At 63.1% G+C, this 55270-nt stretch carries 51 protein-coding genes; 23 read left to right on the top strand and 28 right to left on the bottom strand.

Translation table 11 applies throughout. The annotated features are described in order from the left end of the window. Together R3X27_RS22130 and R3X27_RS22125 are read right to left on the bottom strand one after the other, a co-directional pair. Positions 1-1557, bottom strand: a 1557-nt coding sequence (locus tag R3X27_RS22130; RefSeq protein ID WP_317711080.1) for an ABC transporter substrate-binding protein, incomplete at its 3' end; no start/stop codon positions are given. 129 nt (positions 1558-1686) lie between these two features. Beyond that, positions 1687-2946, bottom strand: a complete 1260-nt coding sequence (locus R3X27_RS22125; RefSeq protein WP_317711079.1) for a Xaa-Pro peptidase family protein — start codon at positions 2944-2946, stop codon at positions 1687-1689. Between the two features lie 557 nt (positions 2947-3503). Here R3X27_RS22125 and R3X27_RS22120 point away from each other — a divergent pair. From R3X27_RS22120 to R3X27_RS22105, 4 genes are all read left to right on the top strand, one after another. Continuing rightward, complete coding sequence (locus R3X27_RS22120; RefSeq protein WP_317711078.1) at positions 3504-5111, top strand: ABC transporter substrate-binding protein; 1608 nt, start codon at positions 3504-3506, stop codon at positions 5109-5111. A gap of 181 nt (positions 5112-5292) precedes the next feature. Further along, entirely contained in the window at positions 5293-6249 is a 957-nt protein-coding gene (locus tag R3X27_RS22115) for an ABC transporter permease (RefSeq protein WP_317711077.1), read from the top strand. 10 nt (positions 6250-6259) lie between these two features. After that, complete coding sequence (locus tag R3X27_RS22110) at positions 6260-7324, top strand: ABC transporter permease (protein WP_317711076.1); 1065 nt, start codon at positions 6260-6262, stop codon at positions 7322-7324. Between the two features lies 1 nt (position 7325). Next, entirely contained in the window at positions 7326-8987 is a 1662-nt protein-coding gene (locus R3X27_RS22105) for an ABC transporter ATP-binding protein (protein WP_317711075.1), read from the top strand. Positions 8988-9153: 166 nt separating this feature from the next. Here R3X27_RS22105 and R3X27_RS22100 read toward each other — a convergent pair whose 3' ends face one another. The 4 genes from R3X27_RS22100 to R3X27_RS22085 all read right to left on the bottom strand — a co-directional run bounded on the left by R3X27_RS22100 (position 9154) and on the right by R3X27_RS22085 (position 12941). Then, positions 9154-9276 (bottom strand): hypothetical protein, encoded by a 123-nt coding sequence (locus tag R3X27_RS22100; RefSeq protein ID WP_317711074.1) that lies wholly within the window; start codon positions 9274-9276, stop codon positions 9154-9156. 985 nt (positions 9277-10261) lie between these two features. Next, entirely contained in the window at positions 10262-12061 is a 1800-nt protein-coding gene (locus tag R3X27_RS22095; protein WP_317711073.1) for an FAD-binding protein, read from the bottom strand. After that, positions 12058-12723 (bottom strand): ferric reductase-like transmembrane domain-containing protein, encoded by a 666-nt coding sequence (locus tag R3X27_RS22090; protein ID WP_317711072.1) that lies wholly within the window; start codon positions 12721-12723, stop codon positions 12058-12060. Before R3X27_RS22090 ends, R3X27_RS22095 begins: the two co-directional genes overlap by 4 nt. 2 nt (positions 12724-12725) lie before the next feature. After that, positions 12726-12941: a ferredoxin family protein gene (locus R3X27_RS22085; protein ID WP_317711071.1), complete on the bottom strand. Its 216-nt coding sequence runs from the start codon at positions 12939-12941 to the stop codon at positions 12726-12728. Positions 12942-13637: 696 nt separating this feature from the next. Here R3X27_RS22085 and R3X27_RS22080 point away from each other — a divergent pair. Both R3X27_RS22080 and R3X27_RS22075 read left to right on the top strand, forming a co-directional pair. Next, on the top strand, positions 13638-14699 hold the full coding sequence (locus R3X27_RS22080) for an HlyD family secretion protein (protein WP_317711070.1): 1062 nt from the start codon (positions 13638-13640) through the stop codon (positions 14697-14699). Between the two features lie 7 nt (positions 14700-14706). Further along, positions 14707-15825: a DUF2955 domain-containing protein gene (locus tag R3X27_RS22075; protein WP_317711069.1), complete on the top strand. Its 1119-nt coding sequence runs from the start codon at positions 14707-14709 to the stop codon at positions 15823-15825. A gap of 26 nt (positions 15826-15851) precedes the next feature. Here the strand turns inward: R3X27_RS22075 and R3X27_RS22070 are convergent, their stop codons facing one another. The 5 genes from R3X27_RS22070 to R3X27_RS22050 form a co-directional block, all read right to left on the bottom strand. Beyond that, entirely contained in the window at positions 15852-17018 is a 1167-nt protein-coding gene (locus R3X27_RS22070; protein ID WP_317711068.1) for an aminotransferase class V-fold PLP-dependent enzyme, read from the bottom strand. 150 nt (positions 17019-17168) lie between these two features. Next, complete coding sequence (locus tag R3X27_RS22065; RefSeq protein WP_317711067.1) at positions 17169-18059, bottom strand: serine hydrolase domain-containing protein; 891 nt, start codon at positions 18057-18059, stop codon at positions 17169-17171. 199 nt (positions 18060-18258) lie between these two features. Beyond that, positions 18259-19323: a TRAP transporter substrate-binding protein gene (locus tag R3X27_RS22060; protein WP_317711066.1), complete on the bottom strand. Its 1065-nt coding sequence runs from the start codon at positions 19321-19323 to the stop codon at positions 18259-18261. Between the two features lie 52 nt (positions 19324-19375). Beyond that, on the bottom strand, positions 19376-20992 hold the full coding sequence (locus tag R3X27_RS22055) for a TRAP transporter large permease subunit (protein WP_317711065.1): 1617 nt from the start codon (positions 20990-20992) through the stop codon (positions 19376-19378). After that, positions 20985-21485: a TRAP transporter small permease subunit gene (locus R3X27_RS22050; protein WP_317711064.1), complete on the bottom strand. Its 501-nt coding sequence runs from the start codon at positions 21483-21485 to the stop codon at positions 20985-20987. The genes R3X27_RS22055 and R3X27_RS22050 overlap by 8 nt, the downstream gene beginning before the upstream one ends. Before the next feature lie 363 nt (positions 21486-21848). Between R3X27_RS22050 and R3X27_RS22045 the strand changes: the two genes are divergently transcribed. From R3X27_RS22045 to R3X27_RS22025, 5 genes are all read left to right on the top strand, one after another. Further along, complete coding sequence (locus tag R3X27_RS22045) at positions 21849-22571, top strand: hypothetical protein (RefSeq protein WP_317711063.1); 723 nt, start codon at positions 21849-21851, stop codon at positions 22569-22571. Between the two features lie 7 nt (positions 22572-22578). After that, positions 22579-23484: a cytochrome c gene (locus tag R3X27_RS22040; protein ID WP_317711062.1), complete on the top strand. Its 906-nt coding sequence runs from the start codon at positions 22579-22581 to the stop codon at positions 23482-23484. A gap of 194 nt (positions 23485-23678) precedes the next feature. Beyond that, positions 23679-25886, top strand: coding sequence for a malate synthase G (locus R3X27_RS22035; RefSeq protein WP_317711061.1), 2208 nt, complete (start codon positions 23679-23681; stop codon positions 25884-25886). Between the two features lie 611 nt (positions 25887-26497). Then, positions 26498-26926: a heme-binding protein gene (locus tag R3X27_RS22030; RefSeq protein ID WP_317711060.1), complete on the top strand. Its 429-nt coding sequence runs from the start codon at positions 26498-26500 to the stop codon at positions 26924-26926. A gap of 236 nt (positions 26927-27162) precedes the next feature. Beyond that, the gene (locus tag R3X27_RS22025; protein WP_317711059.1) at positions 27163-27939 is read left to right on the top strand and encodes a gamma-glutamyl-gamma-aminobutyrate hydrolase family protein; all 777 of its coding nucleotides are present in this window, start codon (positions 27163-27165) and stop codon (positions 27937-27939) included. 383 nt (positions 27940-28322) lie between these two features. Here R3X27_RS22025 and R3X27_RS22020 read toward each other — a convergent pair whose 3' ends face one another. The 10 genes from R3X27_RS22020 to thrS form a co-directional block, all read right to left on the bottom strand. Further along, positions 28323-28814 carry a GNAT family N-acetyltransferase gene (locus R3X27_RS22020; protein WP_317711058.1) on the bottom strand — a complete coding sequence of 164 codons (492 nt, stop codon included), beginning with the start codon at positions 28812-28814 and terminating at the stop codon, positions 28323-28325. Then, positions 28811-30016: a kynureninase gene (gene kynU / locus R3X27_RS22015; RefSeq protein ID WP_317711057.1), complete on the bottom strand. Its 1206-nt coding sequence runs from the start codon at positions 30014-30016 to the stop codon at positions 28811-28813. The genes R3X27_RS22020 and kynU overlap by 4 nt, the downstream gene beginning before the upstream one ends. 200 nt (positions 30017-30216) lie before the next feature. Beyond that, positions 30217-30423 (bottom strand): cold-shock protein, encoded by a 207-nt coding sequence (locus tag R3X27_RS22010; RefSeq protein ID WP_317711056.1) that lies wholly within the window; start codon positions 30421-30423, stop codon positions 30217-30219. 162 nt (positions 30424-30585) lie between these two features. Next, entirely contained in the window at positions 30586-31191 is a 606-nt protein-coding gene (locus tag R3X27_RS22005) for a DoxX family protein (protein ID WP_317711055.1), read from the bottom strand. Between the two features lie 5 nt (positions 31192-31196). Then, entirely contained in the window at positions 31197-31946 is a 750-nt protein-coding gene (locus tag R3X27_RS22000) for a DNA-binding domain-containing protein (RefSeq protein ID WP_317711054.1), read from the bottom strand. Continuing rightward, positions 31943-32797, bottom strand: coding sequence for a DUF692 domain-containing protein (locus tag R3X27_RS21995; RefSeq protein WP_317711053.1), 855 nt, complete (start codon positions 32795-32797; stop codon positions 31943-31945). Before R3X27_RS21995 ends, R3X27_RS22000 begins: the two co-directional genes overlap by 4 nt. Before the next feature lie 71 nt (positions 32798-32868). Next, complete coding sequence (locus tag R3X27_RS21990; RefSeq protein ID WP_317711052.1) at positions 32869-33159, bottom strand: DUF2282 domain-containing protein; 291 nt, start codon at positions 33157-33159, stop codon at positions 32869-32871. Positions 33160-33249: 90 nt separating this feature from the next. Further along, complete coding sequence (locus tag R3X27_RS21985) at positions 33250-33540, bottom strand: DUF2282 domain-containing protein (RefSeq protein WP_317711051.1); 291 nt, start codon at positions 33538-33540, stop codon at positions 33250-33252. A 158-nt stretch (positions 33541-33698) separates the two neighbouring features. Further along, positions 33699-34199 carry a Hint domain-containing protein gene (locus R3X27_RS25700; protein WP_411572527.1) on the bottom strand — a complete coding sequence of 167 codons (501 nt, stop codon included), beginning with the start codon at positions 34197-34199 and terminating at the stop codon, positions 33699-33701. A 187-nt stretch (positions 34200-34386) separates the two neighbouring features. After that, positions 34387-36339, bottom strand: a complete 1953-nt coding sequence (gene thrS, locus R3X27_RS21980) for a threonine--tRNA ligase (RefSeq protein WP_317711050.1) — start codon at positions 36337-36339, stop codon at positions 34387-34389. A gap of 561 nt (positions 36340-36900) precedes the next feature. On the opposite strand from thrS, the gene R3X27_RS21975 reads away from it, so the two are divergent. The 4 genes from R3X27_RS21975 (at position 36901) to R3X27_RS21960 (ending at position 41038) form a co-directional block, all read left to right on the top strand. After that, positions 36901-38475, top strand: coding sequence for an inorganic phosphate transporter (locus R3X27_RS21975; RefSeq protein ID WP_411572526.1), 1575 nt, complete (start codon positions 36901-36903; stop codon positions 38473-38475). 13 nt (positions 38476-38488) lie between these two features. Beyond that, on the top strand, positions 38489-40294 hold the full coding sequence (locus tag R3X27_RS21970) for a Na/Pi symporter (protein WP_317711049.1): 1806 nt from the start codon (positions 38489-38491) through the stop codon (positions 40292-40294). A 49-nt stretch (positions 40295-40343) separates the two neighbouring features. Beyond that, on the top strand, positions 40344-40604 hold the full coding sequence (locus R3X27_RS21965; protein ID WP_317711048.1) for a hypothetical protein: 261 nt from the start codon (positions 40344-40346) through the stop codon (positions 40602-40604). 83 nt (positions 40605-40687) lie between these two features. Continuing rightward, positions 40688-41038 (top strand): hypothetical protein, encoded by a 351-nt coding sequence (locus R3X27_RS21960; protein ID WP_317711047.1) that lies wholly within the window; start codon positions 40688-40690, stop codon positions 41036-41038. Between the two features lie 22 nt (positions 41039-41060). On the opposite strand, the gene ppk2 is transcribed toward R3X27_RS21960, so the two are convergent. Continuing rightward, on the bottom strand, positions 41061-41867 hold the full coding sequence (ppk2, locus tag R3X27_RS21955; protein WP_317711046.1) for a polyphosphate kinase 2: 807 nt from the start codon (positions 41865-41867) through the stop codon (positions 41061-41063). A gap of 388 nt (positions 41868-42255) precedes the next feature. Between ppk2 and R3X27_RS21950 the strand changes: the two genes are divergently transcribed. The 3 genes from R3X27_RS21950 to R3X27_RS21940 all read left to right on the top strand — a co-directional run bounded on the left by R3X27_RS21950 (position 42256) and on the right by R3X27_RS21940 (position 45019). Continuing rightward, positions 42256-44076, top strand: coding sequence for a Na/Pi symporter (locus R3X27_RS21950; RefSeq protein ID WP_317711045.1), 1821 nt, complete (start codon positions 42256-42258; stop codon positions 44074-44076). A gap of 58 nt (positions 44077-44134) precedes the next feature. Then, complete coding sequence (locus R3X27_RS21945; RefSeq protein WP_317711044.1) at positions 44135-44395, top strand: hypothetical protein; 261 nt, start codon at positions 44135-44137, stop codon at positions 44393-44395. A gap of 213 nt (positions 44396-44608) precedes the next feature. Next, the gene (locus R3X27_RS21940) at positions 44609-45019 is read left to right on the top strand and encodes a helix-hairpin-helix domain-containing protein (protein WP_317711043.1); all 411 of its coding nucleotides are present in this window, start codon (positions 44609-44611) and stop codon (positions 45017-45019) included. A gap of 78 nt (positions 45020-45097) precedes the next feature. On the opposite strand, the gene R3X27_RS21935 is transcribed toward R3X27_RS21940, so the two are convergent. The 6 genes from R3X27_RS21935 to R3X27_RS21910 all read right to left on the bottom strand — a co-directional run bounded on the left by R3X27_RS21935 (position 45098) and on the right by R3X27_RS21910 (position 50428). After that, on the bottom strand, positions 45098-45760 hold the full coding sequence (locus R3X27_RS21935; protein ID WP_317711042.1) for a transaldolase family protein: 663 nt from the start codon (positions 45758-45760) through the stop codon (positions 45098-45100). A 15-nt stretch (positions 45761-45775) separates the two neighbouring features. Continuing rightward, on the bottom strand, positions 45776-46720 hold the full coding sequence (locus R3X27_RS21930) for a PfkB family carbohydrate kinase (protein WP_317711041.1): 945 nt from the start codon (positions 46718-46720) through the stop codon (positions 45776-45778). After that, on the bottom strand, positions 46720-47493 hold the full coding sequence (locus R3X27_RS21925) for an L-iditol 2-dehydrogenase (RefSeq protein WP_317711040.1): 774 nt from the start codon (positions 47491-47493) through the stop codon (positions 46720-46722). The genes R3X27_RS21930 and R3X27_RS21925 overlap by 1 nt, the downstream gene beginning before the upstream one ends. Positions 47494-47561: 68 nt before the next feature. Beyond that, positions 47562-48113 carry an SIS domain-containing protein gene (locus R3X27_RS21920; RefSeq protein ID WP_317711039.1) on the bottom strand — a complete coding sequence of 184 codons (552 nt, stop codon included), beginning with the start codon at positions 48111-48113 and terminating at the stop codon, positions 47562-47564. Positions 48114-48215: 102 nt separating this feature from the next. After that, the gene (locus R3X27_RS21915) at positions 48216-49472 is read right to left on the bottom strand and encodes a class II D-tagatose-bisphosphate aldolase, non-catalytic subunit (protein ID WP_317711038.1); all 1257 of its coding nucleotides are present in this window, start codon (positions 49470-49472) and stop codon (positions 48216-48218) included. A gap of 11 nt (positions 49473-49483) precedes the next feature. Beyond that, entirely contained in the window at positions 49484-50428 is a 945-nt protein-coding gene (locus R3X27_RS21910; RefSeq protein WP_317711037.1) for a sugar kinase, read from the bottom strand. 151 nt (positions 50429-50579) lie between these two features. Here R3X27_RS21910 and R3X27_RS21905 point away from each other — a divergent pair, with 151 nt between their 5' ends. From R3X27_RS21905 to R3X27_RS21885, 5 genes are all read left to right on the top strand, one after another. Continuing rightward, positions 50580-51623 (top strand): LacI family DNA-binding transcriptional regulator, encoded by a 1044-nt coding sequence (locus R3X27_RS21905; protein ID WP_317711036.1) that lies wholly within the window; start codon positions 50580-50582, stop codon positions 51621-51623. Between the two features lie 122 nt (positions 51624-51745). Beyond that, positions 51746-53074: a sugar ABC transporter substrate-binding protein gene (locus tag R3X27_RS21900; protein WP_317711035.1), complete on the top strand. Its 1329-nt coding sequence runs from the start codon at positions 51746-51748 to the stop codon at positions 53072-53074. A 185-nt stretch (positions 53075-53259) separates the two neighbouring features. Beyond that, positions 53260-54132, top strand: coding sequence for a sugar ABC transporter permease (locus R3X27_RS21895; protein WP_317711034.1), 873 nt, complete (start codon positions 53260-53262; stop codon positions 54130-54132). Between the two features lie 15 nt (positions 54133-54147). Then, positions 54148-54981: a carbohydrate ABC transporter permease gene (locus R3X27_RS21890; protein ID WP_317711033.1), complete on the top strand. Its 834-nt coding sequence runs from the start codon at positions 54148-54150 to the stop codon at positions 54979-54981. Between the two features lie 13 nt (positions 54982-54994). Then, a partial coding sequence (locus tag R3X27_RS21885) for an ABC transporter ATP-binding protein (RefSeq protein WP_317711032.1) occupies positions 54995-55270 on the top strand: 276 nt, incomplete at its 3' end.

Here is a 55270-nt window from a genome sequence, read left to right as displayed (position 1 = left end):
CCAGCGCTCGCCGTCCTGATCAAAGTTCGAGGCCATGTCGCCATGGACCACGCGCTTGCCGGTGGCGAAGACGAAATTGGCGAACATCGGCAGCACGGTGCCGCCATCCGTCGAGACGAGCTCCTGCATTTCGAAATACATCGCGCGCCGCTTCTCTTCGTCAAGCTCGGCCCGGGCCATGACCAGAAGCTCGTCGAAACGTGCATTCTTCCAGTAGCTGTCGTTCCAGGCCGCGCCGCTGTCGAACGCCGTGGAGAAGATCTGGTCCTCGGTCGGACGTCCGCCCCAATACACTGCGGCGAACGGGTCTTTCAGCCAGACATCGGACCAGTAGCCGTCATTCGGCACCCGCTTGACGTCGATGGTGATCCCCGCAGGCGCTGCGGAGTTCTGGTAGAGCACGGCTGCATCCACAGCACCCGGGAAGGCCGCATCGGCCGCCGAGAGTTGGACGTTCACGCCATCCAGTCCGGCTTCCTTGAGGTAGAACTTGGCCTTGTCCGGATCATAGGGCGTCTGCGGCAGATCGGGATTGTGGAAGCGATAGCTCGGCCCGATCGGCTGGTCATTGCCCACGGTCCCGTGGCCGAAGAGGATCTTGTCGACAAGTTCCTGACGGTTGATCGCATGTTTCAACGCGAGGCGCACATTCACATCGTCGAGCGGCGCGGTGTCTGCGCGTGCGGCGAAGCTGTAATACTGCGGACCCGCGATGGATTCGATGGAGATGTCGGCATTGCGCCCGAGAAGTGCGACCGTCTTGAGGTCCAGCTTGTCGATCGCGTCGACATCGCCCGAGACCAGCGCCGTGGTCCGCGCGTTGAGATCGACGATGGACAGCATCTCGACCGTGTCGATGAAGCCGCGATTCTGGTCCCAGTCGTCCTGGAAACGCTCGAACCGGGCCACGACGCCGGGATCGAACTCGACCAGCTTGTAGGGGCCGCAGCCATCGCCGGAGCGCCAGTCGATGCTGCCTTCGCCGTCAGAGGGGCAGATTGCCATGTGATAGTCGGTGAAGACGAAGGGGAAGTCGGCGCTGCCGCTTTCCAGTTCGAACACGACCGTGGAGTCGCCCTCCTTGGAAATATTGACGATCGGCGCAACCAGAGGCTTGGCGACCGAGGTCGAATCCTCGCCGCGGTGATAGTCCACCGAGGCAATCACGTCGTCCAGCGTCACAGGCTTGCCGGAGTGGAAGGTCATGCCGGAGCGGATCTTGAACCGCCAGATCTTTGCGTCGGGGGTGGCTTCCCAGCTTTCGGCCACGTCTGGCTCAAGCGACCCGTCGACACCGACCTTGGTCAGGAAGCCGTTCATCCCGTAGGTCAGCGCCACGGTGAAACCGTTGGTCCAGGTCGCGGGATCCAGCGTATCGGCGGTGTTGCCGTGGCCCTTGGCAACCCGGATCGAGCCGCCGCGCTTCTGTTGTGCCAGCGCGGGACGGGTGCCCAGAAGGGTGCCTGCGGAGATCAGGCCGGCCGCAGCAGCGGTGGTCCCGAGAAAGGCGCGGCGGGTCGGGCGGGCGAAGGTCGGAGTTTTGCTTTTGTAGCTCATACTTCCCTGTCTCTTTTTCTGGCCGGAGCGGCGAGTGGTTCCGGCGCTGTCGTTTTTTGACATCGAGTGTCGGTTTTGAAAGATAGGCGCAACCAAGGCGAAAGGGAAGCCTGAGCTGCTGCCTGAGTTTCACTGCAAGAGTGCGTCTTCGAAGGGAAATTGCGACAGCAGCTCGGTCCCGGTCTCGGTGATCAGGAGCTGCTGTTCCAGCTTCACGCCCTCGCCTCCGTCTTCCGCGCCAATGAAGCTTTCGACGCAGATCGTCATGCCGGGCAGGATCTCGCCATCGTAGCCGGCATCGGGGAAATCGCCGTGGTGGTAGAGATAGGGATATTCGCCGCTCATCCCGCAGCCATGGGCCGAGAGATAGTAGCGGTGGGCGTAATATGTCTCGGGGATGTCCCAGGCCGCGTCCGCATAGTCCCGAAAGGACATGCCGGGGCGCAGGATCGACATGTTGTGGCTCACCTGCTCATGCGCGGTCTTGTAGAGCGCGCGCTGGGTCTCGGTCGGCGCGTCGGGGCCGGCATGGAAGGTGCGGGAGAAATCCGCGTAATAGCCGTGGCAGCCGACCACGTCGGTATCCAGCGCGATGAGCTGGTTTTCCCCGATCACGTTCGGGCCGGTCTCCTGAAACCACGGGTTGGTGCGCGGGCCGGCATTGAGCAGGCGGGTCTCGATATAGTCGCCATTCCGGGCGATGATCGAGCGGTGCAGCACGGACCAGAGCTCGGCCTCGGTCAGGCCGGGGCGGATGGCGGCGCGCAGCTCGGCCATGCCGCGTTCGGTGGCGCGCAGCGAGGCGCGCACGCAATTCATCTCCTCGTCGGACTTGATGGCACGGGCCATCTCGACAGGCTCCTGCGCATCGACCACGCGCAGCCCGCCCTCTGCCAGCGCGATGGCGACGCCGGCATTCATCCGTTCCAAGCCGACGGTCGCGTCGCCGCGCCCCAGCACTTCCGCCAGAAGGTCCATCATCTCCCGCGCCCAACCGCGCTCGCGCGCCGCGATATCGGGACCTGTGGCGACGAAGCTGGCGGTTTTCGCGGGGCGGACCTCGTCCACCGTCTCGTAGCCTTCGCCGAGATGTTCGGCGCCGGTGAATTCGAAGAGGATGGAGCGGTCCGCCGTCAGGACGAGGTAGCGAGAGGGGGCGTTGCGGGAGGTGAAAACCTGCATGTTCCGCGTACCGGTGGCGTAGCGTATATTGATCGCGTCCGAGAGGATCAGCGCGTCGATGCCGCGCGCGGCCATTTCCGCGCGGACCCGACCCAACCGGTAGAGGCGAACGGCGGCGAGGTCGATCCCTTCGCTCTCGGGCGCCCGGTCGAGCAGGGCAAGGTCATGCAGGTCGGATCGTTCCGCGTGCCAGTCAAAGGTCGTCATAGGAATCCCCGTGCTGATGTTGCCGCGAGACTGTCGGCAAGCCGGGGCGGTGGATCGTCTGTTTGCGACATTGCGAGGCAATGACGCCCGGTTTCCGAATTTCGGGCCGGGATCCGCGTGGATCGCATCGCGACGAGGTCTGTTTGCGACACCTCTTCCGCGCAGGTTTTCTCCTCCAGGCGCCCGCATCGGGGAGGGTCGGGCGCAGCGGGGCTTCCGCGCAATCCGGCCGCTCGGAGAAACGCGATCCTTTCGTCCGCAGAGAATCATCGTAGCCGACAGAGTTGGACTCTCTAAACTGCTGTTTTTTTAGGATTGCCGGGCAGGCGACGCCGTCACGTCGCGGGCAATGAACCGTTCCGACAAGGGGGGGGATACGATTTCCCTAGGGGAAGGTTAAGATTTTCCCGAGCCGGGGTAGAACTCACGGCCAGTTCGTGTTTGGGTAAAGGCATGTCGTTTTTGAGCAATCTCTCCCAGCCTTTGCAGGAAACGCTCGAAGACCAACGGCGCATCAACGACGCCGGCTGACAAACTTTATTCAACAGGAGACCAGAATGCCGAAGAAGGACAAGGTCCTGATAGACAAGATTGCAGATGCCGCCCGCACTGGCCGCATCTCTCGCCGGGACTTTCTGAACACCTCGATCGCCGCTGGCCTGACGGCGACCACGGCCACCGGTCTGTGGACCACGAAAGCAGCCGCGCAGCCCAAATCCGGCGGCACCTTCCGCTGGGGCCTGCATGACGGCAACACCTCTGACACCCACGATCCGGGCACCTATGTGTCGCGCCAGATGATCTATCTGGCCCACACGCACCGCTCCTACCTGACGATGATCATGGGCGACGGCTCGCTCGGCCCGGACATCGCCGATAGCTGGGAAGCCTCTGCCGATGCCTCCGAGTGGACCTTCAAGATCACCGAGAACGCCTCGTTCCACAGCGGCAAGAAAGTTACCGCCGACGACGTCATCGCCTCGCTGAACCACCACCGCGGCGACGCCTCGACCTCGGCGGCCAAGGCGCTTCTGGCCGATGTTGTCGACATCACCAAGGACGGCGATTACACGATCAAGATCGCGCTGACCGGCGGCAATGCCGACCTGCCCTGGCTGATGACCGACTACCATTTCGCCATCTGCCCGGCCAATGACGACGGCACGATTGACTGGAAATCCGGCGACGGCACCGGCCCCTACAAGATCGATGGTGGCGAGTTCGGCGTGAACTGGCAGCTTACCCGGCACGATGGCTGGCACCGTGAAGGCGCCTATTTCGACAAGGTCGAGATCCTCGTGCTGAACGACCCGAACGCACGCCAGACCGCTCTGGTCACCGGCGATGTGGATGCGGTCTCGATCATCGAGCTCAAGACCATGTCGCTGCTGCAGCGCGATCCGAATGTCACGATCCACAACATCCCCTCGGCCGGTGCCATCACCATGCCGATGCATTGCAACAAGGCGCCCTTCGACAATCCGGACGTCCGCAACGCGATGAAACTGGCGATGGACCGCGACGAGATCATCGAGAAGATCGCCTTCGGCGCAGCCACCAAGGGCAATGATTTCCACCATTCGCCGGCCCAACCCTACTGGCCCGAGGACATTCCGCAGCGCGAGTATGATCCCGACCAGGCCAAGTCGCTGCTGAAGAAGGCCGGGGCCGAGGGGCTCAAGGTCAGCCTGAGCACCGCCGACAGCGTCTATGCCGGTTCGGTGGACATGTGCGTCCTCTATGCCGAACAGGCCAAGGCAGCCGGGATCACCATCGATGTCGTGCGCGAGCCGAACGATGGCTACTATTCCGATGTCTGGCTCAAGAAGCCGTTCAGCCTCGTCTCCTGGGGTGCGCGCCCGACGCCGGATGTCATGTACACGCTGGCCTACAAGTCGGATGCGGCCTGGAACGAGAGCTACTGGGTCAATGATCGCTTCAACGAGCTGCTCATCATGGGCAAGGCGGAGCTTGACGACGCCAAGCGCGCCGAGATCTATCGCGAGATGGGCATGATCGCCCGGGACGATGGCGGCACCATCATCCCGTTCTTCAACAATTTCGTCTATGCCAGCCGCTCGACGATCGGCACGCCCGACCAGATGGCGGCGAGCTGGGAATGCGACGGTGCCCGCGCGGCAAGCCGTTGGTGGTCCACCAGCTGATCTGAAAACAACCGGCCCCGGCGCAGACCTGCGCCGGGGCCGTTCGTTCCGGTGGTATTGTGCGACCGAGCTCAAGGCCTTGCCCCGGACGGCGCCCTCCCGTGAAGGCGAGGGAGCGCCATTAACATAAAAGAAACGCGCATCCGGCAGCCGGTCGTCATGCGGAGCTTCGGAGGGATATATGGGCGACCTCTCAAGGCTGGTCTTCAAGAGACTGGGCTTCGGTCTCATCACCATTCTCGTGGTGTCGGTACTGATCTTCTTTGCGGTCGAGCTTCTGCCCGGCGACATCGCGCAGGCCGTGCTCGGACAGGGCGCGACCGAGGAAACCGTGGCAGCCATGCGCGAGCAACTGGGCCTCGACCGACCCGCCTTCGTGCGCTATTTCGACTGGCTCGGCGGCGCCGTGACCGGCGATTTCGGCGTTTCACTGGTTTCGGGAGAGCGGGTTAGCGAAGCGATCTCCGACCGCTTCGTCAACACGCTCTTCCTGGCGTCCTATGCCGCGGTCATCGCGGTTCCGATCTCGATCATGCTGGGCGTCTTCACGGCGCTTTATCGCAACACGATCTTCGACCGGGTTGCCAACGTGATGACGCTGACGACGATTTCCTCACCGGAGTTCTTCCTCGGCTACATCCTGATCCTCTTCCTTGCCGTCCGCGCGACCATGTTCCCGGCGATCTCCAGCCTGAGCAGCGACATGAGCCTGCTGGAGCTGCTCCACCGCGCCTTCCTGCCGATGCTGACGCTGGTGCTCGTTGTCACCGCGCATATGATGCGCATGACGCGGGCCGCGATCATCAACCTTCTGGCCTCGCCCTATATCGAGATGGCGCGGCTCAAGGGCACGCCGCCCTGGAAGGTGATCGTCAAGCACGCCCTGCCCAATGCCTGGGCGCCGATCATCAACGTCGTGGCCCTGAACCTTGCCTATCTCATCACCGGCGTGGTGCTGGTCGAGGTGGTCTTCGTCTATCCGGGCATCGGACAACTCCTCGTGGACGCGGTTGCCAAGCGTGACTTCCCGGTCGTGCAGGCCTGTTGTCTCATCTTCGCCGCCACCTTCATCCTGCTGAATCTTGCAGCCGATGTCGGTGCGATCCTCACCAACCCGCGCCTGCGGCATCCGAAGTGAGGCTGGCATCATGAGCAATTTCGTCATCATCTACTACGCGGCCCTGATCGCAGCATCCTGCCTCGCGGCCTATTACAAGCAACGTTCCGTCTTCACGCTGATATTCTCGCTGACGCTGATCTCCTTTGTGTTGGGGATTATCGGCGGGGCAGGGGCGCTGCGCTTCGTGGCCACTGCGGCCTTCGTGCTCGCGCTTGCGGCCGGCACCTCCTATTGCTTCCGCGAGTTCCTGATCATGATCTCGAAGCCGGGCCTGGCCAAGGAGCTGCGCACCGCGCCGCTTACCGCAGCCTTCGGCATGTTCGTGATCTTCACCTATGCCATCGCCGGTATCTTCGCGCCCTGGATTGCGCCGCATGGAGAGGCCGAGATCATCGGCCAGGCCTTCGCGCCGCCGGATGAGACCATGCTGCTGGGCGCCGACCAACTTGGACGCGACATGTTCAGCCGCATCATATATGGCGCGCGCAACTCGGTCGGGCTGGCGCTTGTCGCCACCATGCTCGCCTTCATCATGGGTTCTATCGCGGGGCTTCTGGCCGCGGTCAAAGGCGGCTGGTTTGACCAGCTCATGGGCCGGGTGGCCGATGTGATCATGTCGATCCCGTCGCTGATCTTCGCGCTGCTCATGCTGTCGATCTTCGGCACCGGGCTTCAGGTGATCGTGATCGTGGTCGCGGTGATCTACTCGCCGCGGGTCTTCCGCCTGACGCGGGCGGTTGCCGGCAATATCGTCGTGATGGACTACGTCGAGGCGGCCAAGCTGCGCGGGGAGGGGGACTGGTACCTGGTCCGAAAAGAGATCCTGCCAAACGCAACCGCGCCGTTGATCGCTGAGTTCGGGCTGGAGTTCTGCTTCGTCTTCCTGCTGATCGCGGGTCTCAGCTTCCTTGGCCTCGGTATCCAGCCGCCCACCGCTGACTGGGGCTCCATGGTGCGCGAGAATGCGACGCTGATCTCCTTCGGTGACATCACACCGCTGATCCCGGCGGCGGCCATCGCGCTGCTGACGGTGGCGATCAATTTCGTCGTCGACTGGATGCTGTTCCGCACCTCCGGCCTGAAGGAGCAATAAGATGCACGACAAGTTCAAGGACGCGGAAGTCCTGCTGGAGATCAAGGATCTCAAGATCGAGGGCTATTCCGACGAGACCTGGGTGCCGATCATCAAGGGCGTCGATCTGACGTTGCATCGCGGCGAGGTCATGGGGCTGATCGGCGAAAGCGGTGCCGGAAAGTCCACCATCGGGGCCGCCGCCATGGGCTATGCCCGTGACGGCACCCGCATCTCCGACGGCTCGATCGAGTTTGACGGGATGGAGCTGACCACCGCCTCCGAGGCCGAGCGGCGCGCCCTGCGCGGCTCGCGCATCGCCTATGTCGCGCAATCGGCGGCGGCCTCCTTCAACCCGTCGCACAAGATCATCGACCAGCATACCGAAGCCCCGGTCCATTACCGCATCAAGAAGCGGATGGAGGCGCAGGAAGACGCGATGGAGCTCTATGAGCGGCTGCGTCTTCCCAACCCGCAGGAGATCGGCTTCCGTTATCCGCACCAGGTTTCGGGCGGACAGCTGCAGCGGGCGATGACCGCGATGGCCATGTCCTGTCGACCGGACCTGATCATCTTCGATGAGCCCACCACGGCGCTCGATGTGACCACCCAGATAGAGGTGCTGGCCGCGATCCGGGACATCGTCGACCAGTTCAACACCGCGGCGATCTACATCACCCATGACCTCGCGGTCGTGGCGCAGATGGCGGACACGATCAAGGTGCTGCTCAAGGGCGAGGAGGTCGAGCAGGCGCCGACACAGGTGATGCTGGACAATCCTCAGGAAGACTACACCAAGAGCCTCTGGGCGGTGCGGAGCTTCCACTCGCCACAACGCCACCGCCCGACGGACAGTTCGCAGCCGCTGATTTCAGTGCAGAATGTCGATGCGGCCTATACCGGTGGGGTCAAGGTTCTGGACGATGTGTCCTTCGACATCTACCCGGGCATGACCGTGGCGGTCGTGGGCGAATCCGGCTCGGGCAAGTCGACCACGGCGCGCTGCATCACCGGGTTGTTGCCGCCGATGTCGGGGCAGATCCTGTGCAATGGCGAGCCCCTGCCGCCGCGTTACAAGGACCGCACGCGGGACCAGCTTCGTCAGGCGCAGATGATCTACCAGATGGCGGATACGGCGTTGAATCCGAAGGTTCGCATCAGCGATATCATCGGCCGCCCGGCACAGTTCTATGGTGGCCTGCATGGTCCTGCGCTGAAACAACGGGTGGACGAGCTGCTGGACCTGATCGAGCTCGATCCGTCCAAGTATTACAGTCGCTACCCACCGGAGCTTTCAGGCGGTCAGAAACAGCGGATCGGAATCGCCCGGGCGCTGGCGGCAGAGCCCAATTTCATCATCTGCGACGAGGTCACCAGCGCTCTCGACCAACTCGTGGCCGAGGGGATCCTCAAGTTGCTCGACCGGCTTCAGGACGAGCTGGGTCTTGCTTACATGTTCATCACCCATGACCTGGCGACCGTGCGGTCGATCGCCGACGAGGTGGTCGTGATGCAGCATGGAACCGTGGTGGAGCAGGGGCCCAAGGACGAGATGTTCACCCCGCCGCATCATCCCTATACGGACCTGCTTCTGTCCTCGGTGCCGGAGATGGATCCCGAATGGCTGACCACCGTGCTCGAGGAGCGCGGCGTCGATAACATCGGAGAAGCTGCGGACAATTGATCGCCCGCCCATTGCCCGAAAGGACCGACCGCTCCCGCTCTGGGACCGGTCGGTTCCGAGACATGGGCCTCTGTCCGACACATGCGAAAACCAGCCCGGTGCGCGCCTTTCGGCGCGTCCGGTCACGATATGCTTCGGGTGGGTGTGTTTGGCGCCTGGCGTCCGCTCAGAGAATGGCGTTTGCCGACAGCGCCAGCGTACTGACAAGGACGGCATAGACCAGCAAGAGCGCGGGCAGGGTACCAGCGCGCGATTGGTATTCGCGGATCATGTCGTCGCGTGTCAGCATCGCAACCTCCAACAAAAATGGAAAAACCCGTCCTCTATCGGGCTCAATTCCCACGTAGGGCTTCGGATTCATCCTATCAAGGAATTTTCTTCGAAATCGTGAATATCAGGCCGCTCGTTGCCGAGTGGTGTCGCAAATTGAACGATGACTGTCGTTTTCGATATTCGGTTGGAAGCTGGTACCGCTCGCAGCCAGAGAGAAATGCCTCGCCGGGATTTCGGCGGCGGTTCTTGCGGGGACTTCGGCGAATCACCACGGCGGGATTTCTCAGCCGAAAATCGTCGCGGCCCGACACGGATCGCTCCGATTTTCCCGCTCCGAGGCGTATAGGCCGTTCCGATGGCCGGAGCGGGATCTCCGCGCGGCGGTGCATAATTGGCAAGGCGGCGCAGGATGACCTCGGCAAGTTCGTCAGACCAGCGCAGGGCACCGCCATCTCCCAAACCACCGCTCCAATGCGCCGGACGCGGGCGCTGCGCCGTTGGAGAAGCGCATCGAACCGCGTCATCCCGGTCAGTTTGCCACAACGGAGCGGCGCGCTCACCATTCGGTTACACATTTTCCCGATAGTGGATGGTATCGAGCGGACACGGGAGTTCCGAAAATGAAGTATCAGATCTGGTTCGGTCCGTCAGGGCGCGTTCACGGGCGCCTGAAAGACGTCATTCTGTACCTGCAGGAAGTCAAGGTGCAATACGCTTGATCCTTGTCTGGACGCCTTGTGGCTGACTCTCTTTGGAGTGGGGACCCGTGATGCCTCTGTCTCCATTGAATGGACGAGCGGTAAGGCAATCGATGAGAACACTGAACTGAACTCAACAAGGCCTTGGCGCATCGACGCTTTCGGGATGAAACGCGGCGATGGCGGCATCCTTGCCGAAAGACGTCCCGCCCAGGATAGACCAAAATGGACGGCCGGGCTCCGGTCGTCTCATTCTGTCCGAGGATGCATCTGGCGCGGATCGGACCGGCTTGCGCCGGCGGGTCAGGTGCCCTGGGGCCAGCTTTCAAAGGGTTGCTTTTCCAGTGTCATCTGGCCATCCGCATCCTGTTGGATGTTGATCCAAGCTTGCCAGTTCGCGTCGTCGGTCTCCGGGTAATCAACTCGGTAATGGCTGCACCGGCTTTCGGTTCGCATCAGCGAGGCGCGCAGTTTCATTTCGGCCGAGAGGATCATGTTTTGCGTCTCAAAGGCGAGGCGCAGCTCATGCATGTCCGCGGCGCGCAGCATCGGCGCGTGATGGTCGCGGAGCTCCTCGATATAGGCCAGCGCGGCGCGCATCAGGCTCTCTTTCTTGATGTAGAGCACGAAATTCGGGACCATCACCCCTTGCAGGGTCTGCGTCACCCAGGCCGGGCCATAGCCGGCCTCGCGTCCGAGGGGCGCGAGGATCTCGGCGCGGATGCCGTCGATATGCGCCTGCGGGATCTCGACCGGGTCCGTCCGGGTGGCGTAGCTGGCGGCTTCCTCCCCGGCAATGGCGCCCTGTACGGCGGAGCCGGCGAGCGAGGAGCCGATCTGGGTATAGATCCCGCCAGCCATATGCGAGCCGAGCGCGTCGCCTGCCGCGAGCAGGCCCGGGACATTGCTGTTGCAGCGTGCGTCCGCCGGGACCAGTCCTTCGGATTTGTGGATCGACAGGCCGGCCGAAGCGCCGCCCATCTGCGGGGCGTCCATCGCGAAACCGGGCGCGCCGCCAGAGCGCTTCGGGCCGCCGCCCTTCGGCGGGGGCGGTCCGTCCCGACCGGGACCGCCGCGTCCGGCGCGCTCGCCGTCGGGACCGGAGCCGCTCGGACCGCTCGGACCACCGGGGCGGCGTCGGAATTCTTCCGGTGTCACCGGGCCACCGCTGACGGACCGGTCGTCCCTGCTCCCCGGGGGACCGCCGGGCAGCGGGTTGCCGGTCTGGTAGGCGATGTAATTGGCGTCGACGCCGAGATCGTGATGGATCTCGATGCCGGTCGTGCCGGGGATGCGTTCGAACATGTCTCCCCAGTTGTCGAAACTGGCGGCGGGGTGGTTGGCGCGGGTGGAGTGGCCGTCATTCCACTCCTTGCCGGTGATCTTGGCGCCGATGCGATAGGCCATGATCGAGCCATCATGGGTCAGATCGCCGATCGGGAACCCGTTGGGCTTGAAGCCGCCCGCCCCGGTGCAGAGTACCACTGCGCGGGCGCGGATGAGCACGGTCTCCTCGCTGTCGAGGCGGAAGCCTGCGGCGCCCCCGATGCGTCCGTCTTCCTTGACAAGGTGGGTGATTATCACCCGTTCCATCAGGGGGATGTCGCGCGCCTCGATTGGCTTGAGGAAGGGTCGGTTGGCCAGAACCTGGTCGAAGAAGCCCCATTCCTTCAGCTCTTTGGCGCGGGCGAGGGAATGCTCGGCGAGCTGGCGGGTATAGATCGGGTTGTTGGTGCCGAGGGCGGAGCGAGAAACCTTGGCAACGAACTCGTCGATGCTCAGGCTCTCCTTTTCGACATCATAGGTGAAGAAGCCCTTGGCGAAGGGGGTCTGGCCGGAGGCGCCGAGCCGCCCCTTGGAGACGAGCATCACGCTTGCACCGGCATCATGCGCTTTCACGGCGGCGAAGAGCCCGGCCATGCCGCCGCCGATGACAAGCACGTCGGTCTTGTGATCCCTGCCGGCTACGTTGGCGGCAGTGACGCGCGGCCGGTTCTCGGCCCAGCCCGCGCCCATTCCCAAGGCGGCGAGCCCGGAAACGGCGCCGCCGAGGGCGAGGAACTGGCGGCGGTTGGGGCCATCGAAGCGATCGGTCCTGGTCATATGTGCAGTCCCTCGGCATGTGCGGCAGGGCGGGGCCGTTCGGGCATGTAGAGGCGGGCGAGCAGGGCAATGCCGGCGAGGGCCAGCAAGCCGAAGAAGCCGCCAAGCAGCCAGCCGGTATGGCGGCCGAGTTCGATCGCGTGCCAGAGAGAGAGGCCGGTGAAACCCGTGGCCAGGACCGCGTGGAAGCCGCGCCAGACCCGGTAGCGGATGTGGAACCGTTTGATCAGACGCATGCGCAGGTGGCTGGTCAGGGCAAGCACAAGCATCAGCCCCCAGGAGACGAGGCCGAGCAGCACGCCGAGATTGTCGAAATTGGTCAGCATGGTGATCAGCGCGTCGAGCGGTCGAACGCCGGGCTCGAAATAGCGCGGCAGCACGATCAGGAAGGGGTGCAGCAGCAGAACGGTGATCGCGCCATAGCCGATCCAGCGGTGTAACGCCTGCAGGTGCGGCACCTTGAATGCCTGCTGGACCGCCGGGATGGTGCGGGCAAGGAAGAACTGGCCAAGCAGCAGCGTGAAGGAGAGTACCGTCAGGATCGACAGGGCTTCTTTCAGCAGGGAGCGGCCCGGGACAGGAGCGAGCGCGTAGAGCGCCAGCGGCAGGGCCAGGAATAGCAGAACGGCGGCAAGGGCGAGGCAGGTGCGGGTCGGTTTCATCGTCAGCCCCAGGGTGTGATGACGGGGAGGGATTTTTCCGGTGACATTTCTATTGCGTCAACCGGGCAGTAGAGCCGGCAAAGATGGCAGATCTGGCAATCGTCCGGATAGGCGATGACGGCCTTTCCAGAGCCGGGATCCAACCGGATCACGTCACATGGGCAGGATTGCACGCATTCACCGCAACCGATGCACCCGTGGATGGACTTGATGGTCATGGCCTGCGCGCACCTCCGGCCGGCTGTGCCCGGACGGCCGCGCCGCCTTGGACAGAGGGCATGTCTCTTTCCTTCATATGTGTCGGCGAAGCGATGGCTGGATCGGAAGCAACCTCGACTTCGTGGAGGAGGATGACGGACGATTGTGCAGAGAGAAGGAAGAGCCGTGGTTTTCGTGCCGGTTCCGGGCTGGTGAATGGGAGCGACTGGGATTGCGAGAGGATTCCAGCGAGGTCGGATCGTTGGTCTTTGAACCGGAGCCCTTTGGGAGCCGGGGGTCCACGCTCGCTCCATGTTTCGTGGGGGCGCTGCGTGGGAGAAGAGCTGGTTTCGGGGGGGGGTGATCTCTGATTGGCACGGAGTCGAGGCCGACGGCGCCGTGCCAGCGCCAGACCGTCCAGGCGGGCTGGCGCTTTGCCTGCCGCGCGCAACGCTTTGATCTTTTTATGACTTGGCAGGATAAGGGCTGACCTCAACCGATACGGCGCCACCCGACGGGCAGCCGCCAGCGCGGCTTGGGTCGCATTCCCTTGCTATCGCAGCAAACGCCGCGAAGGGCCGCAGTCTTCCCTGCGGGGTTTACCGATCCGGCAGGATAGGACTACGCTCCGAGGCGGGAGGCGCGTGCCTGGTCTTCCTGTCACCGCATGAACCAATTCGCGCAACCAAAGAACCCAAATCTGTGACGAGGTCCCGATGAAATTCGCAATCCGGCTCCTGACGCTCATCGCCCTGCTCCTGTTGATCTGGTATCTGCTTGCAGACCGGGCCACCCCCTTCACGGGCAATGCCCGCGTCAAGATGGTGGTGACCCCCATCGTGCCGCAGGTGTCCGGACAGGTCATCGAGCTGTCAGCGCAGAACGGGCGGATCGTGACCGCAGGCGACTCGCTGGCGCGGATTGATCCGACGCCGTTCGAGATCGCACGGGATACAGCGCAAGCCGATCTTGCGACTGTCCTGCAGGAGCTTGGCGCCGGATCGGCGGGTGTCGAGGGGGCGCAGGCGAGCCTGGCCCGGGCGCAGGCCGATCTCAACAATGTCCAGCTCCAGACCGCGCGGGTCTTCGAGATGGAGCGCAAGGGGCTTGTCGCGACAGCGCGGGGGGATGATGCGCGCGCGGCGCTTGCGGCGGCCCAAAGCGCGCTGGAGGCAGCACAAGCCGATCTTGACCGTGCCCGCAACCAGCTTGGCCCCGAGGACGAAGAGAATCCGGCCGTGCGCAGGGCACTGGCGGCGCTGGCACAGGCAGAGCTGGAATTGTCCTGGACGGAGCTTGTCGCACCGGCCACGGGCGGCATCAGCAATCTCGACATCGCTCCGGGTGCCTATGCCACTGCCGGCCGGCCGCTGATGCGCTTTCTGGACTCGGAGAATGTCTGGATCGAGGCCTATATGACCGAGAACAATCTGGGCAAGATGCGGCCCGGTGCCCGCGCAGAGGTGGTGCTCGACATGCATCCGGGGCGGGTCCTGACCGGTGTGGTGGAGAGCTTCTACGGCGCCGTATCGATAGGCGGACCGGCCTCGGACGGGTTGTCCTCGCCGCCGCGCAGCTCTGGCTGGATGCGGGAGCCGCAGCGCTTCCCGGTGCGTATCCTGCTGCCGGGTTATGTGCATGGCGATGCGGAGGATGACGTGTTTTTCCAGCTCAACGGGCAAGCTGACATCGTCGTCTATACCGGCGAGAACACGGTGCTGAACATGCTCGGATCGTGGTATATCCGGGCTATGTCCTGGCTCTCCTATGCCTACTGACAGTGATATGCCGACCGGCAGGGACAGGGACAGGGACAGGGACGAGGAAGCGCTACGCGCGGCCCTGCTTTCCGAACCGGAGCTGGATACGCGCAAGGGCGTCCGGCTGGCGCTTGGGGTTGGCTTCTGTTTCCTGCTCGGCATGGCGCTGCAATGGCCCTTCGCTTTCCTCGCCGCCATTTTCGCCGGACTCTTTCTGCAAGGCGATCAGGCCCCCCGCCTGAAAGCGAGCGTGACGTTGATCGCCATGGGGCTCGTCTCGCTGATGGCCGGGCTCCTGCTGTTCAGCGCGCTCGAGCCCTATCCGGCGGTTTTCCTTGTCGCGCAGCTTGTCCTGTTGGTCTGGGCGTTCTCGCTGTCAGTCTCTGGCAAACCCGTTCTGATGGTCCTCCTGGCCCTGATGGGCGTGCTGCTCATGCCCTACCTTGTCGGACTGTCGCATACGGTTGCCTTGCAATTGGCGGTCTGGATGCCGCTGAACATGGCGCTGGCCTTTCTGGTCTGCGCGGGCGCCTTCGCCCTGCTGCCCACCGAGAGCGGGTCTGTTCTGCCGGGCGCGGCCGCTCCGGCAGCCGCCTTCGATCCAGAGCGCCGCCTTGTGCGCATGACCCTTGTGGCCGCGCCATTCACGCTGGCCTTTCAGCTCTCTTCAAGTGGCGCGGTCCTGACACTGCTTTTCGTCGCCATCCTCGCCCAGCAACTCGCCGCCAGTACCCGGGCGGGGCCGGCGGTCGCGCGCGGCATGTTGCTGGCCAACCTCACTGGCGGGGCGACGGCTGTGCTGGCCTATGAGTTGGTCGTGATCAACACGCATTTCGGTTTCATGGCCGTGGTCACGCTGGTGATCTGCCTGATCATGGCGCAATGGTTTGTCTCTGGCCGGCCCGATGCGGCGCTGGCGGGCTCGGCGCTGACCACCTTCATCATCCTCTTCGGCGGTTCGATGGCGCCCTTTGGAGGGGACGTGGAGGTGAAGATGCTCGACCGGTTGGTGCAGGTGGCCGCAGCATTGATCTGGGTGCTCGGGGCGTTCCTTGCGCTGGATGCCTTCCTGCCGGAACGCGAGCCGGTGTCGCGCGGGCCGAACTGGAGGAGCCGGCGTGAGCAGGGCGCGCCGACGACCTAGATCCCGTCCGGCAATCGCCGCCGCGCCTATCGCGCCATGCAGGAATCGAGCGCGGAGAGAAAGCGGTCGAGATCCTCTGCGTCGTTCCACAGATGCGGCGCAAGGCGAAGCTTGCCATTCCGGGTGCTCAGATAGACGCCCTCAGCCTCGAGACGCGCGCCGAGGTCGTCCGGCGCTCTCTCGGGCGGCAAGGTTCCGAAGAAGTGCGGGCTTCTCAGATGGTTCGGCGGCAGCTCGAAACCGCGCTCGGCCAGCGCGTCCGCCAGCCAGTTGGTCTTTCTGCGAAGTGTCTCCGCGATGCGGTCTGGGCCGAGTTGGCCAAGCAGCGAGAGCGAGGCCAGCAGCATTGGCATGAGCTGGAAATTCACCTTCTCGCCAACATCGAAACGCCGTGCGCCCGCATCATAGGGCGGGGTTGCGCCGGCCATGGCCGCGAGCCGGTCGCTCCGGTCCATGTGGCTCTCTTCCAGTGGCGTGCCGTCCCAGTTGCGCGGCGCAACATAGAGGCCGCCGAGGCTGTAGGGGCCCAGAAGCCACTTGTAGCTGGGCGCAACGGCGTAATCCGGGTCGATTGCCTGGGCATCGAACGGGATAGCGCCGAGGCTTTGCGTCAGGTCGAGCACCAGAGCCGCGCCAACCTCCCGGGCCCGCGCCGAGACTGCTACGAGGTCGATCGGCGTCCCATCCGTCCAGTGGACCGCGCCGCAGGCAACCACCGCCGTCGCGCGGTCGATCGCCTCCAGCATCGGGCCGGTGATGTCGCCGGCCCCTGTCCGGCGCGCTGTTTTCAGGGTGGCGCCGCTTTCCGCGCATCTGCGCTCCCAGATCAGGCGGTTTGACGGGAATTGCTCCTCGACGATCACGACATTCCGGTTGGGGCCGAGCGGGATGTTCCTCGCCGCCGTCGCGATGCCGTAGGAGCAGGCGGGGAGAATGGCGATGCTGTCGGAGGTCGCGTTGAGCAGCGCGGCGAAGGCCGCGCGCGTTTGTTCAAGCTCCGGCAGGAAACTCGCCGGGACGGCCTCCCATGGGCGCGCCTTGCGCATCACGCTGGCTTGGCCGGCCGCGACCACGCTCGCATGCATGGGCGACATCTGGGCGCAATTCATCCAGACGATCTCTCGGGGCAGGTCGAACTCCGAGCGCATGTCGGGGAGCAGCATCGGGTCTTGCTGCAGGGGCGTGTCTGTCATGGTGATACCGGGGGACAAGGGAAGGTCGCCGCGACGCTAGCAAGGGCGTGTCGTGTCGCAAATCGGAGCGATCGCCGCATGTTCCTTCTCGGGCACCAAAGGCTGCGCGCAGGAAGACGGCGGCGGGAACCTCAGCGGCGGACAGGGCCGTCACTGCGTCTGGGCGATCCTCTCGGCGGCAAATTCAGCCACGCCCTCGTCGAAACCGTCCGTGAAGCAGGCGACCGTCATCGGGTCGGGCAGATCCGGAAAGTGATAGACGGCATTGACGCAGAATGGTCCCGCGCCGGAATGGCCCACCGCCTGTCCCACCCCGTCCATCGCACCGGACATCAGACCGAGACCGTAGCCGCACCGCGTCCAGGGCCGACCGGGCAGGGCACCGCCGAGGGAGCGTCGGTCGAGCATGGCGCGCAGTATGTCCGCTGTCAGCAACTCCCCCGCAAACAGCGCGTGCAGCAGGCGGGCGGCGTCCGAAGCCGTGCCGACCAGGCAACCGTGATAGACCCATCGGGGATCATAGCCTGCAGCGGCGTCCCAATGCAGCGCCGAGGATTGTTCGAGACTGTCCCAGAACGCGACAGTCTCCAGGCCGACAGGTTTGCAGATCAGGTCGGATATCACCCGGCCGAGCGTCGTCGCCGTTGCCTCCTCGACCAGGTCCCGCACGAGGAGATACCCGATATTGGAATAGGACCAGCCGTCTCCCGGCTTGAAGAGCATCCGCTCAACCTGGGTCGCCTCGAGCAATTTCTCACGCGACCAGGGGGTATCCCTGCGCGCAACAGCGGCGTGATACGCTTTCAGCGGCCCGTAATCGGGCAGCCCGGCGCTATGCGCAAGGAGGTGGCGCAGGGTATAGGGACGCCCGTCCAGCCGCGCATCAAGAGACAGCTTCCCTGTCTCGACCAGCTTGAGGGCGCAGATGGCGATTGCCGTCTTGGTAAAGCTCCAATAGGGGAATGTCGCTCCCGGCATGCCGTCTTGCCCCTCGGCGCCGGACGCCTTGATCCAGTGCGTGTGAATGTCCTGCGCGGTCATTCTGGCAGGGTCATTGATCCGGGGAGCCATGTCAAATTGAGCGCGTCTGAGACGTTGGGCACGCCGGCTGCGATGGGCAAGGACACGGGGAGGAGGTCCTGCACGGACGTCGCGATCCCGCAGTTCCGTCGGACATAAAGAGAGGCTGCACGGCAGGACCGCGCAGCCTCGGATGTCAGTGCCGAAAGGCGTCGCCGGATCAGAGGCGTTGCATCAGCATCGGCGCGGTGAAGGCTTCGGCATACGGTTTGGCCACGGCCAGATAGGCATTGTAGCTCTCGAGACAGGCGGCGAAATCCGGGTTCGCGGCGGCTTGTTCTTCAAGCACCTCGGCCACGGCGCCCTTGAGGGCGGCCAGCACATCTTCGGGGAAGGTGTGATACTGCACGCCGGCATCCTTCAGCGACTGGAAGGCCTGGGCGTTGAAATACTCGAACTGGCTGATCGTCTCGGTTTCCGCGGCCTGGGCTGCGTTGATAATGATGGCCTGCAGATCCGGGGTCAGGCTTGCCCAGGCATCCTTGTTGACCACCACGTTCAGGCCCGCGCCGGGCTCGTGGAAGGCCGGGGCGTAGCAATGCGACGCGACCTTGTTGAGGCCGAAAGCCTGATCGAGCATCGGGCCGACCCATTCGGCGGCGTCGATGGCGCCGGACTGGAAGGCCGGGAAGATCTCGGTCGGCGGCAGCAGCACGGCATTGACGCCGAGCTTGCGCATGGCTTCGCCGCCAAGGCCGGCGATGCGCATGTTGAGGCCGGAGAGATCGTCCAGCGAGGTGATCTCGTTCTTGAACCAGCCCGCGGCCTGCACGGTGGAGTTGCCGGAATGGATCGGCTTGAGGTTCCGCTGGCCATAGATCCCGTCATAGAGCTCCTGACCGCCGCCATAGCGAAGCCAGGCCGACATTTCGGCGGCGCTCAGGCCGAAGGGGATGGTGGTGAAGAAGTGGTTCGCCGAGTTCTTGCCGGCGTTGTAATAGGGCGTGCCGTGGCCGATTTCGGCCGTGCCCTGCTGCACGGCGTCTTCGACCGCGAAGGGCGGGACCAGCTCGCCGCCGGAATAGAGCTTCAGCTTCAGCTTGCCCTCGGCCATGGCATTGACGCGCTCGACGAAGGTCGTGGCGTTGGTGCCGATCCCTGGCGCCTTGGAGGGGAAGGAAGTGGGGCATTTCCACTCGATGAGACCCTGCGCGATGGCGGGTGCGGCAAGGACCGCTGCGGGCGCGGCAAGCGCTCCGGTTTTCAGGAAGGTACGACGCTTCATCTTCACTCTCCGTTTTGGTTGAGCGGGGTCGGCCCGCACAGGTCGCGCGTTGTCAGCCAAACAACAGATTCGGCAGCCAGGTCGCAAGGGGAGGCCAGGCGAAAACCACCCCAAGTGTGACGACCTGTATCAGGACGAAGGGAATAATCGCCCGATAGATCGTCCCGGTGGAGATCTCGGCCGGTGCCGCGGAGCGATAATAGAACAGCGCAAAACCGAAGGGCGGAGTCAGGAAGGAGGTCTGCAGGTTCAGCGCGACCAGCACCGCGAACCAGACCGGATCGATATGCTGAAGCAGGATCGGGCCGACAAGCGGGATCACGATGAAGACGATCTCGACGAATTCGAGCACGAACCCCATCAGGAAAATCACCAGCAGGGTGAAGAGCAGCATGGTGCGCTCGTCGCCGGGCAGGCCGGTCAGCAGCTCATGCACCCAGTCATCGCCGCCAAAGCCGCGGAAAACGAGGGAGAGCATGGAGGCGGCGAGGATGATGCCGAAGATCATGCCCGAGACCTGCACGGCCTGCGACAGCGCGGCCCCGAAGACGCCGGAGCGGGTTAGCACCACGACCGCCAGCACAAGGCCGGCGAGCAGCAACACCGTCAGAGCCAGCGCAAGAAGGGAGCCGCCGCCGAAACTGAACTCGGCGGAGTTGAGATTGATCCGCCCAGTCCCGGAGATGCGCAGCGAGACGAGGGCGAAGCCGACTAGGGCCGTGCCGGTCATCGAATGGCGCAGCCAGGCCGGGCTGCGGCGCTCTTCGGGCTGATGCGGGAAGGAACCGGCGGGGTGGGAATGCTCGTCGGAGGCGGAAGTGACGCGCGCGGCGGTGATCAGCAAGGTGCCGGCAACGCCGATGGCCGCGGCCTCGGTGGGCGTGGCAACGCCGACGAGGATCGAGCCGAGCACGGCGAGGATCAGCATGATCGGCGGCACGACCTCGCGGAATACGTCCCAGGAGGAGATCGGCGTGGTGTCCGGCTGGATCTTCGCCGGGGTGCGTGCGAGGCGCAGCGTGACGAAGACGCCGTAAAGGGCAACGAGAACGAGGCCCGGGAGCAGCGCGCCGGCAAAGAGATCGCCCACGGTGACCGCGTCGGGCGCGAAATTGCCGGCGCGTTGCTGGGCGTCGAGATAGGCATTGGAGACCTGGTCGCCGAGCAGGATGAGCACGATCGAGGGCGGAATGATCTGTCCGAGCGTGCCGGAGGCGCAGATCAGCCCCGAGGCGGTACTGTCCGGAACGCCGACCCGGCGCATGGCGGGCAGGGAGATCATGCCGAGCATGACGATGGTGGCGCCAATGATGCCGGTGGACGCGGCGATCAGCGTGGAGATCAGCAGCACCGACAGCGCGAGCGCCATCGGCGAACCGCCAAGCAGGCGCGAGACCTGCATGAGTGTGCGCTCGGCGACGCGGGAGCGCTCCAGCAGCACCCCCATGAGCACGAAAAGCGGTACCGCGATCAGCAGCGAGTTCTGCATCACGCCGTAGGCGCGCTGCGGATAGGCTTGCAGGAAGGAAAGGTCGAACCCGCCGAAGAGGCTCGCGAAGAAGGCCACGGCAACCGGCACGCCAGACAGGATCAGCATGACCGGGATGCCCGAAAGGATGCCGGCCAGCAGGCTCAGGCCAAGAAAGATGAGCCAGCCATGTTCAATCATCGTTTTTCGCCCTTTCGCCGGCGATCACGAAGCTGGCAAGCCCTTGCAGGATCATCAGCGCGCAGGCCAGCGGCAGCATGGATTTCACCAGATAGAGCCCGGGCAGCCCGCCGGTCTCGACGGAGGCCTCGCGGATCGACCAGGAATAGGCGACGTCGGGCCAGACCCAGTAGATCGTCAGGCCGAAGACGGGGATCAGGAAGGCGAAGATGCCGAGCTGGTCGAAACGGGCCTGCTTGCGAATGCCCTGATGCGCGCGGAAGACATCGACACGAACATGCACATCGCGCACCTGCGCCACCGGAAGGCCGAGGACGACGAGCGTGGCGAAGCTATAGGCCACGGCGTCCTGCAACTCGATGAAACCGATGCCGAAAACGTAGCGCAGAATCACCACCGTGAGCTGGCCGATGAAAATCATTCCCAGCAGCAGCTGGCAGGCGCGGCGGGTGCCGGAATGCACATGGGATGCGGTTTTTATCAGAAGGTTCATGCCTTTTCCCTCGCTCGAGCGCCGCAATGCCGAAAAGCGGCAAGGGCTGCAAGGCTTGGCGCACATCCTTGGCGCCGCGCGACAATTTCGCCGCATTCCTTGGCGAAAACCTGGGTTTTGTACGCCGGTTCAGGCGAGCCGAACCGGAATGTGAGCGCTATAGCCTGCGTGCCACACTGGCGGCGTGCAGCCGAAATTGGCGAACCGAATCTCTTGTCGTCTGTCGGTAATGGAATATGACGGGGGGGCTCGCGTGGTCGACTTCTTGCCCGCAGCTCGCTACGAAGGCGGCGCGTCAGCGCATTTATCTCACCTTCGAGCGTGGAATTTTTCGAGACATTCGGCACAGGACCGTACATCGCCATGACTGACTTGACCCGTACGATTTCTTCCCGCCTTCGGGCTGCCATTCCGTGTCTGACCGCGTGTTCCGTTGCGGCACTTCTGGGAGGCACGCAAAGCGCCGATGCGGAGATCCAACTCTCCTTCTCTCTGGCCAATCACCACGCGTCGGCAACTGACGTCACTTACGATTTCGGCAAGGGCGAGGGGTCGAACACGGAAACTGTCGGCTGGGATGGCGAGAATCTCAAGATGCCGCCGAATTTCGGCCTGCGCGCGGTCTGGTGGCTTGAGGGCAAGCCGAACTGGGGGATCGGTATCGACAATGTCCATACCAAGATCGCCGCGAACCCGATGCCGAAGGATTTCAAGACGCTGGAGTTCACTGACGGGATCAACATGATCACGCTCACCGGCAATTATCGTCATCTCAACGAGACCCGCTGGACACCGTATGTCATGGCCGGGGTTGGCATCACCACGCCGCATGTCGAAGCGACGAGCGCGGACGGCTCCTCCGAGATGTTTCAGTATCAATACGGCGGTCCCGCCGTGCAGGCGACCTTCGGCATCGATTACGAGATCAACGACCGTTGGAGCGTCTTTGGCGAGGGCAAGTTGGCGCAATACTGGTTCGATGTCGATCTCGAAGGCGACGGGACGCTGCAGTCGGATGTTTTCGGCTATGTCTTCGCGGTCGGCGTGACCTATTCGCTCAAGGACGGTTTCCGCTTCGGTTTGTAGGAATGTCATGAAACATGTTTGGGGCAAGGCCGCAGGCGGGCTTGCCGGCGCCCTCGCGCTGGCCGTCCTTGCGGGCTGTGTCGGGGACCCGGGTCAGGACGGCCTTTCCCAACCTCCGGTCGAGGTGTCGCGCGCCAATGGCGAGGCCATGTTCTGGGCCGGAAGTTGCGCCTCCTGTCACGGCAGCGAGGGCAGGCTCGACAGCAAAGCGCCGCGTCTCGGCGGCGGCCACGCCATGCCCACCGGCTACGGCGTCTTCCGCGCCCCCAATATCTCCCCGGATCCGCAGCACGGCATGGGAAACTGGACGCTGGCCGAGTTCGATCGTGCCATGCGGCAGGGCGTGGCCCCGGACGGTCATTCCTACTACCCGGCTTTTCCTTATCCCTCCTATGCGCGGATGAAGCCGCAGGATATCGCGGATCTCTATGCCTATATCATGACGCTTCCCCCGGTCTCGGACGACGCGGAGGGAAATGATCTCGGCCTTGTCACGGGTCAGCCCATGGCCGCGCGTGGCTGGCGTGCGCTGCACCCGGCCTCCGGCCCGGCGGTCACGCTCGACAACCCGTCGCCGCAAGTGGCGCGCGGGCAGTACCTTGTCGAAGGGCCGGGCCATTGCGGCAGCTGCCACACGCCGCGCGGCCCCCTCGGGGGCGAGCGGGCGGGGCGTTGGCTCGCCGGGGCCGAGATGCTGGACGGGAGTGGCTATGCGCCAAACCTGACGCCGCACGAGGATGGATTGGAAGGCTACAGCGCCGAGGAAATCATCGAGACGCTCCACCCGACCGGCTCTGGCCTCTATTCCGGCATGGAAGCGGCCCGGATCAACCTCTCGCACTTGCCGCAAAGCGACATCGAAGCGATTGCCGCCTACCTGATGGCCCTGCCGCCGCGCCGTTCCGCGGAGTGAGTTTACCGACGGGGTCCGCACGTCTCCGCGCGGCGTTCCTGATGTCCGAACCTGCTTTGACGGCACCGAAAATCCGAGAAGCCTGACCCGGAAACCGCCTGTTGAAACCTGCGGATGTGTCGCCGATTGAAGCCGTCGTGATTAGCGACTAGGTTGCCAGGGACTGTCGAGGGGTCAGAAAGTGGAGGGGAGCCTTGGACGAATATGTGATGCGCGCCGGTTTGCAGGTCGAAGAGAGCCTGGCCGAGTTCGTGGAAACGGACGCTTTGCCCGGCACCGGGCTTGCGCCGGACGCCTTCTGGGCGGGGCTTGCAGGCATGGTCGCGGAGTTCGGGCCACGCAACCGGGAGCTTCTTGGCCTGCGGGCGAAGATCCACCAGAAAATTGATGCCTGGCACGTGAAGAACCGCGAAGAAGCCTATGACATGGCTGACTATATCGCCTTCTTGAAGGAGGTCGGCTACCTTGTGGATGAACCCGCTCCCTTCGCTCTGGAGACGGAAAATGTCGACCCCGAGCTGGCGGTGATCGCTGGACCGCAGCTGGTCGTTCCGATCACCAATGCGCGCTATGCGCTCAACGCGGCCAATGCCCGCTGGGGCAGCCTCTATGACGCGCTCTACGGGACAGACGCGCTGGGCGACCTGCCCGAGGGCGCGGGATATGATGCCGAGCGCGGCGCCCGGGTCATCGCCTGGGCAAAGGCGCATCTGGACAAGGCCGTGCCGCTGGCCGCTGGCCGCTGGTCGGATGTGAGCGGCTTCACCTTCGACGGCGAGATCCTCGGGCTGCGGCTGGGAGAGGGCTTCACCGCGCTTGCCGAGCCGGATCGGTTCGCCGGCACGCGGCTGACTGCAGATGGCAGCCTGCGTGAGCTGCTTTTCGAGGTGCATGGGCTGCATGTCCGTGTGGTGATCGACCCGTCGAGTGCGGTCGGCGCGTCGGACCCTGCCGGCATCTCGGACGTGATCCTCGAAGCGGCCGTCTCCACCATCATGGACATGGAAGACAGCGTTGCCTGTGTCGACGGGCCGGACAAGGCGCTGGCCTATCGCAACTGGCTCGGGCTTATGAAAGGGGACCTCACGGAGGAGGTTTCCAAGGGCGGGAGCGCCTTCACCCGCGCGTTGGCGCCCGATATCGACTACACCGCGCCGGATGGCAGTGCGGCCCGGCTCAAGGGACGCGCGCTGATGTTGGTGCGCAATGTCGGCCATCTGATGACGACTCCGGCTGTGCTGGAAGCGGATGGCGCAGAGATCGGCGAGGGCCTGCTGGACGCGCTGGTCTCGGCGATGATCGCAATGCATGACCTTGCGCGCGAGGGCGGGCCGGCCAATGCCCCGGCGGGGTCGGTCTATGTCGTGAAGCCGAAGATGCACGGGCCCGACGAGGTCGCGTTCGCCGATGATATCTTCACCCGCGTCGAGGAGATCCTCGGCCTGCCGCAATACACGGTGAAGATCGGCATCATGGACGAGGAGCGGCGGACCTCGGCGAACCTGGCCGCCTGTATCGCGGCGGCGAAGCGACGGGTCTGTTTCATCAACACGGGCTTCCTCGACCGGACCGGCGACGAGATTTCCACCGGCAACGAGGCCGGGCCGATGATGCCCAAGGGCGACATGAAACATGCCGGCTGGCTCTCGGCCTACGAGGATCGCAATGTCGATATCGGCCTGGCTTGCGGGCTGAAGGGCCGGGCGCAGATCGGCAAGGGCATGTGGGCCATGCCGGACCGGATGGCCGACATGCTGGCGCAGAAGATCGGCCACCCGCTGGCCGGCGCGAACTGCGCCTGGGTGCCGAGCCCGACGGCGGCTGTACTGCATGCGACGCATTACCATGTCGTCGATGTCGCCAAACATCAGGACGACATCGCCGCCGAGGGCGCGGAGGGTCTGCGCGCCTCGCTGGAAGAGTTGCTGACGGTGCCGGTGCTGGCACGGGAGCTGACGGAGGCGGAGATCGAGGCGCAGTTGGAGAATTGCTGCCAGGGGATCCTCGGCTACGTGGTTCGCTGGGTCAATCATGGGGTCGGCTGCTCCAAGGTGCCGGATATCAACGATGTCGGGCTGATGGAGGACCGGGCGACCTGCCGGATTTCCAGCCAGGCGCTGGTCAACTGGATCCATCACGGCGTGGCCGACAGCGCACGGGTGATGAACGTGATGCGGGCGATGGCCGAGAAGGTGGATGCGCAGAATGCCGATGATCCGGACTATCGTCCGATGGCGCCGGAATATGGAGGCCACGCGTTCCAGGCGGCCTGCGATCTCGTCTTCAACGATGGCAACTGGCCTTCGGGCTATACCGAGCCGACGCTGCATTACCGTCGCCGACAGGTGAAGGCCAAGGAATCGCGCAAGGCGGCCGGGGCGACCACAGAGACGGTTCAGTAGGCGCGGGCACGCGTCGGTGCGTGATCGACATTTCAGGACGGGCGGCGTGTGGAGCGCCGCCCGTTTTTTTGCGCGAACGCCCGGGCTGCAGGGGCTGCGGCGGGGGCGCAGCGGGGGTGTCAGCCGTCGATCCAGTCCGTCGCCAAGGTTCCAGCGCAATTTGGACGCGCAATTGCGCGCGCAAGCTCCACGGCGGCCTCGGGGTCATATAGCGCGGGGCTGATGGGGAAGTCCCATCTCGGGCCGTCCGCCCCCTTCCTGCCGTTTCGCGACCGATGGGGAGGCTTTCGGCGTTCAAGTTTGCACAGGTTGATGGACCGGCGGGTCACCATCCTCGGCCGGGCCGCCGTGGCTGTTGGGAAAAAACCACGAAGCGCCCGTTGCGCAGGCGCGGGCAGTGCCGTGGATATCGGCGAGACTGGCGATTTTCATGCCGGCTGAGCTCCACCATTCGCGCCGTGCGGTCCGCTCCGGGCTGCTTCGGGCCGCGCTCTACAGTCGGTCCTGCGCCTTTGCGCGCGTGGTGGTTCGTCCGGTTCCAATATATGGCTCAGTGCAACGTTTTGGAATCAGGCGCTGCGGATTGCTGCGCGGGACAAAGGAGACGCCAAATGGCCGGAATCGATCTGGAGAAAGCACGGGAAATCACACGGGCCGTGCTCGCGAAAGGGGCCGAGATGGGTCTGAAGCCGCTGAGCGTGGCGGTACTGGACACGGGCGGACATCTGATCATGCTCGAGCGTTCGGACGGAGCAAATGCCGCCGGCCCGGAGATTGCGCGCAGCAAGGGGCGCGCTGCCGTAATGATGCATATGGGCGGCAAACAGTTGAAGGCGCTGTCGCAGGACACCTCCTGGTTCATGCCGTCGATGCGGGAGGCCTGTCATGGACAGGTGTTCCCCGCACCGGGCGCTGTGCTGGTACGCGACAGCGACGGCACGGTCGTGGGCGGGCTCGGGGTCTCGGGCGATGCCGGGGCGAACGATGCCGCCTGTGCGGTGGCGGCCCTCGCCAGCGTGGGACTTGTCGGCGAGGATTGATGCCATCCGCTGCGCGGCTGTTCCGCCGTGCTTGGGGATGAGTGTCGGGGGCCTGTGCTTCGCGACATGGACAGATTTCGGCGCGTCGATCGGAGATCGGTGCGCCGATATCATTTGGGGCGGGGGACTGAGGTGAGATCGTGCATCTGTGGCGCGAATACTCTTTTCTGCAACGTGGAGCTTTTTCCCGCGCTCGTATCCCGGTAACCATGGGGGGTGGAAACCTGCGAGGCAACATGGCGCGACCCGTTATCGGCATTATCGGCAATCACTACCTGATCAATGACGAATACCCCACCCATGCCGGCGGCACGATGAATTCGGAGGCCGTTGCGGAGGTTTGCGGGGCGGTGCCGATGGTGATCCCGGCCGATCCGCGCTTTGTCTCGGTGGAGGATCTGTTGGAGATCTGCGACGGCTTCCTGCTGACGGGCGGGCGACCCAATGTACATCCGGAGGAATATGGCGAGGCGGTCACCGATGCGCATGGCGAGTTCGACCGTGCACGCGACGCGATCGTGTTGCCCCTGGTCCGGGCCTGTGTCGAGCGCGGGCAGCCGTTCTTCGGAGTTTGTCGCGGCTTTCAGGAGGTGAATGTCGCCATGGGTGGCACGCTTTTCCCGGAGATCCGTGACCTGCCGGGGCGGTTGAACCACCGGATGCCGCCGGACGGGACGCTGGACGAGAAATTCGCGCTGCGCCATATCGTGACCTTTGCCAAAAACGGGCGGTTTCACCAACTCTATGGCACGCGTGAGGTGATGACCAACACACTGCACGGGCAGGGTATCAAGACGCCGGGTAAGCGAATCGTCATCGATGGTCATGCGCCGGACGGCACACCCGAGGCGATCTATGTCGAGGGCGCACCGGGCTTCACCCTGTCGGTTCAGTGGCATCCGGAATATCGCGCTGCGCGGGACCCGGTCTCGCGTCCCCTCTTCGAGGCATTCGGCGCGGCCGTGCGGAAATGGGCGGCCGGACAGCGCAACGTCCGTCTGCGGAGTGCATAGACAAGGCATTCAGGCGCGGGTCGGGGCCGGTCCGGTTTCGTCGCTGGCAATCGTTCAATGCGTTGAGTGCACAGAGCGCTGGAGCGTAGTCTCAACGTTTCTGTGCAGACCGGTCGCGGGGGCGTCCCTCCCGTCGGGGCATCATCAAAGATGCTTCCCCTCCCGTCGGGCGTGGCGCGCCTGCGGCGCGCGGCCGGAGCACGGATCGGCGGTGTTGGAATGAACACCCCAAACGGACCTGTGCGCCTGGTCTCGCCATGGAGTGTCTGAAGATTAGGATCAATAAGAACCCCTGAACATGGCCTCCACGCGCGCGCAGCGCGCGCCACTCCCCAAACGGGTGAGACGCCGCAGGCGTCGATCCTGGAGGGGGAGTCCCTCTGTCAGCGGGTGCTTCGTTCCGATGCGGTGCGTGTCAATGCCATCTTCCAGCGCTTGAGCTCCACGCCGTGACGGAGCGCGGTTTCGCCTTCAATGACCGTCCAGCCGCGTTTTTCCAGAAATGAGCGGGCGAGGTGGCTGGCGAAAGTGGTCAGGGTCCCGATCCCTCGCGCTTCTGCCTGCGCCAGCATCTGCAGGTAGAGCGCCTCTGCCAGGCCGTTCTTCCGGGCTTCCGTGCGGACGAAGAAGAAGTCGAGATGGCCGTCGGCGGTGATGGTCAGGAAACCTTCCGCGCGCGGCCCATCCCAGGCGATCCATGTGGTCCCTGCGTCAAGGCGCGGCGGCAGCCAGTCCTCGACCTCTTCGGTCGGCGCCCAGGCACGGGCCTGGTCGGCCGTGTAGTGACCCGCAGTTCCGTTGCGGATCGCATCGACATAGACCGCCATGCAGGCCGCAGCATCCTTGGCGCCGCCCGTTCGGATCTCCCAACTCACGTAATGATCGCCTTGACCTTGTACTCAGGTCGGTCCCAGAGATCCCCCGCCATGATCTCGGTCAGGATCTCGACCGCGCCGTCGACCTCCCTCTCGCCGATATAGAGCGGGGTGAAGCCGAAGCGCATGATGTCGGGGGCGCGGAAATCGCCGATCACGCCGTGCGCAATGAGCGCTTGCATGGCTGCGTAGCCCTCCTCGAAATGGAAACTGACCTGGCTGCCGCGCGCGTGCGGATCGCGTGGGGAGGCGAGGCGGAGTTGCGGGCAGCGGGCCTCGACCCCGGCGATAAACCGTTCCGTCAGCTCGATAGAGCGGGCGCGCAGATCATTGAAGTCGACCCGGTCCCAGACATCCAGAGCCGCCTCCAGCGCAGCGAGTTGCAGAACGGGCGGGGTGCCGACGCGCATGCGCGTGACGGCGTTGGCCGGGTGGTACTCTTGTTCGAAGGCGAAGGGGGCGGCGTGCCCTTGCCAGCCCTGAAGCGCGGTCTGGCTGTGGCCCGCATGCTCCGGCGCGACATAGATGAAGGCCGGAGCGCCGGGGCCGGCATTGATGTATTTATAGGTGCACCCGGCGGCAAAATCGGCGCCGCAATCCGAAAGATCGACCGGCACGGCGCCAAAGGAATGCGCGAGATCCCAGAGGGTTAGCGCGCCATGTTTATGCGCTTTGGCGGTCAGCGTTTTCATGTCATGCCGCCGACCCGTGCGGTAGTCGACTTCGGTCAACATCAGCACCGCCACCTCGTCGGTGATATGGTCCGCGACCTCTTCGGGCGCGACCGTGACCAGGCGCGTGCCATTGCCGAGCGTCTTGGCCAACCCCTGCGCCATGTAGAGATCGGAGGGGAAATTGCCATTGTCCGACAGGATCACCCGCCGCTCCGGGCGCAAGGCAATCGCCGCGGCCAACGCCTGATAGATCTTGATCGAGAGCGTGTCTCCGACCATGACATGGCCCGCCTCGGCGCCGATCATCGCCGCAATCCGGTCACCGAGACGTTCCGGCGCCAGATGCCAGCCCGCCTTGACCCAGCCGCCGATCAGCATGTCCCGCCATTCCGGCTCGATGGCGCGCGCGACGCGCGCGGGCGTCGCAATGGGCAGGGGGCCGAGCGAATTACCGTCGAGATAGATCACGCCCTCGGGCAAGTGGAACTGGTCGCGCGTCCAGTCGAAATCGGTGCTGTACTTGGCCATGGAGACTCCGTTTCTCGTGCCGAACTCTTGGCAGAAAGCGGCGGGCGAGGCCAGAGCGGGTTGCCTTTTGCAGGTTGCCCAAAAAACATCCGGCGCGATGGATTTCGCGCCTCCAACGACTCCGATTGAAGGCGGTGCGCTGACAAAAGAGACAGCCGCCCGGAAATGCGGGCGGCTGTCAGTCTTGTGGGGATTGGGTCTCAGATGGCCTTGAGCTCAATGGCTGAAGACCGCCCATCGCGGCCTTCGCGCAGCTCGAATTCGACCTTCATATTGTCGGCCAAACCGGTCATCCCGGCGCGCTCGACTGCTGAAATATGAACAAAAACGTCATTTCCGCCCGCATCGGGAGCGATAAACCCATATCCTTTGGTGGTGTTGAACCATTTCACGGTGCCGGTTGGCATATCCCGCGTCTCCTTCGTCTGGTCTCCGTTCCGCCCGCAGAATTGCGGCGGCGTGGTAACGCCGCCGGACTGTCTCGCGAGGCTGGGCCCATGAGTCGTGGATAGCAACGTCACAGGGATAATGGTGACTCAGTTTCGGAACAAAACAACCCCCGATAGAATTTACCCATGTTTGGGACGGTCAATCCCAAGCAGACGGTCGACCGAAAGCGGTCCGGCCCCGCGCAAAACAAGCGTGATCAGAACGAAGACCCAGAAGGCCCGCTGATCCATGATCAGACTGTCGGAGGCGCGATCGAACCAGGCGCCGATCGTGGCGGCATCGGCATGGTGGCCGTGGATGTCGGTCAGGGATTGCACGACGACGAAGCCAATCATGCCGAGGGCTGCAAGCCGCGTCAGCAGGCCGATGACGATGAGGAAGGGCAGGATGAATTCGGCCCAGGTGCCGGCGAGGATCACTAGCTTTTCGAAGATCGAGAATTGCGAGCTGTCATAGAGCACCGCCTCGGCCTTGATGGGGAAGATCTGGGCATAGGCGCCTGTCGAGGGCGAGAAGAGGCCGAAGATGCCATCCCCGAGCTTGGTCATCGCGGATCCCCAGAAATACATCAGCAACACGGCGGCGAAGGCGAAGCGGGCGAGCGTCGGAAGGGCCCAGCCGGAGAGCGCGCCGTCGATCCGGGAGAAGATGGCGTTGTGAATGGAGATCGCGCCAGTGGCGAGGGTGCGTGCGGAGCGGTCGGGAGCGGCGGTGGCATCGGTCATGGGGGTCACTCTTCGTGCAGGGCGGTGATGGCGCCGCCGGAGACAAGGGCAGCGAGGGCAGGGGTGAGGTCGAAACCGGGCTCAAGAGCCGTCGCGTCTTCGAGGGCAGTGCCGAAGGTCTTTCCCTCGGCGAGGCCGGCGGTGAAGACGTGACCGGCCGGGGAGAGGGCAGTCAGAGCAGGGTCGAATTCCGGTCGGGTGATGAGCGCGGTCTCGGGGCGCATCTCGGGCTTGGGACCGTCCTCGGCATTGAACCGCCAGATGGCGACGATGGGCCAGTCGGAGCGGATCAGGCGCAGCGCGGGCGCGAGAGCAAAACGGGTTTGCATCAGCCGCTCGGGCGGCAACGCCTGCAACCGCGCAGGGTCGATCGGGTCGGCATCGGCTGCGTGGTAGCTCTGGCGCAGGGCCAGTTCCAGCCGGGCGATATCCGACAGGTAGCCGAGGCTGCGCACCGGCTCGAAGGATTCGAGGAAATCCGGCAGCGCGTCGCCATAGGTGGCGATGAGCGGCGAGGCGGGCGGGTGGGCGCGGACGAACTGCCCGGCCAGGATCGAGAAATTGTTCTCGCCCAGTAGCTTGCGGATCACCGGGAAGGCCTCGCCAAGGGCATTGGTGAGGCTTACGACAACATTGTTGCGATAGACATCGAAACGCTTGCCAGCGGGGCGCCCGTCCGGGTCGATGAGGCCGGGCGGAACATCCCGGCCAGGGTCGAGGATTGCCTCTCGGAACTGGGTCTGGTCGACACTCATGTCAGCACCGGGGCAAGAATGCGCGCGGCGCGCTCGGCTTCGGCGGCGAGGATCGGCCAGTCAGGCACATCCGTATCCCATTCGATCAACGACGGGCGGGCACCGCCGGCGACGATTGTCTCGGCATAGAGCGTCCAGACCGGGTCAACGACCTCGGCACCATGGCTGTCAATCAACAACGGCGCGCCGTGCTCATCTTCCTGCTCGTCATGGCCGCCCAGATGGATCTCGCCGACGAGATCCAGCGGGAAGTCGGCGATATAGCCGCGCGGGTCGAGTTTCTGATTGGTGCAGGAGACGAAGACATTGTTGATGTCGAGAAGGAGGCCGCAGCCGGTGCGGCGGGCGATCTCGCGCAGGAACTCGGTCTCGGCCATCTCGCTCTCGGCAAAGGCGAGATAGGTGGAGGGGTTTTCCAGCAGCATCGGGCGACCGAGCGCTTCCTGCACCTGATCGATATGGTCGGCAACCCGGGTCAATGTTTCGGCGGTGTAGGGCAGGGGGAGGAGGTCGTTGAGGAAGGCGGTCTCGTGGCTCGACCAGGCGAGATGTTCGGAGAAGCTCGCCGGGTTCAGCCAGTCGACGAGATGGCGCAGGCGAGCAAGGTGGTCGGCGTCGGGCGGGCTTTCGCCGCCGATGGAGAGGCCGACGCCATGGACCGAGATCGGGAAGCGTTCGGCGAGATGGCGCAGTTGTGCCAACGGACGACCACCCTGGCCCATGTAGTTCTCGGCATGGATTTCAAGCCAGCGGACAGGGCCGGAATCTTCCATGATCGCGGTGAAATGCTGGGGCTTGTAGCCGACGCCAGGGGCCAGCGGCAGGGTTTGGTGGGAGGTGGCGTCGAGCATCTGTGTCTCCTTGGAACTCGTGATGCGCCCGGCAGAGGTCCTGCCGGGCGCTATTCGCAACAGCGAACCGATTACGCGGGCAGGTCGCGGTCGAGCGCTTCGAGGGAGCCCATGCGGCCGTCGGGCAGTTCCATGGTCTCGCAGGTGCCGGCATCGACGAGCGTCCAGGCGTTGCCCTGGTAGTCGACCTTGGAGGTGCCGGCGCAGGTGGTGCCGGGGCCGGCGGCGCAGTCATTCTTGCCAGCCATCGAAACACCGAAACACTTTTCCTTGTCGGCGGCATGGGCGGTGGTGGCGACAGAGCCGGAAACGGCGGCGGCAGCGGCGACGGCGAGGGCGAGGGTTTTCACGTTGATGGACATTTTGATGTTCCTGTCTGCAGTTGGTTGAAATGGGGTCTGTGGAAGGAGACGCCCGGTGAGATCTCCGCCGGGCGCCATTTGAGGAGCGCCTTACGCGGGCAGGTCGCGGTCGAGAGCTTCGAGCGAACCCATGCGGCCGTCGGGCAGTTCCATCTTCTCGCAGGTGCCGGCATCGACAAGGGTCCAGGCATTGCCCTGGTAGTCGACAGTGGAGGTACCGGCGCAGGTGGTGCCGGGGCCGGCGGCACAGTCATTCTTGCCGGCCATCGAAACGCCGAAGCACTTTTCCTTGTCGGCGGCATGGGCGGTGGTGGCGACGGCGCCGGAAACGGCGGCTGCAACGGCGCCGACGAGGGCGAGAGTTTTGACGTGATTGGACATTGCGATCCCTTTACCTGTTCTCATGTTCATTCGACCGCCGCACTGTGCGGGGCGTGTTGAGAATTTAGGCAGGGCACGCGATCAACTGCTATTCACAGGGCTGTCATGACACGCGTCCGTCAGCGGATGAAACATACGATCCTGTGGAGCCCGGCGGCTCAGCTTGTCCGCAGGCGGATCTTCACATCGTTCAGTTGCGGAACGGCCGGACGCGCTTGTGCGAGGGTGTGGTCTTGGAAAATCCTTTCTATTTCAGGGTGTTGGTTAGTCGCGGGCGCGGGAGGCATGGACCGCGTGAGGCGCAGGCTCTCCATCCAGATCCCGTTCGCCGGCATCCGTTCGGGGTGCTGGAGAAGACGTCGGCAAGAGGTGAAAAGGGCGCCGGCTGGCTCGAATGTTTCATTTTTTCCATCACAAAGCGCTTGGGCGGGGGCAAGAACCACGGGGGCACCGGAATATTGTTTCGCTTGCCCGTCCTCCAAGGCGACCCGCTGGCGTGCGGAGACCAACAGGTTGTGCGGAGGCAGGCCGGGACCGAGAGCGCCGGCGCGAATCCGGACCGGGGCGAGATTCGGCGCACATGCAAGGTTCTCGGCAAGAACGCTTGCTCCCCGCCTGCCATGGCCGCCGAAGAAGGAATCGGTGCGGAGGCGGCAAATGCGGGTACAGCGTCCTGTCAGCTAAAACCCGATGCTGATGCCGATAACCGGGACTCAGTGCACCGACATCTCCGCCTCACCGTCCATTGGCACCGTTTCGCAGGATCAAATTGCGAAAAGGCTTATCCGGGAAGAAAAAAACGCGGCCCCCGGGAGGGCCGCGTTGCGGAGAAAAAATCGTGAACCGTCAGTCTTCGGCGAGATCGGGGGGCCGCGCCTCCTTGGCGAGGCTGGCGACGATCTCGTCCAGCGCCACGACGGAGGTACGTTTCTCGCCGAGCCGGCGGACAGTAACCGTCCGCTCCTCGACCTCGCGCTGGCCGATGGCGAGGATCACCGGCACCTTGCCAACCGAATGCTCGCGCACCTTGTAGTTGATCTTCTCGTTGCGGATGTCGGCTTCGGCGCGCAGGCCGGCCTCCTGCAGGACCTTCGTCGCTTCGAGAACGAACTCATCCGCATCCGAGACAATCGAGGCCACGACGACCTGCCGCGGGGCGAGCCACATCGGCATGCGCCCGGCATAGTTCTCGATCAGGATACCGATGAAGCGCTCGAAGGAGCCCAGAATGGCGCGGTGCAACATGACAGGGCGATGCTTGTCCCCATCCATGCCGACAAAGCTCGCATCCAGCCGCTCGGGCAGGTTGAAATCGGCCTGGAAAGTGCCGCATTGCCATTCGCGGCCAATCGCGTCGGTCAGTTTGAAGTCGAGCTTCGGCCCGTAGAAAGCGCCTTCGCCGGGGTCCAACTCGAAGTCGTTGCGCACGCTGAGAATGGCCTTCTCCAGCGCCGCTTCGGCCTTGTCCCAGACCTCGTCGGAGCCAACGCGCACGTCCGGCCGCGTCGACAGCTTGATGTCGAACTTGGTGAAGCCGGTGTCGCGATAGATGTCGGAGAGCAGGTCGATGAATTTCGACGTTTCCTCTTCGATCTGGTCTTCAGTGCAAAAGATATGCGCGTCATCCTGCGTGAAGCCGCGCACGCGCATCAGCCCGTGCAACGCACCATGCGCCTCGTAGCGGTGGCAGGAGCCGAATTCGGCCATGCGGAACGGCAGGTCGCGATAGGATTTGATGCCCTGGTTGAAGATCTGCACATGGCAGGGACAGTTCATCGGCTTGAGCGCGTTCATGCGCTTTTCGTTCGCATGTTCCTCATCGATCTCGGTGATGAACATGTTCTCGCGATACTTGTCCCAGTGGCCGGAGGCTTCCCAGAGCTTGCGGTCGACCACCTGCGGAGTCTTGACTTCCTTGTAGCCGGCCTTGTCCAGCTTGCGGCGCATGTAGTCTTCCATCTCGCGATAGATGGTCCAGCCATTGGGATGCCAGAAGACCATGCCCGGCGCTTCCTCCTGGAAATGGAAGAGCTCCATCTCCTTGCCGAGGCGACGATGGTCGCGCTTCTCGGCCTCTTCGAGGAAATGCAGATAGTCCTTGAGCTGCTTGCGGTTCTGGAAGGCGGCGCCATAGATCCGCTGGAGCTGCGGACGGTTGGAGTCGCCACGCCAATAGGCGCCGGCCACCTTCATCAGTTTGAAGCTGTCCGCCGGGACCTGGCCCGTGTGTTGCAGATGCGGGCCGCGGCAGAGATCCTGCCAGTGGCCGTGCCAATACATCCGGATCGGCTCGTTGCCCGGAATGGCCTCGATCAGCTCGACCTTGTAGGGCTCGTTATTGGCTTCGTAAAACTTCACCGCGCGCTCGCGTTCCCATGTCTCGGTGGTCACCGGGTCGCGTCGGTTGATGATCTCCTTCATCTTGGTCTCGATCTCGCCGAGATCCTCCGGCGTGAAGGGCTCTTCCCGGTCGAAATCGTAATACCAGCCATCCTTGATAACCGGGCCGATGGTGACCTTGACGTCCGGCCAGAGCTCCTGGACGGCGCGGGCCATGATATGGGCGAGGTCATGCCGGATGAGTTCGAGGGCAGGGGCCTCGTCTTTCATCGTGTTGATGGCGACGGTCGCATCGGACTCGATCGGCCATTGCAGGTCCCAGTGCTGACCGTTGACCATCGCGGAGATGGCCTTCTTGCCAAGGGAGGTGGAGATCGCGGAGGCGACTTCGGCGGGCGTTACGCCCTGCGGGAAGTCTCGGCTCGCGCCATCGGGGAATGTGAGGGAAATATCGGCCATATCGGCTCTCCTCGTCGGTTTGGCGCCCACGGTGCGCCCGGTTGCGGAACGACCCGTGAAGACATTGGAAAAACTCCGCAGTCGCCACTAACGTGCCGGAGTGGGTCAGTCTGTCCGGCTCGGCTGATGGCTTAAACCCGGTGGGCTGAGGGTGCAATCCCCATCGCACGGGCGTGAGGTCACCTGTCCGGGTGACCGAGCAAGTCAGTGTCAAAACCTTTCGGTCGCCAATTGGTCTCGTGAACCATGGGTCCGCTTCGTACGCTGCTTGGGGCCGGTATTGATGCCAAACCACGCGGCCCTGATTTCGGTCGAAAACCACTCGCCTTGATCCCGGTCGAGAAAGGCAGTCTTGATTGAATTCCTTCACCAATTGGCGTTGCTTCAAAAAAAACGTCGCAAAACTGTTACATTTCTTCGCGAAACCGCCTCTCTTTGACTTGTCGCAAATGGCACGATCCTCGAGCCACCTACGGTACTCCCGTCTCCTGAACCTGGCGCCCGGCGATTCCGCGTGCTGGAAACCACACTGGAGGCGGGTTTTCTTGGGGGGAGGATACAGTGAAACTGCGGGATTTTGTGAAAATCGAAAATGCGGCCGATCTCAGCCGAACGGAGGTCGGGCGGCTTGGGACAGCGATCCTGTTTGTCGTTGCGGTCATGATCTTCACGGGCACGAAATTTGCCCATATCGAGCAATCATATCTCTTGATCGCAGCTGCCGTGATCGGCGCCTACATGGCGATGAACATCGGTGCCAACGATGTCGCAAACAATGTCGGTCCGGCGGTTGGATCCTTCGCTCTGACCCTGACAGGGGCGATCATGATTGCGGCCTTTTTCGAGGCGGCGGGCGCGATTATCGCCGGCGGGGACGTGGTCAAGACGGTCAAGAAGGGAATCATCGATCCCGCCGACATCAATGATGTGGACACCTTTGTCTGGGTGATGATGGGCGCGCTGCTAGGCGCCGCGATCTGGCTCAACCTGGCCACGTGGCTCGGGGCTCCGGTTTCCACCACGCATTCCATCGTCGGCGGGGTCATGGGCGCAGGGATCGCAGCCGCTGGCTGGGACATCGTGAACTGGGGCTCCATGGGCAAGATCGCCCTGAGTTGGGTGGTATCTCCGGTGACTGGCGGTGTCATCGCGGCACTGACACTCTACGCACTCAAGAAAACGGTGTTCTTCAAGAAGGAACCTTTACAGGCGGCGCAACGCATGGTGCCCCTGATGATTTCCATCATGGCCTGGGCGTTCACCACCTATATCTGCCTCAAGGGCATCAAGAAGATCGTCAAGATCGACTTCCCCTCGGCCCTGCTTATCGGGTTGGTTGCAGCAATCATCACATGGGTCATCGTTGCGCCGATCGTGCGCAGGGCTGTGCCGAACCTGACCAATGACCGCGCGGGTGTGAACAAGCTGTTCACCGTGCCGCTGATCTTTGCCGCGGCGCTCCTCTCCTTTGCCCACGGCGCCAATGACGTCGCCAACGCGGTCGGTCCACTGGCCGGTATCGTCGAAGTCCTGACCAATACAGACGCCTCGACAACCTCTGTCTCCATCCCGCTCTGGGTCATGGGCATTGGTGCGGTCGGAATTTCGGTCGGCCTGGCGCTCTTTGGTCCGAAGCTGATCCGCACCGTCGGCTCCGAGATCACCGAACTGGACCGATCCCGCGCCTTCTGCATCGCACTCGCGGCGGCCATCACCGTGATCATCGCCAGCCAGCTCGGTATGCCGATCTCCTCGACGCATGTCGCCCTTGGCGCGGTGTTCGGCGTGGGCTTCCTTCGGGAGTTCATCGAGCAGCGGATGCATACCGTTGTCGAGAACGTCCTGCACCAGCATGACGGCGAGCCGGATTTCGAGAAGGTCGAAGCCGTTCTGCGCGACTTCGAGAATGCGCCGCCGGAGGACAAGGCCGAGATGCTGGCCCGGATCAAGAAGATGGGGGCAGAATCCGTCATCACCAAGGCGCAGCGCAAGGAACTGGCGAGCGCACTCAAGCGGCAATTGGTCAAGCGCTCCTCGCTGTTCAAGATCGTCTCCGCCTGGATCATCACGGTGCCGATCGCGGCCTTCCTCGCGGCGCTGTTCTTCTACGCCCTTCGTGGCATGATGTTGCCGTAGGAGATCGCCCAGCGTGTTGAAACGCCTGCTTCTTCCCGTCATCCTGACGATGCTGATCCTTGGCTTCGTCAACAGCCAGGACTTTCAGGAGATCGCCGCCGGCGTGGCGATCTTCCTCTTCGGGATGCTGATGCTGGAAGACGGCTTCAAGCTGTTCTCCGGCGGCCTGCTCGAACGGGTTCTTGAAAGGACCACCGACTCGCTCGCCAAGTCCATCGGCTTTGGCATCGTCTCGACCACGATCATGCAATCGAGTTCGCTGGTCTCCGTGATCACCATCTCCTTCCTCAGCGCAAGCCTGATCACGCTTGTCGCCGGGGTCGGCATCATCTTCGGCGCCAATATCGGCACCACGACCGGCGCCTGGCTGGTTGCGGGCTTCGGACTGAAGGTGAAGATCTCGGCCTACGCGCTGCCGATGCTCGCGGTTTCCATCGTGCTTGTCTTCCAGCGCTCGAAATACATGCGCGGCGCCGGTTTCGTGCTCGCGGGGCTGGGGTTCCTCTTCCTCGGCATCCACCACATGAAAGAGGGGTTCGAGGCGTTCAAGGATCAGTTCGACCTGACCCGCTTTGCCATGACCGGGGTTCTGGGGCTGCTCGTCTATACGTTCATCGGGGCGGCGGCGACGGTTGTCATGCAGTCAAGCCACGCGACGATGGTGTTGATCATTACCGCACTCGCCGCCGGACAGGTCTCCTATGAGAACGCCATCGCACTGGCGATCGGGGCCAATATCGGAACGACCGTCACGGCGATCATCGGAGCGCTGACGTCGAATTTCCAGGGCAAACGCCTGGCGCTGGCGCACCTGATCTTCAACGTGGTGACGGCGGGCGTGGCCCTCATCTTCATCAACCAGATCGTCTGGGCGGTGGATTGGGTGAGCGCAACTGTCGGGATCGGCGACGATGACTATGCGCTCAAACTTGCCGTGTTCCACACGATATTCAATGTGCTCGGTGTGGCGATCATGGTGCCGCTGATGGGGCGGCTTATCGGTTTCCTGGAACGCACAATCGCGGAACCGGAACCTGATGTGAGCAAGCCGCTCTACCTGTCTCAGGCCGCGGACGAGTTTCCCGCGACGATGGAACTGGCAATGCGCAAGGAGGTCAAACACCTTCAGGACAATGCCATTGAGCTCATCGCGCACGGGCTGAACCTGCACCGGCACGAGATCTACGCGAGCGACGACATCGCCGCGACAGTGGCCGCAAGCACCGAGCCGCTCGAACTGGATATCGACGAGGTCTACGAGGCCCGGGTCAAGACGCTCTATTCGGCCATTGTCGAGTTTGCCACGCGCGCCGGCACAAGGAACCTGCCAAAAGAAGTCGTGGAACGGATCTATTCCTTGTGGGATTCCGCAAATCGCACGGTTCGCGCCGTGAAGGCGGTCAAGCATATGCGGCGAAACGCGACGGTCTACACCAGTCGGCCGCAGGGTGAGGCGACCGATCTATACAATGGCCTGCGCACGGAGATCGCTCGGATTCTGGTGGAGATCCACGATCTCGACGAGAGCGATACGGAGATTCGCAGTTCCCTCTGGCTCGACGAGGAACGGGTCCAGATCGAGCGCGACCGGCGCAACACCACCCGGATGATTGAACGGCTGATCCGGGACCAGGCCATCGGAGCGACAACCGCGACCTCTTTTCTCAACGATTCAGGCTATGCCTATGAAGCGATGAGTGATCTGATCGAAGCTGCGCGGGTCTATTATATCGAGACAGAGGGGGCGATGGCGGAGGTTGAGCGTATCCTGACACTTGGTGAAGATGACGTCGAAGAAATGTCGGCGGGCGCGCAGTGAGACCGTCGTCGCGAGGCGACAGGCCAATGGCCCCGGGGAGGGGTGTGAAATGGCATTGAAGAGGACAATCGCGAAACTGAACGACTATCAGGACCGGCTGAAGGACAAGAAGGCCAAGCAGATCAAGGTCAAGCATGTCGACAAGATCATTTCGAAACTCGAAGCAAAGAAAGCGGATCTCGACAAGGAGTTTCACGAGGCAACGAAACCGTCTCGCAAGGAACGCCTGAAGCGCAAACGCAAGGTTCTGCGCGATCAGATCGAGCAGGCCGAGTTCCTGCGGAAGGAAATCCTGAAGTCCCAGAAGTAACTCGACCGGGCATGGCGCGAAATGTCGGTTGACACTCCGTGCCTTGTCGCACGGTTGTTACATTGCTGGCGTAGGATTGACCCATGGGAGTCGTCGCATCATATCCAGCAATTCTGGAACTCGGGCGCAGTCAAGGCGCCGACACTCCCATTGCAAATTTCTCCGCCCGATCCATCGACACCGCCCTGTCGGATAGGTTCGATGCTTATCTGCGGCGTTTCAAGCGTGGCGATGCGCCTCGACTCCGCCCGCGCCATGTCACCCGGACCCTGGCGAAGCTGGAGAGCCGGCGCCAGGACGTCCTTGAACGGTTTTCGAACGAGGTCGGCAGCGGGGAGTCGGACAGAAACGCACTGAAGCTTGCAGTTCTGGATCGTCAGATCGACGACGCCCGGAAGCTGCTCGACTGGGTCTCCAACCCGGCGAGGCGCTAGACGTCCTCAATGCAGGTCTGGATCAGAGGAAATCCTTGTGGATTCCCGGAACGAAGGTCTGATCCTCCATCGGCGGCCTGACATAGCCCTTCTGCTTTGGCCGCGGCTCGAGGTCAAACGGCTCCGGGGTCAGGTCCTCATAGGGGATCTGTGACAGGAAATGGCTGATGCAATCAAGCCGGGCGTGTTTCTTGACATCGGAGTTCACCACGAACCAGGGGGCCTGCTTGATATCCGTGTGCGAGAACATCATGTCCTTGGCGCGCGAATACTCGACCCAGCGTTTGCGGCTTTCCAGGTCCATCGGGCTGAGTTTCCAGCGTTTTGTCGGGTCAGCCAGCCGCTTCTGGAAGCGCCGTTCCTGTTCCTCGTCACTCACCGAGAACCAGTATTTGATCACGTGAACGCCGGAGCGCACCAGCATGCGTTCGAATTCGGGGCAGGAGCGCAGGAATTCCTGATGCTCCTCCTCCGTGCAGAAGCCCATGACATATTCGACGCCGGCGCGATTGTACCAGGACCGGTCGAAGATCACGATTTCCCCGGCTGCGGGAAGGTGCTCGACATAGCGCTTGAAATACCATTGCGTCTTCTGCCGTTCGGTCGGCGCCGGCAGGGCCACGACGTCGCAGATCCTGGGGTTCATGGCCTCGGTGATCCGGTTGATCGTACCGCCCTTTCCGGCGGCGTCCCGGCCTTCGAAGATGACAACGATCTTGTACCCGGTTGCCTTGACCCATTCCTGTAGCTTGACCAGTTCGATCTGCAGGCGCCGAAGCTCTTCCTCGTAGGTCTTGTTCTTGATCTTCTCGACTTTTTCTTCGGCCATCCGTCTCTCCGGGACTGCAGTTCGGAACCTCACGCTGCATCGATGGAGTGCAGCAAAGTTCATCTGTGCCCTCTGTCATGAGCGTGGGCACGGTCATCTCTACGACAACTCCTTTGCAAGAGGCAAAGCCGAAGTTGCGACGATAAGTCGAGACTGGGCCGCGAGGTGCGAACCCTTCACCCGGCTGCGCAGTACGGCCCCTTGCGCACAGAGAGGCGGCTCCATCGGCAACCCCGGAATCCCGCAATGGAAATCAGATATAGCCAAAATGTTAGACCTTGGGTACTACTTTGGTAACCTAGTGGGGATCCATGCTTCAGAAGACACGAAATACGCCTGTATTTGCCAGGGACGCCGAGAGCCGCAGAAGGTGGAGTGATCCGACGAAATGAAAAAGCTCCTGCTTCCTGTCATCCTGTGCGTCTTGCTGTTCGGATTCTGGATCAGCCGTGACTTCCAGGAGATCGCCGCGGGAGTTGCGATTTTCCTGTTCGGCATGCTGATGCTGGAGGACGGGTTCAAGCAGTTCAGCGGTGGTGTTCTCGAGCGGGTGCTGGACAAGACGACAGACACGATCGCCAAGTCGCTCGGCTTCGGCTTCGTGGCGGCAACGCTCATGCAGTCGAGTTCGCTGGTCTCGGTGATCGCGATCTCCTTCCTGTCGGCCGACCTGATCAAGCTGATCGCAGGCGTAGGCATCATGTTCGGAGCCGATATCGGCACGACGACAGGCGCCTGGCTGGTGGCGGGGTTCGGTCTCAAGGTGAAGATTTCGGCCTATGCGATGCCCATGCTGGCGATCAGTATCGTGCTGATTTTCCAACGCTCCAAGTATATCCGCGGCCTCGGGTTCATCCTTGCCGGCTTGGGTTTCCTGTTTCTCGGCATCCATCACATGAAAGAGGGCTTCGACGCGTTCAAGGACCAGTTCGACCTGACGCAATTCGCCATGACCGGCGCGGCGGGATTGATCGTCTATACCCTCATCGGGGCCGTCGCGACCGTGGTCATGCAGTCCAGCCATGCGACGATGGTGCTGGTCATCACGGCGATGGCGGCGGGCCAGGTTTCTTATGAAAACGCGATAGCCCTCGTGATCGGCGCCAATATCGGCACGACGATCACGGCGATCATCGCCGCCCTTCCGGCCAGCTATCAGGGCCGCCGCCTCGCGCTTGCGCATGTGATCTTCAAGGTTGTCACGGCGGTCGTCTGCCTGTTGTTGATCAACCAGCTCGTGACCGCTGTCGACTGGATCAGCAACAGTCTGGGGATCGGCGCGGAGGATTATGCGCTCAAACTGGCGGTGTTCCACACGATGTTCAACGTGATCGGTGTCTCCATCATGGTCCCACCGATCCACCAGTTGATACGCTTTCTGGAGCGCGCCATTCCCGCGCCGGAGATCGACGTGACGAAACCGTTGTACCTGTCCCGTGCCGTCGAGAGCTTCCCGGCGACGATGGAGGTCGCCATGCGCAAGGAGGTCGAGCACCTGCAGGACAACGCGATCGCGCTCATCGCCCATGGCCTGAACCTGAGCCGGCAGGAGATCTATGCCACCAATGACGTGGCTGCGACGGTCGAGCGGAGCACGCAACCGATGGACGTCAATATCGACGAGGAATACGAACGCAGGGTGAAGACCCTGTATTCGGCCATTGTCGACTTCGCCAGTCGCGCCGGTGCGCTCAACCTTCCGCGCGACGTCACCGACCACATCTACGAGTTGAGGGATGCTGCACAAAGCTCGGTCCATGCGGTCAAGGCAGTCAAGCACATGCGGGGAAACGCCACCCAGTTCACCCGCACGCCGCAGGGCAGGATCTCCGAGATCTACAACGAGTTGCGGACCGAGATCGCGCGCATCCTCGTCGAGATTCACAAGATCGGCCAGGCCGAGCCGGAGCTGCGCAGCACGCTGTGGCTGGAGGAAGAGCGGGTGCAGATCGAGCGCGATCGCAAGAACACCTCCAAAGTGATCGACAGCATGATCCGCAACAAGGAAATAGCGCCCGAAGCGGCAACCTCCTTCATGACGGATTCGGGATATGCATATGAGGCGATGGGTGATTTGATCGACGCGGCGCAAGCGTATTACGCCGAAACGGACGAGGCGATGGCGGAGATCGAGCGCATCCTTGCGCTGGAAGAGGATGAGATCGAGGGGCTTCTGGCCGAGGTATCCGAAACGGATGATGCCCGGTGACGGATGCAGAAACGCCGGGTTGCAGAGACCTTGCACATGAGTATGGAGCCGGAACGACATGGCACTGAAGGCAACGATCGAGAAGCTGGAGAGCTATCGCAAACGCCTCAAGCAAAAGAAGGCCGAACCGATCAGCCGGAAAAAGGCCGAACGGATTGTCGCGAAGCTGGATGCCAAGCACGACGCGCTGAAATCTGAATTGAAGGCTGCCAAGAAGCCTTCGAAACAGGAACGTTTGAAGGCGAAGCTGAAAGTCGTGGAAGAACTGCAGGAACGTGCCGCGTGGCTTGTAAAACAGATCGGCAAGCAGGCCGATTGAGCCGCCACGACCGCAGGGACGGGTGGGCTGAATTCCACGGCCTGTTCGAGGTCAGGGGGAAAGCCAGGCCCCGACGAATCTGCGCCAATGGTGTCAGCGGTCGGCCGCCCGCGGGAGGTCTTGGGCTAAAGTCCGGTCTTGAGGCTTGATTAAGAAGAGGAAAATCGGTCACGCTTTGCGAAATGCGTACCGACCAATTGCAGGAGGGAGAGTATGGTTTCGACATCCAAGGTTCTCGGGGTGGGACCGGCTATGGAAAAGGCGTTGGCTGAACACGGATTTGCCAGCGCGGAGGATATGGCCGCCGCGACGCCTCTACGGTTGAAAGCTGTGCCCGGGATCGGTGCGGCCACGGCTCCACGCCTCAAGGCAGCCGCCAAGGCGGCAGTTTTGGCAGAAGCTCCCGTGCCGGACGAAAAACCACCGAAGGGTGGCATGCCGAAAGCTGCAAGCGCGGCCGGCGACGTTGACAAAAAGAAGCGGGAGAAGCCGAAGAAGACCGCCAAGAAGTCGAAGGACAAGGGCAAAAAGAAAAGCAAGTCCAAGAAGAAGGACAAGGCAAAACCAGCAGAAAAGCAGAGCAAGAAGAAGTCCGGGAAGGGCAAATCTCGCAAGAAAGCCTGACAGGATTCCCTGGAGCTGCAAATGTCGCGTCCGCCCAACCCCGGGGGCAGGGCGGACGGACGTTTTCAGATAGGTCTATCAGGACAGCGCGGCCGCCTCAAAATCGGCGACGGCGGCAACCGAGTTGCTGTCCGTCAGCAGGTCGCGGGCGATCTGCGGCGCGATGGTGAAACAGTCGAGGCCGATCTCGGCCAGCCGGACCATCTGGTCGGGATTGCGCAACGAGGCGATGAGCATCCGGGTCTTGCCGCCGGCAAGCTTTCCGATGGCCAGCATCTGCGCCATGGCCTCATAGGCAGGCAGGCCGCCTTCGAGCATCCGGCCGAAATAGGGCGCAATATATTCGGCCCCAAGCGCACTGGCCACGAACATCTGCTTGGCGTCATAGCAGGCGGTCATCAGGATCGGCCCCCCGAGGGCGGATTTCATCCCCGGAACGGCGCGGATGGTCGGCTCGATCAGCGGCACCTTGATCACGACCTGCAGCCCGGCCTTGCGGCCATCCTCGTAGCGCGCGCCTGCCCAGTCGACGAAGCCCTCGACCGGCCCGTAGACCTGGCAGTGAAACTCCTTCGCCCCGAGATCGGCGGCCAGCCCGGTCAGCCCGGCCCAGTCGATCTCCGGATAGGAGAGGCCGGCACGCGAGGCCAGCAGCGGGTTCGTCGTTATCCCCTTGAAGAGCCGAGTTGGCATCAACTCTTTCCAAGCGTCCGTCTCGGCGGTGTCGATATAGAGATCCATCTTCTGTCTGACCTTTCAGAAAGTTGCTGCTTCGATCTCATCACGGCTGGGCGGGTTGCAACCCGACCGTCCGCAATTGAGAGCCGCGGCCGTGCTGGCGCGGTGAAGCAGCAGGGTGAGGTCGTCTCGCGTGAGGGTTGCGAGCGCGGCCCCGGAGAGTGCGTTCTTGTCGGCAAGTCCGGCGAGCATGGTCGCCGTGAAGGTGTCGCCGGCCCCGACCGTATCGACCAGTTTCGGCACCAGCGCGGCCGGAATGTCGACCCGGTCGGCGCCAATCCAGGCGCTGACACCGTTTGCGCCCCGGGTCAGGACGACGATCCGGGCCGAGGTGATCTCGCGCAATGCCGTCAGCGCCGCGTCCTCGTCGCGCCCCGTGAAGAGCCCTTCGAGATCCTCGTCGCTCAGCTTGAGCAGGTCGAGCCGCCGGCACATGCGCAGGATGCGGGCGCGATAGCCCTCGACATCCGAGAGGATGGAAAGCCGGACATTGGGGTCGAGCGAGACCAGCATGCCTGCATCGTGGCACTCGCCGCAAAACGCCTCCCAGGCGGCGGCATCCGCACCGTCGGTCAGCGTCAGCGAGCCGGTATGGATCGCCGCTGCCGCCTCGGGCAGCGCGGCGGCCAGTGTCTCGCCGGTGATCTGTCGCTCTGCCGTCTGGTCGCGCTCGAAGCGGTAGCTCGGCACGCCGTCATTGACCGTCACCCGCGCCATCGTGGTGGGGGCGGGATTGCGCCCTCCATCCAGTTTCACGCCGGAGCCGAGCAACGTCTCGGCCAGCATGTCGCCCCAGCTATCGGTCGAGATTGGCGAGATGTAATGCACATTCGAGCCTTGCCGCCCGAGGGCCATGGCGACGTTGAAGGGCGAGCCGCCGGGGCAGGCCGAGACGACGCCGTCGCGGGTGACGTGATCGATCAGGTTCTCGCCGCCGATGGCGAGGATCGGGAGGTCGGCCATCAGCTCATCCAGTTCCCGCCATCGACATTGAGCGTCTGCGCGGTGATGTAGCGCGCCTCCTCCGAGGCGAGGAAAACGCAAGGTTCGGCGATCTCCTCGGGGCTGCCCATATAGCCGAGCGGAACCGCCTCACCGACTTCGCGCTTCTTCTGTCCGGCCGGCTTGTTTTCGTATTTGGCGAAGAGCCCGTCCACGACATCCCACATCGGCGTGTCGATGACGCCCGGCGCGATGGCGTTGACGCGGATGCCGCTCCCGGCCAGTTCCAGCGCCAGCGATTGCGTGATCGAGATGATCGCGGCTTTCGAGGAACAGTAGAGCGCGATATTGGGCTCGCCGCGCCGTCCGGCCTGCGAGGAGAAATTGATGATCGTGCCCGAACCGCGCTGTTTCATGCCTGGCACCACGGCCTGGATGGCGAAGAGCGTGCCGGCCACGTTGATGTCGAACTGTCGGCGGAAATCCTCGGGTTTGATCTCCTCGATCGAGGCCATGCTGAAGATGCCGGCATTGTTCACGAGGATGTCGATCTGGCCCCATTTCGCCTCGACCGCGGCGACCCCTGCGGCAATCGCCTCCAGGTCGGTCACGTCCATCTCCAGCGCCATCGCGGTGTCGCCAAGCGCTTCGGCGGTCTCCGTGGCTTCCTGCGCCAGCCGGTCCGCGACCGCGACCTTCGCGCCCGCCGCAACAAAGGCTTCGCAGATCGCCCGGCCAATCCCGCGCGCGCCACCCGTCACAAGGGCGACCTTTCCATCGAGCCGTTTCGTCATTGCCATGATCCTCCCTGATGCCGGGGCCTCCCGGCGATTCCTGATCGGGCCTCCGGGGAGGCCAGGATTCATTCGAGATTCGTGTGATTGCCTCTCATCGTCTCAGCATCCACGCCGAGGCGGTCGCGGAGCTTCAGCACCATGACCTCGAAGAGCACGAACTGGGCGCCCTCGAAGAGCGACCCCATCGGCAGAATAGACAGGTCCGGACCTGAATCGTCAGCCATGGTCTGGGCCGGAATGGTCAGGACGTGGTCGGCAGCGCGCGGGCAGGGGCCGTCGGGCTGGGCGGTCACACAGAGCGTGCGCGCGCCGGCCGCCGAGGCGGTCCCGATCAGGCTCTGGACCGTGGAGAGATCTCCCGGGCCGGCCGAGACGATCAGCAGGTCGCCATCTCCGAGCGGCGGCGTCGTCATGTCGCCAACCACCGAGACCTTCAGGCCGAGATGGAACAGGCGCATCGCCAATCCCTTGATCTGCAGCCCTTCGCGGCCAACGCCATGGAGCGCGATCTGCCGGGCCGAGGCGATCACGGAGACCGCGTCCTCCACAGACCCGTCATCGAGTCGGTCGAAGACAGCTTCAAGCTCGGCCAATGCTCCGCTGTAAAGGGATGCCATCCTCGCTTCTCCTCATGGGGGACTCACCGGCGGGATTTCCGCGACGGCGTGACTTCATGCCGATTGGCGCGCGCTGTCAAAGCGACCTTTTCGCGCCCCTGCCTATTCCTCGAAGCCGCAGGCCGCGAAGTAGCGCCGCACCGATCCTTCGACATGGCCGGCGATGAGCGCATCTGCGCTTTTCGGCATGTTTCCGAATTCCTGTCCAAAGAAGAACTGCGACAAGATGGTCTCGGGAAGCGGTTGCGCGGCCAGGTTGGCGAGCATGGTCTTGAGCGCCGCGGCGACCTGGGCGTCGTTCCAGTAATAGCGGATACGGTCGCTGTAGCTGAAGCGCTTCAGCAGTTCGACCTGGGCGGCATCCCCGGCATAATAGTCCTGCCAGTCACCCGGCTTGACGGTCATGACTTCGGCGAGCGTTTCGGCAAGCCGGCTGGGCGTGGCGGGAGAGAGCAGGGCTTCGACCCCGGCCAGCGCATAGACAGCTTCGCGGAAACGGAAGGTCAGTTCGGGGCCGACCTTCAGGAAGAAGAAATGGTTCTCGACCAGCTCCCTGAGCGCCGCTGTCGGTTGGTAATCGGTCGAATGGGCCTCGAAGGTGAGACCGGGCGCGGCTTCGATGGCCTTGCAGAGCGGGGCGGCGGCGGGCGGATCGAAACGGAAGATCGAGGTGTGGGAAAAATCGACCCCGGGCTGGGTCACGACGGAGACGATGCGCGACCAGGCGTCGGTCAGCCCGCGCGCCTCGAAGGCCGCGCGATGAGTGTCGATCGTGTCCTGAAAACGAGGAACCGAGGTGACGTCCAGCGCGTCCGGCTCTTCGGTCTCGCCGCCGGGGATCGGAACTTCCGTCCCGATGATATAGACCAGCGCCTCCGGGTTAGGCGCGTATTTCTCGGCCACGGCACAGAGGTCGGCGGCGCGTTCGGCGATCTGGGAGAAGCTGGGATTGGGCTCACCGCCACAGGCCATGCTGGCATCGAGATGGATCTTGGTGAAGCCGGCCTCGACATAGAGCTTCACCAGTTCGCGCGCCTTCTCCATGGCGCTCTCGACCGGCTCCTTGCGCCAGGCATTCGGCCCGAGATGGTCGCCGCCGAGGATGAGCTGGTCCATCGGCACGCCGGCCTCGCCGGCCATGCCCTTCATCCAGGCCATGAAATCGGCCGGCTGCATGCCGGTATAGCCGCCATCCTGGTTGACCTGGTTGCAGGTCGCCTCGATCACGGTCGGAAAGCCGCTCTGCGCGGCGAAGTCGAGAATCGCGCGGATGACCTGCTCGTTTGCAGTGCAGAAACAGGGAAGACCCGTCGCCTGACCACCGCGGTTCGCGTCGATCATGGAATGAATGTCAAGCATACTGGACCCTTTCATGCCTCGCCACGGGCGAGGAAAGCATCGATTTCTTCCGGTGTGGAATTGCCTTCCATCGGGCCGCGCCGGGTCACGGCGATAGCGCCGGCGGCATTGGCCCGCCGCCCGGCCTCCACAAGCGGCACGCCCTGCGCCAGGAGGCCGACAAAGGTTCCGCAGAACCCGTCCCCGGCTCCGGTCGGGTCAAGTTCCTCAACCTTGTGCGCTCGGAAATCATGGCGTTGATCGCCCGAAATCACCGTCGCGCCGTCTCCGCCGCGTTTCAGGGCGATGATCTCTGCCTTGGCCGACAGCATCTTCTCAACCGCCGCGTCTTCGTCCAGACCGGGGAAGAGAAAGCCCAGATCGCTCGTACTCGGCATGAGGCACCAGCTTTGGTCGACGATCTGCTCCAGAGCCTGTCGGGCCTCGTCGTCCCGCATCAGCTCCGGACGGGCATTGGGATCGCAGGAGATCCGGCCGCCACGGGCCAGAACGGCCTCGACCGCCTGCAGGATGACCGTTCTCAGCTTTGGTGCGCCAAGCGAGGCGGCCGAGACATGCAGGATCAGATCTCCCGCGGGCAAGGCGTCCGGCGAGAAGGTGATTTCTTCGGCCGCTGTGCCCTTGAGGTGGAAGATGAAGGTTCGGGAGCCGTCCTCGTAGTAGGAGACGAAGGCGGTGCCGGTGGTTTTGTCGGGATCGGTTGCGATGCCGGATATATCGACCCCGTCATCCTTCAGCCGTCCGACAAGGGTCCGGCCAAACCCGTCCTTGCCGACGGTGCCGAAGAACCCGGTCGTTGCGCCCATGCGGGCGGCCTGGTCGATGAAGATCGCCGGCGCGCCGCTGGGGTAGGGGCCAGAGAATTCCGAGATGGTCTCGAGGCCGCAACCTTTGCGGTGAGAGACGAACTCGACGAGCAACTCGCCGGACGAGAGTATCGTGGGACCAGACGGCATGAGCACCTCCCTTGAATCTCCGAGCCTGTCGAGATGGCATATGCAAAAACTTTACGCATGTCAATTTTTGTGTTTCCATGGCGGCAAGAACTTGAGCATGACGGGTGAAAAAAGGTAAGGCTGGCATTTAGGGACAGGGGTTGCGCGGCAAATGAAGCAGAAAATCAAGACGATGGAGGAGTTGGCCGCGGCGATCGGCATCTCCAGGCCGACCTTGTCGCGATTCTTCCGCGATGCCGACAGTGTCCGAGCCTCGACACGGAAGAAGATCGAGGATGGTCTCGAGACCGTCGACTATGTTCCGAATTTCTTCGCCACCCGACTCAATCGGAAGTCGACCGGGCTGATCGGTGTCATCATCCCGGATACCGAGGATCTGTTCTTCGCCCGGCTCCTGAACGCGATCGAACGGCCGGCACTTGAGGCCGATTACACGGTGTTGAGGCAGAATTCTCACGGCAGCGCGGATCTCGAGGCACGGGCCGTCGAGACCTTTTTGTCAATGAATGTCGATGGTGTGATCGTCGCCCCGCTGGGACGCGAGAGCTCGGCGGATGTCTTTGCCCGGCTGAGCACCCGTCTGCCGATCGTGCTTGTCGACTCGCGCCTTCCTCACGCTCTCCCTTCGGTTGATTTTGTCGGGACAAACAACCGCCAAAGCATTGATACTTTGGTTAATTACTTGTGCCGCACCGGCGCGCCGCCGCATTTTTTCGGAATGCCACCACTCAATACCAACAGTCCCGAGCGTGAGGCGGCCTATGTCGCCTCGATGGAGCGGCTCGGTTTCAAGCCCGTCCTCGTGGAGGTCCCGGCCGAGCCCGATAGCTGGGAGTTCGAGGCCTATGCCTATGATGTGATGGATGAGCATTTCGGCAGCGGGCGCTATGTCGACGCCACGATCCTATGTGCAAATGACCGCCTGGCGACGGGTGTGTTGCGGGCGGCCGGAAAGCACGGGCTTTTGCCGCGCAGGTCAGACGTCAAGGCGAAGCTGCGAGTCGCGGGCCATGACGACAACCCGATGAGTCGCTTCATGACCCCGTCCCTGACGACGGTGGCCCAGAATTTCGAGGCTATCGGCCGGTCGTCCTTCCGCTTGCTGTTGCGGCGAATCGAGGGGGATACCTCTCTCGAGTCGTCTGGAACTGAAGAGGTTTTCGACACGATCCTGCGGATTCGCGAGTCTGCCTGACAGACATATCCCGATGACTTCCTGAGCTTTTGCCCGTGGAGCGCACTTATTTTCAACAAAGAGTTGACAGGTGCCGGTTTGAGTCTCAAAGTTTACGCACGTCAAAATTGGGAGGTTCCATCATGACCGTGAAACGCAATCTGCTTGCCACGACCGCGACGGTCTTCGGGCTTGCATCGCTGGCATCCGTTGCCGCGGCCGAAGAGATTACGATCGCTACCGTCAACAACGCTGACATGATCGTCATGCAGAAGCTTGCTCCGAAATGGGAAGAGGCGACGGGCAACACGATCAACTGGGTCGTTCTGGAGGAGAACGTCCTGCGCCAACGCACCACGACGGATATCGCCACGGGTGGCGGCTCCTTCGACATCATGTTCATCGGTGCCTATGAGACGCCGATCTGGGGGGCAAAGGGCTGGCTGACCCCGCTCGACGATTTCGCCGAAGATGCCGACTATGATCTGGAAGACATTTTCCAGCTGGTCCGCAACGGCCTTTCCGCCGACGGTCATCTCTATGCCGTGCCGCTCTATTCGGAAACATCCTTCACCTTCTACCGGACCGACGTGTTCGAGAAGGCCGGGGTTACAGCGCCGACCGAACAGCCCACCTATGACGAGTTCGCCGAGATGGTCGCTGCGGTCCATGACCCGGATAACGGCATCTACGGCACCTGCCAGCGCGGCAAGGCCGGCTGGGGTGAAAACATGGCCTTCATCGGCCCGCTCGCCAATGCCTTCGGCGCCAAGTGGTTCGACATGGACTGGCAGCCGCAGCTCGACAGCGAAGAGTGGAACAACGCGATCACCTACTATGTCGACCTGATGAACAACTACGGTCCTCCGGGTGCCTCGGCCAACGGACACAACGAGAACCGTGCCCTGTTCAAGGACGGCAAATGCGCAACCTGGGTTGACGCGACCTCGGCCGCCAATGACGTTCGTAACCCGAACAACTCTTCCGTTGCCGATGTTACGGACTTCTTCCAGGCGCCCAAGCAGGTGACCGCGAATGGCACCGGCTGGTTCTGGTCCTGGGCGCTCGCCATTCCGGCCAGCTCGCAGAAAGCCGATGTTGCCAAGGACTTCCTGAAGTGGGGCACCTCGAAAGAGTATTACGAGATGGTTGGCGAGACCGAAGGCTGGGTCGCCGTGCCGAGCGGTACGCGTGCCTCTGTGCATGAAGACGCACGTCTCCTGGAAGCGGCTCCCTTCGCCGAGACCATCAAGCAGGCGATCTTCTCGGTTGACCCGGCGAACCCGACCAAGGATCCGGTTCCCTATACCGGCGTCCAGTTTGTTGCGATCCCCGAATTCCAGGGTATCGGAAACTATGTCGGTCAGCAGATCGCCGCAGCCCTGACCGGTCAGGCGACGGTCGATGAAGCTCTGGCCAACAGCCAGAAATTCGCAGTTCGCGAAATGACGAAAGCGGGTTACATCAAGTAACCTTCCTCCCCGGAACGGGCCGGCGCGCAGCGCGCCGGCCCGTTTTGTCCGCCTCCGGTCTGCGTCTGGCCGATCCCCAGGGAAAAACAGTCGATCCCCAGGGAAAAAGATGTGTTTCGGCAAGGGCCTGGTGGCAGGTCCTTTCCTGAATGCTTCTTCAATACGTCGCAGGGAGGGCGAACCGTATGGCGACCAAAGCTTCAAGATCCGCAGCCCGATTAATGGTTTCACCGGCAGTCATCCTGCTGTTGGGCTGGATGATCGTGCCCTTGGGCATGACGCTCTATTTCTCCTTCTTGCGCTACAACTTGTTGCAGCCGGGACCGACGCCCTTCGTAGGCTGGGAGAACTACTACTGGTTCTTCACCGATCCCAGCTTCAGCGCTGCGATGGTGAACACCCTGGTCCTTGTGGGCGGGGTCTTGACCATCACAACGGTCGGCGGCACCTGCTTCGCGCTGCTGCTGGACAAGCCGATGTTCGGGCGCGGCTTCATCCGCATCATGGTGATCTCACCCTTCTTTGTCATGCCGACCGTGTCGGGCCTGGTCTGGAAGAACATGTTCATGAACCCGGTGAACGGGATCTTCGGGCGCATCGCCGGTGCCCTGGGCATGCAGCCGATCGACTTCTTCGGCCAGATCCCGATGGCCTCGATCATCTTCATCGTCTCCTGGATGTGGTTGCCCTTCGCCACGCTGATCCTTCTCACGGCGCTGCAATCACTTGACCGCGAGCAGCTCGAAGCCGCGGAGATGGACGGCGCCAACTGGCGCAACCGCTTCTGGTTCGTCATGCTGCCGCATCTGGCGCGCTCGATCACGGTCGTGATCCTGATCCAGACGATCTTCCTTCTGTCGATCTTCGCCGAGATCCTCGTCACCACAAATGGCGGCCCCGGTGTCTCGACAACAAACCTCACCTACCTGATCTACGTCTCCTCGCTCTTGCAGTTCGACGTGGGCATCGGCAGCGCCGGTGGTGTGGTCGCAATCATCCTTGCCAATATCGTCGCGCTCTTCCTGATGCGGATGATCGGCAAGAACCTCGACGCGTAAAGGGAGGGAACAGATATGGCTCGCGCAGTCCCGACACGCACCAAATGGTTCAACACGGCCACCGCCGGAACCCTTGGTTTCCTCATGTTCTTCCCGATCCTCTGGATCCTGATCCTCTCCTTCAAGACGGAAGAGGACGCGATCCGGGCGCCACTGGAAGTCCTCTTCGCCTCCGACTGGACCACGCAGAGCTATGGCGCGGTCCAGGAACGGTCGGACTATTTCAAGCACTTCATGAACTCGGTCACGATCTCGGTCGGCTCAACCTTCCTCGGCTTGCTGATCGCGATCCCCGCAGCCTGGGCCATGGCCTTCGTTCCGGCCAAGCACACCAAGAACGTGCTGATGTGGATGCTCTCCACGAAGATGCTGCCGCCCGTCGGCGTGTTGATCCCGATCTACCTGATCTTCCGGGATTTCGGCCTGCTCGACACCCGCGTCGGCCTGACTTTCGTGCTGATGATGATCAACCTGCCGATCATCGTCTGGATGCTCTACACCTACTTCAAGGAGATCCCCGGAGAGATCCTCGAAGCGGCCCGGATGGACGGGGCCACCTTGCGCGAAGAGGTGATCCACATCCTGACGCCCATGGCCATTCCCGGCATCGCCTCTACGGTTCTGCTGAACATCATCCTGGCCTGGAACGAAGCCTTCTGGTCGCTGCAACTGACAAGTTCCGACGCAGCCCCGTTGACCCAGTTCATCGCCAGCTATTCCAGTCCCGAGGGTCTCTTCTACGCCAAGCTCAGCGCGGCATCGATCATGGCCATCGCGCCAATTCTCATCATGGGCTGGTTCAGCCAGAAACAACTCGTCAGCGGCCTGACCTTCGGCGCAGTGAAGTAAGGACAATATCGAAATGGGACATATCACTCTCAGCCAAGTCACCAAGTCCTTCGGCGACGTCAACGTCATCCCGCCGCTGGATCTCGAAATCAACGAAGGCGAGTTCGTGGTCTTCGTTGGCCCCTCGGGCTGCGGCAAGTCCACCCTGCTGCGGCTGATCGCCGGGCTCGAGGACGTCACCTCCGGCCATATCGCAATCGACGGCCAGGACGCCACCGATGTGCCGCCCGCCAAGCGCGGTCTCGCGATGGTCTTCCAATCCTATGCGCTCTATCCGCATATGAGCGTA

The organism is Tropicimonas sp. TH_r6, from assembly GCF_033101155.1.
GTDB lineage: Bacteria > Pseudomonadota > Alphaproteobacteria > Rhodobacterales > Rhodobacteraceae > Tropicimonas.
The sequence above is the reverse complement of the archived record's forward strand: the minus strand, read 5'-3'. Positions and strand labels throughout refer to the sequence as shown.

Excerpts from the sequence above, each read along its gene's own strand:
- R3X27_RS22125 (WP_317711079.1), bottom strand. The coding sequence starts at position 2,946 with ATGACGACCTTTGACTGGCACGCGGAACGATCCGACCTGCATGACCTT.
- R3X27_RS22120 (WP_317711078.1), top strand. The coding sequence starts at position 3,504 with ATGCCGAAGAAGGACAAGGTCCTGATAGACAAGATTGCAGATGCCGCC.
- R3X27_RS22115 (WP_317711077.1), top strand. The coding sequence starts at position 5,293 with ATGGGCGACCTCTCAAGGCTGGTCTTCAAGAGACTGGGCTTCGGTCTC.
- R3X27_RS22110 (WP_317711076.1), top strand. The coding sequence starts at position 6,260 with ATGAGCAATTTCGTCATCATCTACTACGCGGCCCTGATCGCAGCATCC.
- R3X27_RS22105 (WP_317711075.1), top strand. The coding sequence starts at position 7,326 with ATGCACGACAAGTTCAAGGACGCGGAAGTCCTGCTGGAGATCAAGGAT.
- R3X27_RS22100 (WP_317711074.1), bottom strand. The coding sequence starts at position 9,276 with ATGCTGACACGCGACGACATGATCCGCGAATACCAATCGCGCGCTGGT.
- R3X27_RS22095 (WP_317711073.1), bottom strand. The coding sequence starts at position 12,061 with ATGACCAGGACCGATCGCTTCGATGGCCCCAACCGCCGCCAGTTCCTC.
- R3X27_RS22090 (WP_317711072.1), bottom strand. The coding sequence starts at position 12,723 with ATGAAACCGACCCGCACCTGCCTCGCCCTTGCCGCCGTTCTGCTATTC.
- R3X27_RS22085 (WP_317711071.1), bottom strand. The coding sequence starts at position 12,941 with ATGACCATCAAGTCCATCCACGGGTGCATCGGTTGCGGTGAATGCGTG.
- R3X27_RS22080 (WP_317711070.1), top strand. The coding sequence starts at position 13,638 with ATGAAATTCGCAATCCGGCTCCTGACGCTCATCGCCCTGCTCCTGTTG.
- R3X27_RS22075 (WP_317711069.1), top strand. The coding sequence starts at position 14,707 with ATGCCGACCGGCAGGGACAGGGACAGGGACAGGGACGAGGAAGCGCTA.
- R3X27_RS22070 (WP_317711068.1), bottom strand. The coding sequence starts at position 17,018 with ATGACAGACACGCCCCTGCAGCAAGACCCGATGCTGCTCCCCGACATG.
- R3X27_RS22065 (WP_317711067.1), bottom strand. The coding sequence starts at position 18,059 with ATGACCGCGCAGGACATTCACACGCACTGGATCAAGGCGTCCGGCGCC.
- R3X27_RS22060 (WP_317711066.1), bottom strand. The coding sequence starts at position 19,323 with ATGAAGCGTCGTACCTTCCTGAAAACCGGAGCGCTTGCCGCGCCCGCA.
- R3X27_RS22055 (WP_317711065.1), bottom strand. The coding sequence starts at position 20,992 with ATGATTGAACATGGCTGGCTCATCTTTCTTGGCCTGAGCCTGCTGGCC.
- R3X27_RS22050 (WP_317711064.1), bottom strand. The coding sequence starts at position 21,485 with ATGAACCTTCTGATAAAAACCGCATCCCATGTGCATTCCGGCACCCGC.
- R3X27_RS22045 (WP_317711063.1), top strand. The coding sequence starts at position 21,849 with ATGACTGACTTGACCCGTACGATTTCTTCCCGCCTTCGGGCTGCCATT.
- R3X27_RS22040 (WP_317711062.1), top strand. The coding sequence starts at position 22,579 with ATGAAACATGTTTGGGGCAAGGCCGCAGGCGGGCTTGCCGGCGCCCTC.
- R3X27_RS22030 (WP_317711060.1), top strand. The coding sequence starts at position 26,498 with ATGGCCGGAATCGATCTGGAGAAAGCACGGGAAATCACACGGGCCGTG.
- R3X27_RS22025 (WP_317711059.1), top strand. The coding sequence starts at position 27,163 with ATGGCGCGACCCGTTATCGGCATTATCGGCAATCACTACCTGATCAAT.
- kynU (WP_317711057.1), bottom strand. The coding sequence starts at position 30,016 with ATGGCCAAGTACAGCACCGATTTCGACTGGACGCGCGACCAGTTCCAC.
- R3X27_RS22010 (WP_317711056.1), bottom strand. The coding sequence starts at position 30,423 with ATGCCAACCGGCACCGTGAAATGGTTCAACACCACCAAAGGATATGGG.
- R3X27_RS22005 (WP_317711055.1), bottom strand. The coding sequence starts at position 31,191 with ATGACCGATGCCACCGCCGCTCCCGACCGCTCCGCACGCACCCTCGCC.
- R3X27_RS22000 (WP_317711054.1), bottom strand. The coding sequence starts at position 31,946 with ATGAGTGTCGACCAGACCCAGTTCCGAGAGGCAATCCTCGACCCTGGC.
- R3X27_RS21995 (WP_317711053.1), bottom strand. The coding sequence starts at position 32,797 with ATGCTCGACGCCACCTCCCACCAAACCCTGCCGCTGGCCCCTGGCGTC.
- R3X27_RS21990 (WP_317711052.1), bottom strand. The coding sequence starts at position 33,159 with ATGTCCATCAACGTGAAAACCCTCGCCCTCGCCGTCGCCGCTGCCGCC.
- R3X27_RS21985 (WP_317711051.1), bottom strand. The coding sequence starts at position 33,540 with ATGTCCAATCACGTCAAAACTCTCGCCCTCGTCGGCGCCGTTGCAGCC.
- thrS (WP_317711050.1), bottom strand. The coding sequence starts at position 36,339 with ATGGCCGATATTTCCCTCACATTCCCCGATGGCGCGAGCCGAGACTTC.
- R3X27_RS21965 (WP_317711048.1), top strand. The coding sequence starts at position 40,344 with ATGGCATTGAAGAGGACAATCGCGAAACTGAACGACTATCAGGACCGG.
- R3X27_RS21960 (WP_317711047.1), top strand. The coding sequence starts at position 40,688 with ATGGGAGTCGTCGCATCATATCCAGCAATTCTGGAACTCGGGCGCAGT.
- ppk2 (WP_317711046.1), bottom strand. The coding sequence starts at position 41,867 with ATGGCCGAAGAAAAAGTCGAGAAGATCAAGAACAAGACCTACGAGGAA.
- R3X27_RS21950 (WP_317711045.1), top strand. The coding sequence starts at position 42,256 with ATGAAAAAGCTCCTGCTTCCTGTCATCCTGTGCGTCTTGCTGTTCGGA.
- R3X27_RS21945 (WP_317711044.1), top strand. The coding sequence starts at position 44,135 with ATGGCACTGAAGGCAACGATCGAGAAGCTGGAGAGCTATCGCAAACGC.
- R3X27_RS21940 (WP_317711043.1), top strand. The coding sequence starts at position 44,609 with ATGGTTTCGACATCCAAGGTTCTCGGGGTGGGACCGGCTATGGAAAAG.
- R3X27_RS21935 (WP_317711042.1), bottom strand. The coding sequence starts at position 45,760 with ATGGATCTCTATATCGACACCGCCGAGACGGACGCTTGGAAAGAGTTG.
- R3X27_RS21930 (WP_317711041.1), bottom strand. The coding sequence starts at position 46,720 with ATGGCCGACCTCCCGATCCTCGCCATCGGCGGCGAGAACCTGATCGAT.
- R3X27_RS21925 (WP_317711040.1), bottom strand. The coding sequence starts at position 47,493 with ATGACGAAACGGCTCGATGGAAAGGTCGCCCTTGTGACGGGTGGCGCG.
- R3X27_RS21920 (WP_317711039.1), bottom strand. The coding sequence starts at position 48,113 with ATGGCATCCCTTTACAGCGGAGCATTGGCCGAGCTTGAAGCTGTCTTC.
- R3X27_RS21915 (WP_317711038.1), bottom strand. The coding sequence starts at position 49,472 with ATGCTTGACATTCATTCCATGATCGACGCGAACCGCGGTGGTCAGGCG.
- R3X27_RS21910 (WP_317711037.1), bottom strand. The coding sequence starts at position 50,428 with ATGCCGTCTGGTCCCACGATACTCTCGTCCGGCGAGTTGCTCGTCGAG.
- R3X27_RS21905 (WP_317711036.1), top strand. The coding sequence starts at position 50,580 with ATGAAGCAGAAAATCAAGACGATGGAGGAGTTGGCCGCGGCGATCGGC.
- R3X27_RS21900 (WP_317711035.1), top strand. The coding sequence starts at position 51,746 with ATGACCGTGAAACGCAATCTGCTTGCCACGACCGCGACGGTCTTCGGG.
- R3X27_RS21895 (WP_317711034.1), top strand. The coding sequence starts at position 53,260 with ATGGCGACCAAAGCTTCAAGATCCGCAGCCCGATTAATGGTTTCACCG.
- R3X27_RS21890 (WP_317711033.1), top strand. The coding sequence starts at position 54,148 with ATGGCTCGCGCAGTCCCGACACGCACCAAATGGTTCAACACGGCCACC.